We start from the raw sequence: 57671 nt of genomic DNA, 5'->3' as shown, positions 1-57671 counted from the left end.
ATCTGTAAAACCAATAATCGCGTTTAAAGGCGTTCTGATTTCATGACTCATATTGGCCAAAAAACTATCTCTTGCCAAAACTGCACGTTCTGCAATTTTTCTCTGCGTGTATAATTGATGATTTTTTGTACCTAATTCCAACTGCGCCATTACGTGTTTTGCTACGATAGAAAGTGCGTTGCGCTGATTTTCATTTAATTCCTTAACAACATGATCAACTGCGCACAAAGTTCCAATATTATAGCCATCTGGCGTGGTAAGTGGCACACCAGCATAAAAACGAACATTAAATCCGCCTGTTACATTTGGGTCGTCTTTGAATGTTTCATTAACATGGGTGTCATTAATTTCTAGAATTTTTGTGTCTAAAATAGTGTAATTGCAAAAAGTGATTTCACGAGGGACTTCTGAAACTCCTATTCCAATTTCAGATTTAAACCATTGCCTATTTTCATCAATAAAAGAAATATGGGCAATTGGCACACCGCAAATGTAAGCAACAAGCTTTGTAGCATCGTCAAAAGCATCATCTGGGAGCGTGTCGAGTATATTATAACGTTTTAGGGCAGCTAAACGTTGTAGTTCGTTATCTGGAATTGGATAATCTTTATTCATTTTTTCATAGAGGTAAAGGCATAAAGATAAAATAATTTAGACTAAAACCCCTGCCTTATCTCGACTTTCTTGTGAAAAATTGTTCGAGATGCCTAAATTTTTATCCGTCAAATCTTCCTTTTTTCATTTCATTACAAATTTTTTCTAGGTCATTACAAAATTGAATTGCGACTATTGGGCAGATGCTAATTTTGTTATAAAATTGCCCTGATTTTATCAACTAATCTCTTCAAAAAAGCCATTTTTCTATCTTTTTTACAAGAAAATCAAGTCATTGCGAAGAGCAAAAAATTAAAGTAAATGAAAAACTTAAGAAACAGTATTTTTTACGTTGGAGTTATCGGAGGATTTTCTCTTTTAATGTATTGGATTATTTTATTGGGAGTAAAACTAGAAACGGGCCGAAATCTTAAAATTCCAACCTCAGATAAAACCCAATGGAGCGAATTTCTTGATTCTCTTATAAAAAATTTACACCATCCGTTAGCACTTTTACTAGCACAAATCGTTACGATTATCTTTGTTGCCCGTATTTTTGGATGGATTTGCATTAAAATAAAACAGCCAGCCGTTATTGGAGAAATGATTGCCGGAATTGTAATGGGACCTTCTTTAATCGGAATGTATTTTCCTGAATTTTCTGCGGCTTTATTTCCAGCAGAATCACTTGGAAATCTTCAATTCTTAAGTCAAATTGGCTTAATCCTTTTCATGTATATTGTAGGAATGGAGATCGATATGAAGATTCTTAGAAACAAAGCCCATGATGCTGTAGTTATAAGCCACGCAAGTATTATTATTCCTTTTGTTTTAGGAATGGGTCTAGCGTATTTTATATATGACGAGTTTGCCCCTGCAGATGTACAATTTACATCTTTTGGTTTGTTTGCCGGAATCGCGATGAGTATCACTGCTTTTCCGGTGCTTGCCAGAATTGTGCAAGAACGTGGCATACATAAAACAAAATTAGGGACAATTGTAATTACTTGTGCAGCAGCCGATGATATTACAGCATGGTGTATTCTAGCAGTTGTAATTGCGATTGTAAAAGCAGGTTCTTTTGGAAGCGCTTTATATACAGTTGTTTTAGCTTTAGGTTATGTTTTTTTAATGATAAAAGTAGTTCGTCCGTTCCTTAAACGAATTGGAGATCTATACGCTACAAACGAAAAATTAAGCAAACCAATTGTAGCCATTTTCTTTTTGACGCTGGTGGTTTCTTCTTATTTAACAGAAGTTATAGGAATCCACGCTTTGTTTGGAGCTTTCATTGCAGGTGCTATTATGCCTGAAAACATTAGATTTAGAAATCTCTTTATTGAGAAAGTTGAAGACGTTGCGCTTGTACTTTTATTGCCTCTATTCTTTGTTTTTACAGGTTTAAGAACCCAAATTGGTTTGTTGAATGAGCCTTATTTATGGAAAATTGCGGGATTAATTTTTGCAGTAGCCGTTGTGGGTAAATTTGTTAGCAGTATGCTTGCTGCCAAATTTGTGGGTCAAAGCTGGAAAGATAGTTTATCTATTGGAGCTCTAATGAATACAAGAGGTCTAACAGAATTGGTTGCCTTAAATATTGGTTACGATCTAGGAGTTTTAAGCCCAGAATTGTTTTCTATGTTTGTAATTATGGCGCTTGCCACAACATTTATGACAGGGCCGACATTAGATTTAATCAATTGGCTTTTTAAATCTAGTAAAGAAGAAAAAGAAGAAGATATTGCGCTAAAAAATAAGTACCGAATTTTATTGTCTTTTGACAGACCAGAATCTGGAAGAGCGTTACTTAAAGTGGCTGATGGATTAACTAACAAAAGAGCTGAAAGTTCTGAAATTACGGCAATGCACTTTCTTCCTACCGAAGAATTACATCATTACAACACTGATATTTATGAAGATGAAAAATTTAAAGACATTGTAGAAGAGTCTGTTGCTTTAAACAGAAATATTACAACTATGTTTAAAGCCTCTTCTGATATAGACAATGAAATTGTAAATGTTGCTAATAAAAGCAAACATGATTTATTATTGGTTGGAATTGGACAATCTATTTACCAAGGAAGTTTACTAGGACGAGTGCTTGGATTTACAACCCGAATTATTAATCCTGAAAAGATATTAAATACCGTAACTGGAAAGGAAAACATTTTAGAATCTGCACCTTTTGACGATGGAACAAGACAAATTATCGCAAAATCGCATATTCCTGTTGGCGTTTTAATTGACAAGGATTTAACTGATATCAATACGATTTTCATTCCGCTATTTAACTTAAAAGATTGGGATTCTATTCAGAACTATGTTCAGAAATTCATTCAGAATATCAATGCGAGAATTGAAATTCTGGATATTGAAGGCAAAATTATGGCTGATCTGGACACAAAAGAAAAAATTAGGATGATAGAACAAGCGGCTCCAAACCAAATAACTTTGAGAAAAGAACAATCTATTGAAAAAGATTTTCTAGAACACCAAGATCTTATGCTAATTTCTATTGATGGATGGAAACATTTGGTAGAGAATAAAAGCCCTTGGCTGGCTAACATACCTTCTACTTTAATTCTTTCTGAAGATAAAAAATAGTTTTTTTTTAAATTATGAGTTATGAGTTATGAATTATAAGTTGGAAAGCATCTGTAATCTCATAACTCATAACTCATAATTCATAACTCAAGAATCCTATCCAATTCAAGAGTTGTATTTCCTGACGGAAGCGTTTTTGGTGCTTTTATTAATTTTTGAGCTAGAAATGCTGTAGTGATTGGTTTTAGGTTTTTGAAAAATCCGATGGCGTTGAAGAATTTTATCACTTTTATTGAAATTTTTTCTCCCAAACGATCTGTATTTTCGCGAATAAGAGGTCCTGGTCTAAAAATAATATATTGTGAAAAATTTAGCTCTTGAAGATGATCTTCTAACTTTCCTTTCATCATCGAATAAAATACACTGCTTTTAGCTGAAGCTCCATACGAAGAAACCAAAACCAAAGATTGTACTTCATTTTTTCGTGCAGCAGAAGCGAAATCGGCTGGAATATCATAATCGATTTTCCATTGTTTTTCTTTTGATCCTGCGTCTTTTAAAGTTGTTCCCAAACATGAAAAAAGAACATCTCCCGTAATTAATTCCTGAAACGAATTTACATCTGAAAAATCAACTACATGTTCTGTCAACTTTGAATGTGATTTTCTTGTTGAACGTCTCACAAAAATTGAAACTTCTGAATAATCAGCACTTTCCAAAAGCAGTTTGACCAATTCTTTTCCCGTTGCGCCTGTTGCGCCAATTACCAATGCTTTCATAATAAAAGATTTTAAAAGTAAATATACTCATCTTTTTAATTGAAAAAACCTCTTTACAACTACGCAAAGAGGTTTTCTTTAAATATTTTAAAACTTATTTTTTAATGAATTTATGAGTATAATTGGCTTTATCAGTTACAATATTAACGATGTAAAAACCTTTGGCAAAATTACTTACATCGATTTGATTATTGTTTAATCTGGCATTGATAGTTCTTCCTGTTACATCATAAACAACAGTATCTACGATTTCATCTTCTGTACTGATATTTAGATAATCTGCAACTGGATTTGGATAAATAGACAATTGCACTTTCGTAAATTCGTCTCTTCCTAAAGTCGATGTATCAACCAAAATCGATTTTTCAATTACTTTTCCGTTAGAATTAAAACTAATCACAATCGTCGAAGTTCCTTTTTCCTTTGGAGTTAATATCAATTCTTCATTAGCACTAATTTCTGCCGAAACAATATTTTCATCACTATTAGATTTTATCGCTTTTACAATCGCTACCGATAAGTTGTCTTCGTCTGAAACCACCGTTTTTAAATCGATAAGAGTTGTACTAACCGTTGAAAGTTTTGAAGGTAAAATCGAATTTACAACTGGCTCTGCATTATCAGGAAATACAGCCATAGATGGAAACCAATAATAGTCGTTCAAAACTTTTGTGTCGATTAATTTTCCAGTATTATCAAAAGTGTGAATCCAGTTTTTCTGATAATGTGCTCCAAATCCGCTCTCTGTTGTATTTACAATTAAGTTGCCCGAAACTGGATCAATGCGTAATCCAGCACCATACACAATTTGCTTGTAAGTTCCTGTTTGCCCAGGAAGTGTCGCAAAATTTTCATTGAATGTTTTGGTGTCAATATCAAATCTTACAATTTGAGCTCCTGCAACAAAACTGCTTACATTATTATTCCAATACAACGCATTTTCTTTATTGCTATAAGTAAAACTTCCTGCATTCCAAGCTCCCCAAGAACCTAAATATTTAGTCGTAGGAATGGCATATTCAGTCGTATCAAAAGTCAGCGGATCAATACTTATCAATTTCTGATTTTGAATTCCCCAAACACTTCCGTCTTTAGCTTGTGTAACTGAATGGAATACTCCAGAAATGGTCTTTATTATAGTATTGGTTTTAGGATCGATTACAAAAATTCCGGCATTTTGTTTTACAGCAAAAACATATTGAGAAGTACGAATCATGTTTCCTATTTGTCCAGCATACTGACTTCCTCCGCCAGTTCCATTGACCAAATCCCCTACCTTCATATTCACAATATCAAAAAGAAAAATACCATTAGAAGCACCGATGTAACCTGTTTTCTCATCAACACCAATAAAAGAGCGTCCATCTCCTCCTCCAATATCGTCAAATGCTGCAATTTTTTTCATCGTTAAAGCATCCGCAACAACCAACCTTCCGCCAGGCTTATATTGTGTATCTCCTGAATCTTGGGCCTGTTTAGAAACAAAATAAAACTTATCTCCGTAAATAGTTCCATATTGTGTAGTCGCTCCAAAAGTATTGTTATCATTCGCTTCGCTGTAAACGCGATAATTAATATTTCCGTTATTATCAATAAAATTTACAGATCCGTTTGTGTGTCCATACCAATCTTCATTTACCATAAAATAGCCTTTGGTAAAATCTATTGTTTTAGAATAAGGAGTAACTGGAGTAAAAGTTGCAGCAATATCAAACATTTCCATATTGGGATTAAAATTCCAAACATCCCAAGAACCGTTTTGCAATTCACGAGTAGAAGCTCCTACACCAGAATAGCCATAATCACTTTCTGTGGAATCTTTAACCCAATACGACCAATATCCTGTATACCATCCTGACTGCCAATGATCATCGGGATCGATGCCTGTATAAGAATCAAAATCATATTCTGAAGTATTTACTATACCGTCAAAAGGATACAAAGGATAAGTTTTATTTCCATCCTTATAAAGTCCATTTGTTCCCGTTCCATTCAAATCGAAGCCAAATCCTGCAATTGCAGATCCGAATTGTGTTCCTTGATAAAGCAATGTAAAGAAACGGGGATCTACCTTTGCAATAGCTTTAATCATGTCTTCTCCAGTTGCAGTTCCATCCCATTTAAAACCCCAAACCAAAGCGTCAGAAGTCTTGCCATCGTTCCATTGCACAACAAATGCCGCTTGATTAGCACCTGTTCCTACCCAAAATTGGATATCGTCAAAAGTGGTGGCATTGGCGCTTTTTGCTGTTATTTTTTTTTGCGCAACTGTTTTTAATTTCGCATCATTTCTAGGAACGCCTTGTACTGTTATTTGCGCATTGGTTAGAAATGCAAAAAATAACAAGATTATTATAAAGTAGTTTTTCTTCATAATTTATTGGTTTTAAAATATTGTGTTAGTTAAGATGTAAGTCGTAAGCTCCCGAAACTTCTGTAGAAACTTCTCCAAGCCAGCCAGCTTCCTGATTAATTGCTGTGTAGACTTTTACAAAATCAATTCCTGGAAGTTTGACATATTTTCCGTTTTTATCTACCGCCCAAGAAATATCAATATTAGATGCTTCGTCATTATTTGGTGCATTATCTGCATATCCAAATTCAAACGATTTGCCAACCCAATACGAGCCTTCGCCACTCTGATCATAGAAATTGTCTGCTATTTTAGTTCCTTTTAAAGTATAAGAAGCATCTGCAATCCAAAGCGGATAATAACTTTGATCGTGAAATACATTTTGAACTTTATATCCAGATTTTCCTTCATTGTCCTGCCATTTAATGTATTCTGTATCAAATTGCCAAAACTCAGTTCCAGTAACTGGCGATTTAGCAGCATCTGGCTTAAAATAAGTGATCTCGTAATTTTTTATTGTCGTATTTTTAAAGTACTCGCTTCCTGCAATTTCGTACCATTCATCATCATCTGGTTTTCCATTTTTATTTTTGTCATAAGCGACCATAATAATTCCAGGTTCGCAAGATCCCGAACGTGCTTCGTTGGCTTCATTTCCCCAAAAAGCATTTCCTAAAATCTTGAAATCACGACCATCCATATTCGGAATTGTATGATCGAAACCAAAAACTACATAACCACCAAAACCTCCCAGTGAAACCAATGAAGTATTCGAACCTACAATTGCTTTTTTCGCAGCTACAATCATATTGGCTTGAGTATTTCCTTCTGTGTATTCTGGAATTCCGTTTGTGAACTGACCAACTGCGGGACGAAAATCAAGGACATTAAAAATATATTTGCTATACGTTCCCGTTTCTTTTACCACATTAATAGAAGAACTATAGACTTTTACTTCTCCACTAATTTCTACTTTTAAAGTCAGCGGATAATTTTTCTGGAACGGACTAATAAAATCCAAATCTGTGTTTTCTGAAATAATCGAATCTTTAATACTCCAAGTCAGTTTTGCTCCGCTTGGTAGCGCTGTTGCAATATTTAACACTTTAAAACGATCAATTGTATAGGATTCTTTGAGGACTTCGGCGGGAAGCAAATCTTCCTCTCGGTCGTCTTTATCGCAGGCCACAAATCCCAAAAAGAGAATTGAAAATAGAGCGATTTTAAAAAGGTTTCTGTTCATTTTTTTATATTTATTTTTTAGTTATAAAAGCAATGTGAGCGGGAATATTTCCTGCAGTAGTTTTCCATTTTAATTTTCCATCGGGTGTAAAACAGTAGATATAACCGGTTACTACATAATTTTGAGCATCGGTAATGTAGATTTCTTTGGTTTCTGGATTTACTTGAAGCCCATACGGAATCATGATCTTTTTATCCGTTCCGTCGGTAATAATCTGGTCTGTAATTACTTTTTTAGTTTTAGTATCTAAAATTCCGTAACTCACTTTGTTTGTTCCTGTTAAATAGCTCCAAGAAACGCTGTAGTAATACAACAAATCATCAACCAGACAAGTTCCAGAAACAGGAATATCTAGCTGCATTTTCTTTTCGTCTGTCTGTGTATCAATTACAAAAAGATTAGATGGCGTGTTGTAGTAATCGCCTCGTGAGCTCACATAAATATCACCGCGGCTGTCAATTTGCATGCTGTATAAATTTATTCCAACATCTATTTTTTTAATTTCTGTAAACGTTTCCAAATCAATTACAGAAACCGTTCTATCATAATTTGGAACTCTGTAACCGCCAGAATTGGCAACATACAACTTTCCATTATGAACCACCATTTGCTCTGGCTGATAGCCAACGGTTACTTTTCTTTTTATTTCTAGCGAAGTCGTATCAATCTCGGCAACAAAACCAATTTCTGCATTCGGATTTATGGCTACAGGTCCAGAATACGAACTCACATAAGCTTTGTCTTTGTAAAAAGCTACATAACGGCAATTTGGAATATCTATTTTTTTTATTCGTTTTGCCGTCCATTTTTCTAAAACTTCAACTTTGTTAGAACAATTGATGACCGCATAAACCTTATTTCCATAGATTTTAATATCGTTTCCAACATCTCCCAATTCTTTTACAACTGACGGATTTCGTTCTGAATAAACATCTGTAGTATAGTTTCCTGTTCTGTAATTAAAGACATCCAAACTCGCTCGGTTCATTCCCATATTACCTTCGTTTAGAAGATAAAAGCCTTCAATGTTTCCATCACTTCTTGGTGCAGCAACACTAACATCTGAAGAAAGAAATATCGTTTCGTCTTCTCGACAGGAAATCAAAGAAACGGCGATGCTTAAACCAAATACTATTTTTAAAATGCTCTTTTTCATAACTCAAAACTGATTATAAATTTGAATGTTCTTCCTGGCATTGGGTAATTGTAAATCACTTCATATTGCTGATTGAATGCATTATTCATTTCAATTGCTCCATTCAATTTGTAATTTCTGAATGCGAAAGATTTCTGAACGGCCAAATCGTGCGTGTACCAAGGTTGAACTTCATTTACTTTAATATTATTGACATTTCCGTTATAGCGTTTTCCGACATAAATAAAGCTATAGTTGAAGTTCCAAGATTTATAGCCCGCATTCAAAATTCCAGATCCGCTGTGCCAAGGCGTGTACGGAATCTGGTCGCCATAAGAAGACATTTCTAAGCCAACAAACTTTGTAAAATCCTGACTTTGAGAATACGTATAAGTCAGGTTTGCGGTGAGATTTACTTTATCAATATGAGTCGACATATTTAAGACCGTTTCGATTCCTTTTCCTTTAACTTGCCCAATATTGGTCATCATCCAACGAAATAAATTTCCTGTTGGAGCCGCAATAATTTTATCTTTTGTATTGGTGTAATAAGCATCTGCCTGAAAAGAAAATGTATCGAAAAAGCCTTCCCTTACGGGGAAATTATACGTAAAGCCAACATCATACTGATTCATATATTCTGGCCTCAAAGTGCTTGAACCAACCATTGTATAATACAAATCATTGAATGTTGGCATTCTGAATATTCGTTTTGCAAAAGCTCTTAAATTGAAATCATATTTCTTAAATGGTGTGTAGCCTAAAAATATAGCAGGAGTAAATTCGGTTTTGTTTGGTGCTTTGGCATTGTATTTTACTTCTTCGATGACGCGGGTTGCGAGTACATTTCCTAAAACTTTAAAACCTTCATATCGATACGAAGTGGCAAGAGAAACTAAAGCGGTATAACGCTGCGGAAAAGAAAACTGTGTCTGAATACCTCTTCTAGTTGCATTTAATTTATTGTATTGAAAATCGGTCGACAGCGAAACATCCCAAGTTGGTAAAATGCTGTACATATTAACAGCCGAAAAATAAGCTTCTTGCTGATAATAACTATCATCAGATTGTGCGCCTTCGGTTACGGTTTCTCCTAAAACATTGGTTGTGTCTCTAGCAATATAATGCGTGTAATCGTAAGCAAATTTTCCTTTTAGCTGAAACTTATATTTTTCAGAAACGTCTTTAACCAAGGAAGCCTGAGAGAAAAAATTCTTGTCAAATTGACGAAAACCATCTCGAAACTTATTTTCTACAATAGCTCCTGGAGCGCCTCTTTCAGAATCGTAATAATACACTTTCGCGTCCCAAGCTCCTTTATTTAGTTTCCCAAAAAGCCCAGATTCAAACCTAAAAGCTTCAATATCGCTATTCCATCGCGTTGCTGTAGTATCGTAGGCAGTGCTTCCGTCTTGATTTTTTCTTTTGTATCTAAATTTATATTGTCCATTCGACTTAATGTATTCAGAGCTTACACTCATACTGACTTTATCGCTCAGCTTTTGTTCCCATCTAAAAGAAGGATCGTGATAATTTATAGACATTGTTTTGTAACGAACCAATAGATTTGTTTTCTTATTGCCCGAAAAAGATGGGCGTTTGGTTCGTAAATAAATGGCAGAAGCAGAAGCAAAATCTTTAGCCGATTGAAAAATTTCACTTTTCTGGCCATTATACATCGTCAACGATTCCATGTCGTCAAGCGAATACTTTCCTAAATCGGTTACACCATTTTGAGCATTTCCAAGCTGAATTCCGTCATAAAAAACACCAACATGATGCGTGCCCATGTTTCGAACATCAACGGTTTTAAGTCCGCCGACTCCTCCATAATCTTTAATTTGAGTTCCGGCAAAATAACGAAGAGCATCTGCAACATTATGAGTCGCGAGATTTTCGAGCAGAACACCCGAAAGGCTTTGTACAGGAATTACTTCCTGATATGGTTTTCCTTTTAAAACAACTTCTTTTAAAACCCGCGAACTATCAGTCACCGCTTGAGAATGAAGCAAAAAAGGAACAAGTACTACAAAAACAGAAAATAAAGTTTTCTTCAAATTATACATCACGATTTTATTAAATAAACTTTGCGTGATGCAGTAATTACAAAAACATAGAAATAGGCCAACTATCCTAAATAGCAGGTCATTATCTTGTCATCAACTTCATACCACGAAAGTTTTAAACTATGTGATCGTGGCAGGTCTCCTGACTTATTCTATCTTTAAACGGCCTTCTCACCCCGCAAAGCGGGACAATGGCATTAGTAATGTTTAAAGACTTATATAGAACTTACAGTAGCGGGTCTGTTCAGGATTTACACCTGATTCCCTTTTAACTGCTTTTTCTGAATTGAAAAAACAGACCAAAATCAGTCGCAAAGATATAACTCAACTATGGCGTCTGCAAGTTAGAAGTCGGTTTTTTAGTTTTTAATCATGATTTACCATTTGTCTAAAAAGCATTAACGTTCCTTTTTCGTTTCTTTTCCAGACGTTTATACTTTTTCCTTTAACGTTTCCATGATTGGTTCCGTCACGCCAATCTACATTATAAAATCCGAATTCTACAATGGCCTTTTTTGTGACAATAACTCCCGAAGTCTGAATGGAGATTTGTTCAATTTTTAAAGTTCCAGGTTTTTCATGCTCTGTAAAATAAGCTGTAATATCTTTTTCTCCAGAAAGAATTGGCGTATAGTACGTTAAATACATCGCATCTGGTGTGAACATTTTAGCATGCTCTGCTCCCAGTCTATTCTGAACCAAATTTTTAATAGAACCGTTTCTTTCTATTACTTCATTAATCAATTTGTCTGACGAAGTGTACTCTTTTGTTAAAGGAACCGCTGAGTTATCAATTTCAGGAATAAATCTATCATCAAAATAGCTATTAGCACCCCAAATTTCTGCTGCGATAGTCATTTTATTTTTAGACGTTTTTTTCCATAAAACCATATATTTTCCTAAATAAGCGTACGGTTTTAAGTCTTTTAAGTGCAGGTTTTCAGTAAAATTTCCTATTTCTAGAATATAATTTCCAAAATCCTGCAATTCTAAAATAGTCTTTTGAAAAGAATTGACTTTTGCCTGATCTAACCATTGTTCATAAAACGCCGCAATCATCTTCTTTCCAACTCTTTGCCTACTATGTTCTGGCATTAATACAGATTGATCTGTATAGAATTTTAGCATCATGTCCTTATTGTTTTCAAATAAGGCAGCCGCAAAAACAACATTATAATCTTCAATTTGTTTTCTAACATCTGAGTCTGTTTTATTTTCTTGAGAAAAAACACTAACTACAAAAAAAAGAAAGGATAAACTTAACTTAATCATATCTTATTACATTTGATTAAAACATAAAGATACAACATTGATAATCAAAATTTTAAAAACCTAAAATTGCATTTAAAAACTGCTTCAGCCGAAACCTGTTTTTATAAAATATAAAGTTAATTTTTAGAAAAATTACATCTTATTGGGCAATAATTAGTTCTATAAAATGTTTATATAAAAGATTATGATGCATCTAATCTTTACATCAACCCTTCAAGATTAATATATACAAAAGATGAAAAAAATATTTTTTATAATTGCCTTTATTTCTTTTTCACTGCACAGTTTTGCACAGGAAATCGATAATAAATTCAAGCCTATTCCAGCAAAAGACGCCACAAAAAAAGAAGTTGTTCCTCCTAAAGAAGCAGCGCCAAAAGAAAACCCGCCTGCTCCTATTGAGAAACCTGCGCCGTTACAAGTTAATCCAGACGAATTGTTTAAAGATCAAAATCTATACAAACCAGAGGCTAATGTTGAAGGCATTTTTTATAGAAGAAATCAATTTTTAGGCAATTTCAATACTACAGCGGTTACATCAACCATTATGTATCGTGATGCAGCTTTTGTAGACGGCGATAAAGTAAAAGTATATTTAAACGACAAAGTAATCGAACCCGAAGTATTTTTAACTGGCGACTTTAAAAGCGTAAAAATAAACTTGGTAAAAGGAATCAACAAAATTGATATTGAAGCATTAAACGAAGGTTTTGCCTCTCCAAATACAGCTGAATTTAAAGTTTATGACGATAAAGGTCAGGTTATTTCGTCAAGCGAATGGAATGTTGGAACGGGATACAAAGCTGTTATTGTCTTGGTTAAAGAGTAAAATCTTTCTAACAGAAATCGTTTGAAATCATAAAAAACATTTAAAACTGCTGATCTCAGCAGTTTTTTTGTTGTATATATGTAGTTAACTACGTAGTTTTGTACCTATATTTAATTTACAAGACAAATGCAAATCCAGCCTATACAAAATAAGTACGAAAATGAAATCGTAGATTTGATTTTAAACATTCAGCAAAAAGAATTTAATGTTCCTGTTACTCTAGAAGATCAGCCAGATTTATTGGATATTGAGAACTTCTATTATAAACCAGGCGGAATTTTTCTTGGCGCTTTTATAGAAGAAAAATTAGTAGGCACAATCGCTTTGGTAAAATTCAATTCTGAAGCTGGAGCCATCAGAAAAATGTTCGTAAAAAAAGAATACCGAGGAAAAGAATTTCAAATCGCCCAGCAATTATTAGAACAACTAATTGCCTATAGCAAAGAAAAAGGAATTAAAGACTTATATTTAGGAACGGTTACACTGTTACAAGCTGCTTTACGTTTTTATGAAAAAAATAATTTTGTAACGATACCAAAAGAAACGCTCCCAACAGATTTTCCGTTAATGAGGCCCGACAATGTATTTTGTCATTTAAAACTAAATCAATAGAAATGAATATAATTGACGAAATTGGAATATTAGCCATATCAACGCGGTTGCAACGTCTGAGCGAACAACTTCGCAAAGACGGTGCATTAGTCTATAAATCTTTCGACATTGATTTTGAACCGATATGGTTTCCTGTAATTTACACGCTCCATATCAAAGAAATGCTGAGTGTTGTCGAAATTGCGAGTGAAATTGGTTATAGCCATCCGTCAACTATAAGTTTATTGAAGGAATTAGAAAAGCAAAAAATTATTAGTTCTAAAAAAGACAAATTGGACGAACGCAAAAGATTGATTGTTCTTACTGCCAAAGGAAAAGAGCTGGTATTAAAAATGCAGCCGGTTTGGACAATAATGAAAAATGCTTTAAACGAAATTGCAGATAATCAGAACAATCTTTTGAAAGCTATTGAAGAAGCAGAGCAAAAGTTAGCAACGCAAGGTTTTTTTCAGAGAATTTCAGAACTTAAAAGCTAGATTATTCTTTGCCTGTAATCTTTTTTCTGTGATTGTGTCCCCATTTTGCAAGAGAATCGATTACTTCTTTTAATGTATGCCCATATTCTGTCAACTCATATTCAACAGTTATAGGTTGCGTATTTAAAACAGTTCTTGTAACTAACTGGTTTTCTTCTAGATTTTTCAATTCTCGGCTTAACATTTTTCCAGAAATTCCTTCAACCTCCTTTAATAAATCGGTAAATCTTAGCCTATTAAAGCAAAGTGATGCAATGATAGAGATTTTCCATCTTCCGTTTAAAATATACATTGCATCATGCACTGCCATAATATGCTGTGCGCATTTTTTCTGATCGTGTTCTGGTTCTTTCAGCATGTTGTATTGTTAAGTTACCTCGATGTTACAGTTACTTTTGGTAATTGGATGACAAAAATACACTTAAAGTGTTTACATTTGAATACAATTTTTAATTTATAAAGAAAAATGGCCTTAATAGATGCACTAAAGTGGCGTTATGCTACAAAAAAAATGAACGGACAAGCAGTTCCGCAAGAAAAAGTAGATTATATTCTTGAAGCAGCAAAACTTGCACCTTCTTCTTCTGGATTGCAACCTTACAAGATTTTTGTTATCACAAACAAAGATTTAAAAGACAAAATTAGAGCGGTAAGTTTTGACCAAAGCCAAGTTACAGATGCTTCTCACGTTTTGGTTTGGGCTGCTTGGGATGGTTACAGCTTAGACAGAATCTCTGCTGTATTTGATAGAACAATTGCAGAAAGAGGAATTCCTGCTAATGCAATGGATGAGTACAAACAAAGACTTTGGGGAATGTACGAGCCTCTTGGTCAAGAATGGCATGCTAACCACGCTGCAAAACAAGCATACATTTCGTTTGGTGTAGCGATTGCTGCAGCTGCTGAACAAGAAGTAGATGCAACTCCAATGGAAGGTTTTATTCCTGCTGAAGTAGATAAACTTTTAGGATTAAATGAACTTGGTCTAAAAAGCGTTTTGGTTTTACCTCTAGGATATAGAGATCATGAAAATGACTGGTTGGTAAACATGAAAAAAGTTAGAACTCCGCAAGAAGATTTTATCACAGAAATTAAATAAAAAATTAATTTTTGCTTAAAAAATGCTTTTGAAATGGCACCATAATAGTGCTTTTTCAGAAGCATTTTTGTTTTAAATATTTCATTTTCAAATTCAAACAAGATTCGAATAAACAAAATGAAAACTTGAATTTATCAAAGCTGTGTTATTTTTTTATTATTTGCAAAAAATAGGTACGCATTACGGATAATTAAATAATATTGTATAGCTAATTTTGCTTATATCCAAAACAATTCATTCTAATTAAATTCTAAGAACTATGTCTGATTTCTTAACGCAATTTGGGGAAGACCTAAAAAAAAACGTCCCAGGTTTCATCGCAGTATCTGTTGCTGAAATCGCTAGCGGTATGTCATACTATTCACAGTCTGCAGTTGCAGATTTTGATCCAGAATTGGCATCGGCTTACAACCTTGAAGTAGTTAAAGCAAAAATGAGCGCTATTAAAGCATTGAATTTAAATGGTCAGGTTATTGACAATATCATGATTACATTAAGTTCTCAAATTCACATTATTGATGTTTCTGATAATCAGGAATATTTTATTTACCTAGCGGTAGATTCTACAAAAGCTAATTTAGGTATGACAAAATCTATCCTTAATAAATACAAAAAAGAAATTGTAGCTAAATTATAACACCATTTGCCCCCCACGATAAAAAGGAATATTTCATGCTTGAAGTATTCCTTTTTATTTTTTATTGCAGTTTGTCCTTCGTTTCTTCAAAATATTCTATATTTCGAAAAACAAATGAGGAATTGTATAAATGGAATTACGCGCTTATTTTGAAAAATATTCTGATGAGGCAACCTGTATTGAAGAGCTCAAAAACAAACGTTTGGAGAATGGGCTTTTATGCAGAAAATGTGGGCATGATGAACACTCTTTCAGACAGAATGATTTAAAATTTCAATGTCGTAAATGCGGAAGCCGTACAAGTCTTCGATCTGGAACTGTAATGGAAAATTCTAATCTTCCAATTCGGTATTGGATGATCTGCATTGAATTAATGACTCTTTCGCATAGAAGAATGTCAATACTTAAAATTCAATATTTACTAGGACACAAAAGATATGAACCTATTTGGTTGATGGTGCAGAAAATTCGTTTGGTAATGAAAATTAGAGACGAAAAATACCGATTAAGAGCTTACTCCGAATTTGACCCCGAATTTCTTCAGAAAATAGATAAACTTGCCATGCAGAAAAAAAAGCAAAAACTGAATGATGGTGAGATGTGAAATGTGAGATGAAAAAACTTTTGAATAAAAAAGCCACAGATTACAAGATTAAAATGATTTTAAATCAGTGCTAATCCTGTAATCTGTGGCTTTATAATTTTATTGCTGTAATTGCTTTGGAAAAATTTACAATTAACCATTCACAATTCACAATTATTATTTCTTCTTATTCTTTTTAGCTTTAGATCTTTTCGCTTTGTTTTTAGCGATTTTTTTTGCTTTTGCTTTATCCTTAGCTTTTTTCGCTTTTGCTTTCTTTTTAGCTTTAGCTTTTAGTTTTGCTTTTTTAGCTTTCTCTTTCTTTTTGTCTTTTGCTTTTTCTTTTTTCTTAGCAACAGCTTTTTTCTTTTTCTCTTTTTTCTCTTTTTCCTTTTCTTTTTCTTTCATTTTTTTACTCTTTTTAGATTTTGGCTGATTTTCGTTTTCTTCAGATGTTTCTTCTTCAGCCTCAGATGAAATTTCTTCTATTTGTGTTGATTCTTGCACTGCTTCCTCTACCGTATTATCCTCTTTTTCTGCTACTTTTTTTGGAGCTCTTTTAGGTTTTGGTTTTACTTCTGGAGTTTCAGCAGATTCTAGAACTGGAGTCTCTTTTTGCTCGATTTCGTCATTTGAAATAACCGAAACAGCTTCTGCCTCCTGATTGATTTCATCAACAAGTATTTCTTTTGCCATTATTCTGTTAATTTTAAGAAATTGATTAAATTTATTTTGAATTAAACTAATTTTTAATGTTATTAAATCATTAAATTAACATCAAAAAATAATAAACAAAGATAGACTGAAAAAGACATTCGCCAATGTTAAGTTTTTCATTGCAAGAAAAAACGACATCTAATATACTAAAAAACAACAACTTACCCAATGTTAAGTTTTTTATCACACTTTTTATCGAATTACAAAGTCTCTTATAAGCTTTCTATGAGCGATACTTTTAATAGAAATAAAGTACATTTTGTTTAATTTCACTTTAAAATTTGATAAAATGCATCACGATTTATCCTATCAATACATCAAACCCAACAAAAACCTTTCAGATTTTGTGGATAGTTTTTGGTGTATGGAAAATAAATCGGATGAAAAACTGGAAACAATTGGTCTTCCAGACGGACGAATTGATTTATCGTTTATAAAAACAGCTGAAAATCCTTTTCAAATCAGGCTTCTGGGTTTAGGAACGCAACAGTATGAAAAAGGAATAATTCCAGCTAAAAGCTTAACGTTTGTTATTAGCTTTAAACTTCTTGCTGCTGAATATGTTTTTCACGAAAGTATTGCATCTCTTTTAAATTCAGGAAAAATACTCGAATCTGGCTTTTGGGATTTTGAAGAGCATGATTTGGAAAATTTTGAATTGTTCTGCGAAAAAGCTGCTTCAAAAATCGACTCCTTATTAATAAAGGAAGTCGATACTCGAAAGCAAAAACTATTCGGTCTTATTTATGAAACTCATGGTGCAATGACTGTAAAAGAATTATCGGAACAATCTAATTGGAGCAGCCGTCAGATTAATAGGTATTTCAATCAGTATTTTGGAATTTCATTAAAAGGATATTGTTCCATACTTCGTTTTCGGGCTTCATTGGAACATATTGCAAAAGGTAAACTTTTTCCAGAAGAGAATTTTTCCGATCAGACGCATTTTATTAAAGAGATCAAGAAAATTTCGGGTTCGCTTCCAAAAGAATTGTTTCAAAACAAAAACGACCGATTTATACTATTATCTGCTCTTTCATCACAATAATTTTGCAACATAGATTTTTAAATACAAAACTATGTTACTAGAAAATAAACACGTTGCCATTGTTGGCGGCGGTATGAGCGGATTACTCTTGGCCCGTCTTTTACAACTACAGAATATAAATGTAAAAGTATACGAAAGAGACCTCAACTCAAAAGTTCGCGTACAAGGTTCTCCATTAGATCTGCATGACGATTCAGGTTTAATAGCTATGGAAAAAGGAGGTTTATTAGATGAATTTTATAAAAATATTCGTCCAAATGCCAGTAAAGCCCGCATTGTGAATCAAAATTTAGAATTGAAGTTTGACGAGCATTCTATTACTAAAACTTCTACTGAAGAAATTATAAACCCCAGCAAGGATTCGCTTCAGGATATTTCAAAACCTCGTCCAGAAATAGACCGCTCAGAGCTTCGAGCCATTTTATTGCATTCGCTTAGAACTGAAACTATGGTTTGGGATAGTCAATTTCTTTCTATGGAAAAAGAAAATAATGGCTGGAGACTGTTCTTTAAAAATGGTATAAGTACTTATGCCGATTTGGTAATTGGTGCAGATGGAGCAAATTCTAAAATTCGTCCCTATGTAAGCGCACTTAAACCTATTTATTCTGGAATTACAATGATTGAAGGAACAATTTATAATGCCAAGAAAAATGCTCCTAATCTTTTTGAGTTTTCAAAAGGTGGAAAGGTTCTGGCTTTAGGAAACGAACAAACCATTATGTACGGAACAAAAGGAGACGGTTCTTTAATGTTTCTGCTCAGCAGTAAAATTCTTGAAAATTGGATTTCAGAAAATGATCTAGATTTTAAAGACAATCAGAAGATTTTTGAATGGTTTAAAGAAATTTATCAAGATTGGAGTTCTGATTGGCATGAACTTTTTATGAGTGAAGAATTGTATTTTATACCTCGTCCGCAGTATTATTTTTCCCAGAATCAGTCTTGGGAAACGCAAGAAAATGTAACTATTATAGGCGATGCAGCGCATAGAATGCCTCCTTTTGCAGGAAAAGGCGCTAATTTAGCCATGCTCGATGCTGTTGAATTGGCTGATTTCTTAACTAATAATCAGTTTTCTGATTTAAAAACGGCGATTTCTCATTTTGAAAAACGAATGCTCGAAAGAGCTGCAGAGGCTTTAGAAAATACTTTGAAAAACGGTGAAAAACTTCATGCCAAAGATGCTCTAGAAAAACTGGTTTCTATATTTAATCAAATAGCCAAATCTTAATTTATTTTATTTCAATTACTTACATTTTTTAATTAAATTTACAAGTACCTGAAAAAGCGTTATCTACTTATTTATACATCTAATATAAGTTTCACTAAACAAATTTAGACCATGAGGCATTTTCTACTCCTACTCTTTTTTACTTGTTTTATTTTTTCTTCTTTCGGACAAAAAATAACCGATTCTGTTCCAAAAAAAGCAAAAGAGAAGAAAATCGAACTTAGAGTAATGCCTTATTTGAGCTACAATAGAAATCTTGATTTTATGTTTGGGGTTATTCCAATGGCAATGTACAAAGTCAATCATAATGATACTATTTCTCCTAAATCATTATCTGGAATGTCGGCCATTTATACCACTAACAAATCTTATGTTTTGGCTTTCTTTAATAAATGGTACTTGAATGAGGACAAATGGCGTTTGAAATTTTTCTTTTTTACCGGAAATCAGAATTCCCAATTTTATGTTGATGATATAGAACAGCCAGATTTTTACGATTACGGAACCAAAACAAATATTTTTAGTTTGGGCGGCCAGCGCGAAATTGCCGGGAAGTTTTATGGTGGACTTTCTTATACTTATGCACATTACAATACAGTATATGAGGATAATGTTTCTCCTTCGTCGGTTTCACATAGTAATGCTTTAGTTGTAAACTTATTATTTGATACTAGAGATGCCGTTTATTATCCTACGATAGGATACAAAATTAAACTGGATTGGTCTACGTATCCAAAATTTTTAGATAACGAACTGGCATCAAATCGAATATCTTTTCAAGCCAATAGATATATTCCAACTAGAGATAATAAAGATGTTATTGCAGCTCGTGTTTTTGGGAAATTCGGACTTGGGAATGTTGCATTTGAACAGCAAAGCACTATTGGCGGTACAGATATTCGCGGTTATTCTGAAGGAAAATACAGAGGAGCCGGATTAATGGATATTCAAGGCGAATACCGATACAACTTTGGAAAGAAAATGGGATTGGTTGGCTTTTTTGGTATCGCCACTATTTATGGTTCTGATACTCCAAGCTTTGACTGGAAAATGTATCCTGGAGGCGGTGTTGGTTATCGATACAATCCGTTCAAAAAATCAAAATTTAATGTTGGTTTAGATGGTGCAGTCGGAAAAGGAGATTGGGGAATTTATTTCAGAATCGGCGAAGCTTTCTAGTTTTAAAAAATTATTTAAAAAGCCCTAAGTCTAAGATTTAGGGCTTTTTTATTGTTTCATCCTCTGTTTTCTTGTTTCATTTTATAATATGCAACATCGAAAAAAAAATTTCAAGGCTATCTTTCTTTAAATTTGAGTATCCCCAGATATATTCAAAAATCTTAACTAATTAATGCTCAAAATCAATTTATTAATTTAAGGCGGTTAAACATTAATTTGCCTCCTTTCTATTCCTGATTGCTTATGGCACAATTTTATTTTTCTTGGAGAATCTGCACTTTATCAAAAAAACTAGCTTTTGCTGCATTGTTAATTTTTCTCACTTTTCAAACAAATGCACAAAACTGTACTGTAAACGCCGGAGTATTGAATATAACCATTTGCGCAACCGATGCAATGGTTTTAACTGGAAACAATCCGAGTCCTATTATTGGCACAGTCAAATGGACTCAAATCTCTGGTCCAGCAGTAACCATCAATTCGCCAACAAGTCCAAGCACAACTGTTTCTGGCTATACTGGAGGGAATACTTATATTTTTAGATATAGCGCAACTTGTGGCGACGGAATTACAGCTTATCAGGATAAAGTGGTAAATGTTAAGCCTATTACTACTGCAATTGCAGGAAGCAATATAACAAGCTGTCCAAATAGTTCTGGAAATTTATCTATTACTGCAAATGCGCCTCAAAATACAGGAGAAACTGGTCATTGGGAAATCGTCGGAGCTAATAATGCTGGAGTAGTAATTAATTTTCCTAATCTGCCAACCTCAACTATAACTTTACCTTCTACAAGTTGCGGTGTTACCACACTTCAATGGGTTATCGAAGGTCCTGAATATGCTCCCGGCCAGCGCTGTAGAACTACTTCTCAGATAACGGTAACCAATTATGGTGGTGTTAAACCTGTTTCAGCAGGACCAGATCAAACACTCAGCAATTGTTATACAACAACACAAAGTACTAATCTTGATGCTACTTATGGCGGTTGCGGACTTAATGGACAAAATGGTCAATGGACTTTTGTAACTGGCCCAAATACGCCAACAATTGCCAATCCTAGCGCTAATAATACAGGAGTTTCAAATCTTGTACAGGGAACTTATACTTTTCGATGGACTGTAACTGGCCCTTGTGCTTCTGGCAATGATACAGTAGTAATTAATGTTCCTGCCGCGACACAAGATGTTACGACACTTCCTGGTGGCGATGAAAATATTTTCTTTTGTGACAACAATATTAATCAAGTAACATTAGTAGCACAAACTCCACTATATGCTGGTGAGACTGTTCAATGGACACAAATAGCTGGAGATTCTGGCGCCGTAATTGTTTCTCCAACAAATCCCACTACACTAGTCACAAATATATCTGATGCTGGTGATCCCTATACATTTAGATATACGCTTACCAATAACAATACGGGTTGTGTTTTTACTAAAGATTACCATGTACAATATAACGGAGCAACAAGAACCATTGTAGCCAATAATGGCGATGACATGGTTGGAAGCTGTAATGCAACTGTTTTTACTATTCCGCTTACCGTAACAGGAACTGGAGTAAATCAATATCGAATTGTGACAGGACCAGACACTTCTCCTCTCGCCCCTTTCCCTACTGCATTGCAAGATGCTGGAAATTCTTTGACTTTAACACTTACTACACCTGGAGAATATACTGTCGAATTTATTAGAAGCCAAAACGGATCAATTCTTGCTGGCTGCGATTATGGTTTTGATACTCTAAATATTCTAGTTTCTGGTGATCCTACTCCATCTAATGCAGGATCTGATGTAAGTTTGCCTTGCGGTGATACGAGCACAATGCTTTCTGGAGTTGTAACTGGCGAAGGTATGCATTTTTGGAGCCAGCTTAGTGGACCAAATCAGGCCACAATTGCTGATAACTTTGCTATAGACACTCAAGTAACGGGACTTATTCCTGGAACTTATGTTTTTCAATATATAACCAAAGGAGGCGGTGCAACCTGTGGTTTTTCAGTTTCTACAGTAACTATCTATGTATCCGACACTAACTTAGGAACTCCAAATGCCGGACCCGATCAGATTGTCTGTGCCAATTCTCAAGTACGCCTTGGAGCTGCAGCAGTACAGGCGGGTGAAATAGGCACATGGAGTCAGATTTCTGGACCAACTACGATTACGTTTTCTAATGTTAATGATCCAAATGCGATAGCAACAGGCTTTACCTCAACAGTATCAGCATATGAATTACAATGGACGGTTTCTTATCTTCACCCTGGTCCATCTTGTAGTTCATCTGCATCCGATAACGTAACAATCGGCACCAATAATTCGACTGCTGCCTCAACTTCTGACGCAGGTCCAGATGCCTGCTATCCTTCGGGAACAACATCTTTTAACCTCAGCGGTAATACTCCTACCTTTCTTGAAGTAGGTATTTGGTCTGTAACACCTTCAGCAGGTGTTGTTATTGCAGATACTAGCGATCCTAATACATTAGTTACCGTTCCAGGAAATGGAACGTATGTTTTCACTTGGTCTATAGAAACTATAACAAGACTTTGCGCGCCAAATCAAAGCAGTGTTTCGGTTACAATTGCCAATACTCCTCCTGCAGCAAATGCAGGTCCTGATCAAGAAATTTGTGGATCTACCATTACAATGGCCGCCACAACCAGCAGTGGTTCAATTGGAACTTGGACAAGAATTTCCGGTGTTGGAGACTATACTATAAGTGATATTCATGACCCAAACGCAGTTTTTACTTTTACCTATAGTGGTTATTATATTTTTAGATGGACAGTAGATGCTTCGGTCTGTGGTCAAGCATTCGATGACGTTAATTTAACAATAGGTATTCCACCTCACCAAGCTATTGCGGGGCCAGATCAAAATATTTGTGCCAACACAAGCGTTACAATGGCTGGAAGTACTTACGACAGTTTTTTTGAAACTGGACAATGGTCTGTGTTAACTGGCGCACCAAACCAACCTAATATTGTTGACCCTACTAATCCAAATACGGTAATTAATGGGCTTGTAGCGGGAACTTATACTTTTAGATGGACCATAACTGCAAAAAGCATTTTCTTATGTCAAGGAACTTTTGATGATATGGTTGTGGTGGTTACTCCAGCGGCAGATGCAGGACCTGATCAAACTTATTGCGATGTTACCAGCATTCAGCTTACAGGAAATAAAAATTCAACTGGAACCTGGACACTTACTAGCACTTCTGGAAATCCAGCAGATGTTCATATATCCCAATCTCCACCTAACAGTTATATTGCAAATGCTACTGTTGTTCCTGGGACTAGCTACGTTTTTACCTACACCACATCTAGTGCCAATTTTCCTAATGGATCAACTTGTCCAGGATCCTCTGATTCTGTAAATGTTGAAATATTTAGCGGAGCGAGTATACCACCGAATGCAGGTCCAGATCAAACATTATGTATTTCTGATGTTAACGGAACCGCAACTTTACAAGGAAATGTACCTCCGCCAGATGTTGCTACTTTCGAATGGCGTTTTGCATCTCAACCTGCTGGAAGTGTAGCTGTAATCACAACTCCTACTGCTCCATTGACGACAGTCACAGGCTTAACAGTACCAGGTTTATATATTTTGGAATGGGTTTTTGAAAGTCCTTCTTGCAGAACATTGTCTGATATTGTGAGAATTGTTATGAATGCACCTCCAAGTGGTGCAAATGCTGGCCCTGATGACACAGTAGCTTGCCAGACTACTTACAAAACTGCAGCTATACCACCTACGGTAGGAATTGGTACATGGACATTTGCTTCTCAGCCTCCAGGAGGAGCCGCTGTAATTGACAACCCAAACAGTCCAGTTACTACATTATCCAATATTAATGTTTTAGGTACTTATGTCTTAACTTGGACGGTAAGCAATGGCCCTTTTACCAATCCATCATTATGTCAGCCAACATCAGACCAAGTTTCCATAACATTCAATGATGTACCGCCATCTATTGCCGAAGCAGGGCCTGATCAAGAATTGTGTGCTGTTACCACTGCTACCATGGCTGCCACACCTGTCACTTCTGGTGTTGGTGAATGGACGCAGGATTTAGGGCCGAATAATGCCAATATTGCAGCGCCAAACCTTCCTAATTCCTTAATGCTCGGACTTGTTCCTGGTACTTACCAATTCCGTTGGAAGACCACAACAGTAAATGTAAACGGCTGTACTTCTGAAGATACTGTTTTGGTTACCATCTACGAAAATCCATCAACTGCCAATGCAGGACCAAATCAAATAATTCCTCAATTTTCACCTGTAAACTTAAATGCTACCACTCCTACAGTTGGTACTGGTGAATGGACTCAGGTTTCAGGACCAAGTACGGTAGGTTTTATGGATTCAACCTCACCTACCACAGCTGTCACTGGAACTGTTCCTGGAATATATACTTTGCAATGGACTGTAAGCAATGGTAATTGTGCCGTTTCATCAGATACTATGAACCTGACTATTCTATCAATTGCCGATCTTGAATTAACCAAAACAGTATCTCCAACAACTGGAAGTGTTGGCGATGTTGTTACTTTCAATATAAATGTCTTTAATAATAATGCACTTGGAGGATCTGCTACAGCCACTAATGTTGCGGTACGTGATTTCATTCCGTTCGGTTTTGCACTTGTTGCTGGAACGGTTACTTCGGGAGGAGTATACAATGTTGGAGACAATACAATTACTTGGAGCGGCATGACGATTCCGAGTGGCAGCATTTTAAACTTATCATTCAAAGCTACTATTCTGCCCGGTGGATCTTATGTAAATACAGCCGAAGTTGTTGCTTCAGATCAATTTGATCCGGATAGTACGCCTAACAACCAAAATCCGTCAGAAGATGATCAAGATAGTGCAACAGTAGTTCTAGATGTAGCCGATTTATCATTACAGAAAACCGTTTCGCCAGCAACCGTGAGCATAAACGATAATGTTGTATTTACAATTAGAGTTACCAACAGCGGCCCTAATAATGCAACTGGAATTACGGTTTCGGACCATTTGCCTCCAGGTTTTACGTATGTGAGCGACAATGGAGGTGGAAAATATAACAATGGTACAGGAATTTGGAATGTTGGCAATCTGAATAATGGAAACTCTCTTGCCTTACAAATTACAGCAAAGGTAAATGTTGTGACATCAATGAGCGATTACTTTAATACGGCAGAAATTCAAACCGCACATCAATTCGATCCCGATAGTACCCCAGGAAATGGATTGCCCGAAGATGATATATCAACAGCTTCCGTTTCCCTAAAACAAGCTGATTTGGAACTAACTAAATCTGTCACGCCTACTTCAGCTTCAGCCGGTGACCAAGTTAGCTTTACAATTAACGTCGTTAACAAAGGTCCTGGAAATGCTACTGGCGTTGGTGTGAAAGATGTTATTCCAGTAGGATATACGCTTATCCCAGGATCAGTATCTGCTGGTGGTACTTATCAAGTAGCCACTGCTACACTTGAATGGAGAGATCTAGTATTGCCCGCAAACTCAAATATCAATCTTACTTTTAATGCTTTTGTTAATCCTTTAGGAAACTATCTTAATGTTGCTCAAGTCATAACCAGCGATTTACCTGATCCAGATAGTGTACCAAATAACAACGTTCCTTCTGAAGATGATCAAGATGATGCTGAAATCACTTTTATTGGGCCTTCTGCCGACTTATCTTTAACTAAAAATGTAGTCGCTGGCAATACAAGTCCTGTAGTTGGAAGTCAGATTTCCTTTGAACTTATAATTAAAAACGACGGACCTAATAATGCGACAGGAGTGCAAGTAGCAGATTTACTGCCTTCTGGTTTCCAATATGTGAATTACAGCTCTTCTGCAGGTTTATATAATAGCGCTACTGGTATCTGGAGCGTTGGTACGGTCGATGCTGGAGTTTCGGAATCACTTATTCTAGATGTAAAAGTATTACCGACAGGAGATTACAAAAATATAACACAAGTTACTGCCAGTGATCTTCCTGATCCTGATAGTACGCCAAATAATGACGATGGAGATCAGAGTGAAGATGACGAAGATAATGTTGTAATAACCCCTATACCGCCATCTGCAGATTTATCATTAACAAAAACGGTAAATAATGCTACACCTTTGGTTGGTTCTCTCGTAACATTTACTATTATAACCACGAACAGTGGTCCACAAGATGCTGCTCAAGTTCAGGTAACCGATTTACTGCCTTCTGGCTATACTTTTGCTACTTTTAATGCAACAAGTGGAACTTATGACAGTACAACTGGTTTATGGACGCTAGATATACTAGAAAGCAGCGAATCTGAAACCTTACAGATAAATGCAATAGTTAACGCAACGGGAGATTATACCAATATTGCAGAAGTTACCAATAGCGACACTCCAGATCCTGACTCAACACCAAATAATGGAGTACCGACAGAAGACGATTACGGAACGGCAACTACTATTCCTATTCAGCAGTCTTCAGATTTATCTTTGGCTAAAATGGTTAATAATGCTACGCCATTAGTGGGTTCTCTAGTTACTTTTGAAGTGGTTGTGACCAATAATGGCCCGCAAGACAATCTTGGTATACAAGTAACAGATGTACTTCCGTCTGGATATACTTTTACTGGATTTACCGTTTCTACAGGAACTTATGATGCTGCTACAGGAATATGGACAGTTGGTAATTTGGTAAATGGTGATTCGGAAACACTACAAATTGTGGCAAAAGTGAACCCAAGTGGCGATTATACGAACAAAGCCGAAATAACTGCTGCTGATCTCCCTGATCCAGACTCCACACCAAATAATGGCGTTACAACAGAAGATGATTACGCAGAAGCTACAACAGTTCCTGTTCCAACATCAGCAGATTTATCTTTAACTAAAACCGTAAACAATACTGCTCCGCCAGTTGGTTCACAGGTAACCTTTAGCATTCAGGTAACTAATTCTGGTCCGCAGGAAGCCAATGGAGTTACTGTTACCGATTTGCTGCCTTCTGGATATACCTACGTATCGTATAGCGCAACAACAGGAAGTTATAATCCGACGACAGGTCTATGGACAGTTGGAAACATGCCTATTTCAGATTCTTATACTTTACAGATAACAGCTACAGTAAATGCTTCTGGAAATTATACTAATAGTGCAGAAATTACAGCAAGCAGTCAGCCTGATCCTGATTCAACTCCAAATAATGGTGTTACTACAGAAGACGACTATGCCGAAGCAACAACAGTTCCTGTGCCAGTATCAGCCGATTTATCATTAACCAAAACAGTAAATAACACTACCCCACTTGTAGGTTCTCAAGTAACTTTCAGTCTTCAAATAAGCAATGCTGGACCACAAGCCGCAGATGGAGTTGCCGTTACCGATTTACTGCCTTCTGGATATACTTACGCATCTTATAGTGCAACGGCCGGAAGCTACGATTCGGCAACAGGAGTATGGACTGTCGGAAATGTCACAATTGGCGTTACTCATACTTTACAAATAACAGCGGTAGTAAATGCTGCAGGAAACTACACAAATACTTCCGAAATTACAGCAAGTAATCAGCCTGATCCTGATTCAACTCCAAATAACGGAGTGACAACAGAAGATGATTATGCTGAAGCATCAACAACGCCTGTAACGCAATCATCTGATTTATCATTAACCAAAACGGTAAACAATACTACGCCTGTAGCTGGCTCACCAGTAACTTTTGCGGTTGTTGTTACCAATAATGGACCACAGGATAATACGGGAGTTCAAATAACCGACTTGTTGCCTTCAGGATATACATATAGTAGTTTCACCCTTTCTAGAGGAACCTATAATTCAGCAACAGGTCTTTGGACAGTTGGTAATTTAGCCAATGGAGAATCTGAAACACTGCAAATTACAGCCATAGTAAATGCTTCTGGCGATTATCTTAATATTGCCGAAGTAACTGCAGCAGCTCTTCCTGACCCTAATTCTACTCCAAACAATGGAGTTCCTACTGAAAATGATTATGCTACAGCAACTATTACTCCGACGGCACAATCTGCAGATTTATCATTGACCAAAACAGTAAGCAATAGTAATCCGCTAGTTGGTTCTTTAGTTACTTTTGAAGTGATTGTAACCAATAACGGGCCTCAAGATACTTCAGGTGTAACGGTTACCGATTTACTTCCAAGCGGCTACACTTATTCTAATTTCACGATTTCTACAGGAACTTATAATCCAACGACTGGATTATGGACTGTAGGCAATTTAATCAATGGAAAATCAGAGACTTTACAAATTTTAGCTATAGTAAATCCGGCAGGAAACTATATAAACGTTGCCGAAGTAACGGCAAGTACACTTCCTGACCCTGATTCGACTCCAAATAACGGGGTTGTAACAGAAGATGATTATGCAACGGCAACAGTCACTCCAAATGCTCAAGCCGCAGATTTATCTTTAACTAAAACGGTTAACAATACCACTCCATTAGTAGGGTCGCCAGTTATTTTTGAAATAATTGCAACAAACAATGGTCCACAAAATACTTCTGGTGTTGAAATAACCGATCTGCTGCCTACCGGATACACTTTTGTTACTTATAGTGCCACAAAAGGAGTCTATAACGCTGTAACGGGAAAATGGACAATTGGCACATTTCTAAATGGAGATTCGCAAGTTTTAAGAATAACAGCTATTGTTAACCCAACAGGAAACTATGTAAATATTGCCGAGGTAACTGCAAGCAATCTGCCAGACCCAAATTCAACACCTGGAAACGGAGATCCAACTGAAAATGATTATGGAACGGCTACAACCTCACCATTAGGACAATCTGCTGATTTATCTTTAACCAAAACAGTTAATAATCCTACTCCATTAATTGGATCATCGGTAACTTTTGAAATCATTGTTTCAAATAACGGCCCGCAGAATACTTCTGGAGTTGAAGTGACTGACTTATTGCCTACAGGATATACCTTTAGCGGTTTTACAGCAACAAAAGGAACATACAACAGTACCACAGGAAAATGGAGTATTGGTTCTTTAGTTAATGGAGATTCTCAGACATTACAGTTAACCGCTATTGTAAATGCAACTGGCAATTATTTAAATACGGCCGAAGTTACTGCAAGCAGCCTTCCAGATCCAAATTCAACTCCAAACAACGGAGTTACTACTGAAAATGATTATGCAGAAATTGCAACTGTTCCTGTTCCTCCAATGGCAGATTTATCTCTTGTAAAAGCTGTAATTGGCGGAAATTTAAGTCCAATATTTGGAGCAACAATTACATTCCAAGTAACCGTAACCAACAGCGGTCCACAAGATGCTACTGGGGTAAAAGTACTCGATATGCTGCCAAGCGGTTACGAATATGTGGTATACAGTTCTACATCTGGACAATATTATAATACAACTGGAATTTGGGATATTGGCACTATACCAAGTGGAGCTTCAGAGTCTTTACAAATAGGTGTCAAAGTCAATACAACCGGAGACTATCAAAACATTGCAGAGGTTTACGCTTCTAATGAATTGGATCCAGATTCAACTCCAAATAACGGAGTTACTTCAGAAGATGACATCAGTTCTGTGTTATTGAGTCCTGTTCCTGCAGTAGCCGATCTTTCAATAGAGAAAAAAGTAATCAATAATATACTTAATCCTGCCGTAGGATCGCAAATCTCATTCTCTATTACAGTAACCAACTCAGGCCCTAGCAATTCTACTGGTGTTACCATAAAAGATGTATTGCCTTCTGGATATGATTATATTTTCTATAATTCGACTTCGGGACCTTATAATCCTGTAACGGGCGAATGGACTCCGGGAATCATCCTTGCTGGAAATAGTCATACTTTAATTTTGAATGTTTTTGTAAAAAGTCCAACAGGTACTCCAGACGAATACTTGAATACAGCAGAAATTATGACTGCAGATCAGCATGATCCAGACAGTACTCCAGGTAACGGAGTTACGACTGAAGATGATTATGATAGCATTGCGGTTACACCAGTAATTGTAATGGCAGATTTGTCTATTAAGAAAACAGCCCTTAATCAAGATGCCGTTCACGATGTAGGTTCAACGGTTATTTTCACTGTCACCGTAACCAATGATGGTCCTGCAGATGCCTCTGGTGTAAGAGTAAAAGACTTGCTGCCTCCTGGATTTACTTATCAAACCAGTAGTCCTACGAGCGGTTTATACAACTATGTGACAGGTATTTGGAATGTCGGAAATATTCCAACCGGAACCGATCAGTCATTGGATATTTATACAACAGTAAATAAGCCGTCAGGCATAGCAGGCGAATATACAAATATAACCGAGGTTATAGCCAGCAACCTACCAGATCCAGATTCGACTCCAAATAATGGAGTCACGACCGAAGATGACTATGACAGTTTGCAAATCAAAGTTGCCGTTGCCGATTTAAGTCTAGAAAAAACAGCCAGCAACAAAAACGCAAATGTAAACGAAGTTGTCACATTCACCTTACAGCTTAACAATGAAGGCCCAAGCACCGCTACTGGTGTCGCTGTTGAAGACTTGATACCGCTTGGATTCAAGAATATATCGAATATCAATAATGGAGGTATCTTTAGCAAAGACATTATAAAATGGGTCGATTTAACCGTTCCTGTCGGAGGCATTACGCTAACGTACGAGGCAACTGTAGCCAACCCACTTGGACTGGAAAGTGTTGATTATGTTAACATTGCTCAAGTAACTGCCAGCAATCAATTTGACCCTGACTCGACTCCAAATAACGATAACGGAGACCAAAGCGAGGATGATGAAGATTCTGAATCTATTAACATTCCTTCTACCGACTTAGCGATTAATAAAGAAGTCGATAAAACAGATGTTCCAATGGATAGCCAAGTAGTCTTTACTATAACGGCAGAGAATTTAGGCAATTTAACCGCAACAAATGTAGAAGTTCAAGATGTGTTGCCTAAAGGATATTCATTAGTAAACTCGGCGGTGACTTCTGGAACTTATGATTCGAAAACAGGAATCTGGAGCATTCCAGCAATTAACAAAGGAACGATCCAAACATTAACATTAACCGTTAAGGTGGTCGATTTTAATGATTATTTGAACAATGCTCATTTGGTTAAACTGGATCAGATAGACACCAATTCGGCAAACAATCAGGATAGCGCAACCGTTTCGCCAAACTGTCTGAAAATCTATAATGAGTTTTCACCAAATGACGACGGCCAAAACGATTTCTTCTACATTGATTGTATTGAAAGATATCCAAATAATCAGCTCGAAATCTTTAACCGCTGGGGTAATTTGGTTTACTACCAAAAAGGTTATAAAAATACTTGGGACGGAAAAGCGGAAGGTTCTGCCAAAACGCTTCCTGAAGGCACCTATTTCTATATCCTTGATTTAGGAGACGGATCTAAAAAAACCTCTGGATGGGTTTACCTCAAATAAAACCATCCAGAAAAAAGAAAATTTAAGAATAGGATTAACCAAAATAAAATTGGCTATGATTAAAAATATAAAAAAGGTTTTCGCGATAATAACTCTATTCTCGGTATATGGAGCCTTTGCACAGCAAGACCCGCAATACACGCAGTATATGTACAACACACTCACCGTAAACTCGGCTTATGCCGGTTCGCTGGGACATTTAGCTATAACAGGAATTTACAGAACACAATGGGTTGGTATTGAAGGCGCTCCAGACACTCAAAGTTTTTCTCTCGATACACCAGTCGGAAAAAATGTAGGTCTTGGAATTTCAATCGTAAACGAAGAAATCGGGCCTACAGACGAACAATATCTAGATGCCAATTTCTCCTACACCATTAAATCTGGAGAAACACACAAGCTTTCCTTTGGAATAAAAGGCGGCGGACGTGTGATTAATATCGATTGGTCTAAAGGAAGTTACAAAGATCCCGATGTACAGTTTCGTGAAAACATTACCAACAAATTCCTTCCTGTTATTGGAGCTGGATTGTATTGGCATGGAGAAAGAGATTATATCGGACTTTCTATTCCGAATTTTATGACCCGCGAACGTTATACTTACGATGATATCAGCGAAGATTTGGTCAATCAGAGAATACACGTTTATCTTATTGGAGGTTATGTTTTTGACCTTTCGGCACATACCAAATTCAAACCTGCTCTTTTCCTAAAATATGTGGCTGGCGCTCCAATGATTGCCGATATATCTGCCAATTTTATGTTCAATAACGCTCTTACACTTGGAGTTTCCTATCGTACATCAGATTCTGTGAGCGGTTTGGTCGGAATACAGATCACGCCAATGATTATGGCAGGTTACGCTTACGATTATACTACAACCGCTTTGCAGAATTACAATAGCGGTACGCACGAAATTATGCTTCGTTTTGAACTGGTTTCACGCAAAAAAGGACTAAAATCACCAAGATTCTTTTAATACGAATAGTCTATGAAAAGAACAATTACTATACTCGCATTATTGGTTTTACAGCTGATTCATTCGCAAACCAAAAACAAAACTGCCGATGCTCTTTTTGATAAGATGTATTATGTTGAAGCCGCAAAATCGTATGAACTTTCCATCAACAATGGAGATGCTTCCAAAGAAACACTTCAGCGACTTGGAGACGCTTATTATTTCAATACAAAAATGTCCAGTGCTTCAAAATGGTACGGAAAGCTAATTGCTGACTATCCGAATGAAGTTTCTGCGGAATATTTATTTCGTTACGCACAGTCGCTGCAAGGAATTCAGAATTATGAACTGGCAAAAAAATGGATGAAAAATTTCTCCGAAAAGCAAAAATCGACAGATCCAAGAGCTAAGAATTTTTCTCTTAAAAATGTCACTTTAGAAGATATTGAAAATATAAAACCTTCTTTTCTGTTAGAAAATTTAGACATAAATACTGCTAATTCCGATTTTGGGCCAATGTATTACAAAGGCGACTTGGTTTATTCTACTACTGCTGATTCTTCCTATTGGAAAACAGATCGATACGGATGGAACGATCAGCCTTATCTGAATATGCAACTGGGAAAAATAAGCGAAACGCAATCTAATGTCACTTTTAAAGAACGCTTCGGAAAGGACATTACAACAAAGTATCACGAGGCTTGCATTGCCTTTTCTCCAGATGAAAAAACAATTTACTTTACACGAAATAATTATAACGGGAAATTAAAACGTGACAGTAAAGGCATTAACAATCTGAAAATCTACTCGGCAACGGCTGTAGAAAATCAAAATGGAACCACGCAATGGACCGATATTAAAGAATTGCCTTTTAACAGCGACAATTACTCAGTTGGGCATCCTTCCGTAAGCAAAGATGGTAAAAAGCTGTATTTCGTGTCAGATATGCCAGGAACAATTGGTTCTACCGATATTTTTGTAGTGGATATTTTAGGCAATAATCAATTCTCGGAACCTAAAAATTTAGGCGAAAAAATAAATACAACAGGACGCGAAATGTTCCCATACATTACCGATCAGGCGCTGTATTTTTCTTCTGACGGATTTTTAGGATTAGGAGGTTTAGACGTATTTGAAAGCAGATTAAACGATGGCGCTTTTGACACACCAGCCAATCTAGGAGCGCCTTTAAACAGCAATAGAGATGATTTTGGTTATATCGTTAACGAAGCCACTAACAAAGGTTTTGTGTGCTCAAACAGAAAAACAGGAAAAGGCGATGATGATATTTACTCTTTTGAAAGATCGTGCAACCAAGCCATAAGCGGTTATGTTTTCGATGCTATTTCAAACAACAGAATTGCCGGTGCAATGGTAACGCTTAAAAATGCAAACGGAATAAAAGTGGCTGAAACCGTTTCTCAGCTTGACGGAAGATATGATTTTAACAACAACGTAAATTGCAATACTCCATATACAATCGAGGTTACAAAGGACAATTATAACGCCAATACTAAAGCCATTGTTACCGCAAATAGCTCTGGGAAAACTGAAGCTCTTGTAGGTTTGGATCCTGCTTTAATTGCTCGGGAAAATGGAGTTTTGAAAATAAAAATCGGAATCATTTTCTTTGATTTGAACAAATCAGATATACGCTATGATGCTGCAATAGAATTAAATAAAATAGTTCTCTTAATGCATCAGTATAACTCAATTGTTATAAAAATTGAATCGCACACCGACTCTCGTGCCAATGATCAATACAACTTGGAATTATCTGATAGAAGAGCAAAAGCCACAAGAGATTATCTTATTTCTCAAGGAGTTGCTCCCGAAAGAATCGAAAGCGCAATTGGTTACGGAGAAACCCAATTAATCAATAATTGCTCCAATGGCGTTCCGTGTACAGAAGCGCAACATCAAGTCAATCGCCGAAGCGAATTCATCATAACAAAAATGTAAAAAAAAAAAAAACGCCTTAAGAATCCAATCTCAAGGCGTTTTTCTATAATCTTTCTTCTTGCTCCTATTGTCTATTGTCTCACTGAAGCTTCACACACATCCATTCTCCTTTCATAATCAACTTATCTTCATCAAAGGCTTCACCAGATTGTTTTATGATTTTTTCGCTTGTACGAATGTTTTTTACGACAAATTTAACGAGTTTATTGAATTCAACACCTCCAAAAAACTCCACTTTATCTAAGCTAACTAAGCCAAAAACGCCATCTGCGATTCCTAAAAGCTTTATTCCTGCACCACCACATTGCGCCATAGCTTCGATCAAAATAGTTCCCGGAACAAAATTAAAATCGGGAAAACTGCCCTGAAGCCAGGCATCTTTATCTGTAAACGTCTTTAAACCAACGATTGTGTCTGTTGTATAAGAAATAATTTCATCTACAAAGAGAAATGGAGCACGATGCGGAATTAAGTCTTCTATTTTTTTAGTCATGTCTGTAATTTTTAACAATGTACGAATCTGAACTGAAATAGACAATATTAAAATGGCATCTGTGTTAAAAGCAGGTTAAAATGTTAAAAAAAGGCTGACTTAAAAACAAGTCAGCCCACGTTATCAACTCTAAAATCACAAGTTTTATTCTGTTAACAAAACAAAACTTTTCGCATCTGCTTTGATTTTATTTCCATCAAAATCAATATCGATTATTGCTGCTTTTCTTGGAGAAACACCGCTATTGCTAAAATGCGTATGCAGGACATATTTCATTTTTCCGTTTTTATCGTAGAAAACATCACCGTGACCTACTCCGTTTATGCCAACATCTTTTCTGCTAATTATCGGACTTTCAGTCGCTTTTTCCCAAGGTCCCATTGGACTTGAAGCTGTCGCATAACCCACTGCATAATCGGGATTTCTAAAATCGTTTGCAGAATAAATCATATAATACAGATTATTGTGCTTTAAAACTGTCGGACCTTCTGTAACCGGCCATGAAACATTCTGGGTATTTTCCCACGGAAGAATACCAGAAATACATTCTTTCAGCGTTTCTTCTTTTATTCCAGAGAAATCATCATTCAATTCAGCTACAAAAATTCGGTTTCCATTAGTCAAACGCACGTGATAAAGGTATTTTTTGCCGTCCTGATCAACAAAAAAGAAAGGATCAATCTGTTTGCCGGAATTAAACATTGAAGCCTTAGAATCGTTTTTAAATGGCCCAAGCGGACTATCGCTGCTTGCAATGGCAATATTCTCATCGGCAGTATAAATCATATAAAACTTATTATTGCTTTTAAAAACTTGTGGCGCCCAAAAACCTTTCGTTCCATAAGCATCTCCTTTTTTTAATGCCAGTCCATTTTGTGCTCCAATGGGACCTTTCCATTTTTTTAAATCGGAAGAAGTGTACACTTGAAAACCTTCTCCGTTAGGAAAATCTCCTGTCGTTGTTCCGTACAAATAATAAACTCCATTTTCGTAAAAAATAGTTGGATCTGCCAACAAGATTGGTTGCTCTTTTGAAGTCGTTTTTTTAATCGTTTCTTTATCTTGAGAACAACAAATAAAGACACAAAACAGACTTAAAAGCGTAAAATACTTTTTTATTTTCATTGTTAAACTTTTTATTTAATTAAATCAATTTAAAAACTAAAAATCAATTAGTTAAAACAACACTATAGAAAACCTCTATGATAAAAATTTTGTTAAAAACCCGTCATTTCGCTTCAAAAAAGTCTTTTTTATTTTTTACAAAAAAGTCTTTCAAATAACGTTTTTCAACTCCTAATTTCCAGCTCAAAACTCATAACTATTTAGCCGAAAATTGATACAAAGAAACCGTATGATACTTCTCTCCTGCTTTTAAAGTTATTTGAGGGAATTTTGGCTGATTTGGCGCATCTGGAAAGTGCTGTGTTTCTAAAGCGAAAGCAGTCCTAAAATCATCTTTAACACCTGATTTAAAGGTGTTTTTGCTTTGCATGAAGTTTCCGCTATAAAATTGCAGTCCAGGCTCTTCTGTGTAAATATCTAAAGTAATACCTGAAACATCACCTATAATCGTTGCCGCATGTATAAATCCGTCTTTTTTAACCGCATTAAGCACATAATTATGATCATAACCTTTTCCGAATTTCAGCTGTTCGTCTTTGGTTTCTATTCTTTCGCCAATTTTATGTTTTGATGTAAAATCGAATGGTGTATTTTTTACCGATTTCAATTCTCCAGTCGGAATCAAACCTTCATCAACTGGTGTAAATTTATCTCCGTAAATCTGTAATTCATGATTTAAAATTGTTCCGCTTCCTTCTCCATTCAAATTGAAAAAGGCGTGATTGGTTAAATTGACAATCGTAGTTTTATCCGTTGTAGCTTCATATTCCATTTTTATCGCATGATCATCTGTAATAGAATAAGTTACTTTTACGTTTAAATTTCCACGAAAACCTTGTTCTCCATCTGGCGAAGCATAGGTAAAAACAAGCGTATTCTCATTTGTCTTTTCAGCATTCCAAACAACGTCTTGAAACCCTTTTATACCACCATGCAGCGCATTTTTTCCGTTATTAAGCGGAATCTGATAGTGTTTTCCTTCGAGCGTAAATTTGCCTAATGCAACTCTGTTGCCAACTCTTCCGATTGTAGCACCAAAGTAAGGTTCTGTTGAGTTTTTGAAGCCTTTTACGCTATTCATTCCGACTACAACATCGGTTGATTTTCCACTTTTATCCTTAACCCATAAACCTACTAATCGCCCGCCATAGTTGGTAAAAGCAGCTTTTATATCTTTATTTTCGATCCAATACAAACTGACTTTTTTACCATCGATTATCGTGTCGAAGTTTTTAGTCTCTAAAACCGTTTTTACTGAATCTGATTTGATTTCCGAGCTTTCTTTTGAAGCCGTATTTTCTTTTTTATTGTCTTTACAGTTAAATTGGAAAAGTACAAGCAACAAAACTGCAGCAATTTGAATATTTTTCATTTTTATCTTTTTTAAAATGACTTTAATTTGACGGAATAGCCAATGGCGTTCCTTCACTAACTGGCTCTCCCAAAACTGGAAAACCGTTGGCGTCCCACTCTATTTTCTGCATTCTTGGTGATCTTTTGTTACCGCATCCTTCTCCTGGGTTTGAATTGGCGTGATATAAAATCCAGTCTTCTTTTCCATCGGGAGATTTAAAGAATGAATTATGCCCTGGCGCATAAACCTTGTTGGTTGAAGATTGTTTAAAAATCGGTTCAGGAAATTTCTTCCAAGCATTTGCATCTAGCAAATTATCTGTGCCATTAAAAGTTAACAATCCTAAAGCATAGAAATCGGTCCAGCAGCCGCTTGCTGAAAACACAATGAAGATTTTTCCATTTCTTTCTAAAAACTGTGGCCCTTCGTTCACATTTACCTCTGGTGGATTCACCTCATCGTGCAAAGCGCCATGTGTTTCCCAATCGTTTGTTGGTGCAGAAATCATAACGCGATCGCCATCAATCTCAAGCGGATTTTTCATTTTGGCAATGTAAATGTTCTGCTGACCGTTTTTGTCTCCTTCCCAGCCTGCCCAAATCATGTATAGCTGTTTTTTATATTCAAAAACATTTCCGTCAATGGCCCACTTATCGGTTTTCGCAGCGATTTTGCCTTTAAATTCAAACTTCCCTTTAAACGGATCTGAAGATTTATTTTCTAAAACATACATCCTGTGATTGTTGTTATCGCCATTATCTGCCGCAAAATAGCAATACCATTTTCCGTTGATGATATGAAACTCAGGCGCCCAGATTTCTGCCGAATAATCGGTGTTTTTCGGCGGTGTCCAAATCACTTTACTTTCTGCATTTTTAATATCCGAAAGATCTTTTGTTTTCCACAAAACCAATTTGTTTCCAAGTGTGTTCGTGTAGTAATAATAACCTTTGTAATATGTGCTGTAAGGATCTGCTCCCGATGGAAGGATTGGGTTAGTAAATGTTTTTTGCTGTGCGAAACTTATCGTTGTGAACAGGAAAAGGATTAGATATTTTTTCATTTTTAGTTTTTTGTTAGTCTTTGAATTTTCTCACGCAGATTTCGCAGATTTTGCAGATTTTTTTATCAGCGTAATCTGCAAAATCTGCGAGAGAAATAAATTTAACTCTAATTCAAAGCATTGATAACCTCCGTATTAATTTTGTTCACTGCTTTAAAATCCATTTTATCTACTTTTCTATCGTAGGTCATAAAACCGTTTACTTCGCCTTCAACATCGGTTGTTTGAGTATAGACTGCAGCCGAGAATCCCGTTTTAACGTATTTTCGAAGCATTTCCGCGTACTTTTTGTATTCGGCGGTAACTTCTGCCTCATTTTTAAATTTGATATAACCCCAGTTGTCATTTGCTCTCCAAAGATGTCCTTCTAACGGAAGACCTATTCCGCCATACTCTCCCAAGACCGTAACTCTTCTAGCATCGTACAAATACATATCTGGACCAGGATAATTGTGTAAATCTAAAATATCTCCCGTTTGAAAGTGATTTCCTCCGCTTGCAGAATTAATCAGACGTGTTGAATCGTGATTCTTTGTCCATTCTGTAATTTCAACAGTTTTAAATTGCCCCCAAGCCTCGTTAAACGGAACCCAAACCACAATACTTGGATAAGAATACAAATGATCCATAATCTCTCTCCACTCTTTTCTGTAGATTTCTTCTGATTTTGCCGAACGCTGTAATTCTGTTCCTTCAAAATACTTTCTATTTTGCCAAACTGGCTGATCGTCTCCGCTTGGCATATCTTGCCAAACCAAAATTCCTAACTGATCGCAATGCGTATACCAGCGCTCCGGCTCGACTTTTACGTGTTTACGAATCATATTAAATCCTAGCTCTTTGGTTTTAATAATATCATATTTCAAAGCTTCATCAGTTGGCGCGGTGTACAAGCCATCTGGCCACCAACCTTGGTCAAGAGGTCCGAATTGGAAATAATCTTTGTTGTTTAACTGCATTCTCACGATTCCGTTTTCATCGCGTTTAGATGAAATTTTTCGCATTGCAAAATAACTTTTCACCTCATCAACCACTTTGTTTTTGCTGATTAAGCGAATTTTAGTCTGATATAAAAACGGACTTTCAGGCGACCACAGTTTCGGATTATTCAAAACAATATCGTTGCTTTCGCCTACAACCGCTTTTTCTTTAGCAATCTCTTTTCCGTTATCGAAAACAGAAATTTCAACTAAATCTCCTTTTTCTGCTCCATTTGCCTCCGCTTTTATACTAATCGTATTTTGATCAATATTTGGCGTTGTTTTTAATGCTGCAATGTTTTTAGCATTTACAGGCTCAATCCAAACCGTCTGCCAGATTCCGGTAACAGGCGTGTACCAAATTCCTTCTGGATTTTTGACTTGTTTTCCTCTTGGTTGAGGCCCATCGTTGGAAGGATCCCAAACTTTTACAACTAGCTTTTGATTTTTCCCTTTTTGGATGAATGGCGTAATGTCAAACGAAAATGGCGTATAACCTCCCGTATGCGAACCGACTTTTACATCATTCACAAAAACTTCTGTTTTCCAATCGACAGCGCCAAAATGCAAAAGGATATTTTTTCCGTTCCAGCCCGATTCAATCGAAAATTGAGTTTCGTACCAAAGTTCGTTTTTAGCTCCCACTTCTTTCATAACCCCAGACAAACTAGATTCAGCCGCAAACGGAACCAGAATATCCCCGTCATATTTTGAAGGCACTGCTTTTCCAAATTCTTGAATGCTATAATTCCACAAACCATTCAGATTTTTCCATTGGCCGCGCTCCATAATCGGACGGGGATATTCGGGTAAAGTTTTCTTCGGATCAACCTGCTCTGCCCATTTGGTCTTGATTTTATCACCTTGTGGTTTCCATTGCGCATTTACCGCAAACATGGATAACAAGGCTAAAAAAAGGATGCTTTTTCTTTTCATATTCTATATTTTTAGGCATTTAATGAATGCCATGATTTTCTTCTAAATCAAAATGAATTACCGGGCTCATCTCCACATAAGCCCGATAATTACTGAACTAAACTAACTTAACTAACCATTTTTTTGAGTTATGAGTTTTGAGTTAGAAGTTATGAGTTCTTGCTAATTGTTATTTTATTCCTCAATAAATAACCAGCTAGTCATCACAACAAAAACTCATAACTCATAACTCATAACTCATAATTCATAACTTATAACTTCTTCGTAAGACCAAATTTCTTCACCAAACTGTCGTATTCTTTTTTAGAGATTGTAATCATGCAGCCGTGGCGTACTTTTTCCGGAAGACTGTATTTGTCCCAATCTGAGAAAAAAGTGTAGCCTGAGGCTTGAAACCAAGGTCCGTTTAGGTTGTCTGCAATCGATAATCCGTAGGAAACACCTGGATATTGTTCGTAATACATGTACCATATTTTGTCATCTGGAGAAGGAATTAACATTGGCGCTTCTCTAAAGTTTGGACTGATAGATTGCTGGGGCAAAGAATAAGGTCCTAAAAGATTTTTTGATTTGGCAATTCGGATGGTCTTTCCGGTTGTCCAATACAAAGTTGGATACGTTTCGTCTTTAATCACGGCGTAATAAGAATCGCCAACTTTACGAATAAAAACATCAATCGTTCCCATATCCCAATCGAATAAACGTTTTGGTGTTCCTTCGAAAGTTTTTAAATCTTTAGACAAAACATACAAGGTACGCTGACTAGCCCAATAACGTTCTCCATCTTCTTTAGTTCCTTCCAAATGCGGCGTGTGCCAAGTCATGATGAATTTTTCTGAATCTTTGTCGTAATACAATTTTGGAGCACCAATTCGCTGTAAAGCGTTTGAATAATCTGGCGTGCTTTTTAAATCTGGCGTATAATCAGAATGTTTTTTCCAAGTGATTAAATCATCCGAAACCCAGATGTTAATGCTTTTAGCATCGTCTCCTGTATTTCCTGCAATGTAATATTTCCCGTCTGGGCCTTTGCAAATGTCTGGATGTCCTTTATAATCTTCAAAAACGCGTTTTCCATTGTTCAGATTTTCCCAATGAAGTCCGTCCAAACTAACCGAATAATACAATCTGCCGTAATCGTTATGCGTCATGTGCGCAAAAAGATAGGCTTCGTTTTTTGGTTTTTCGTTCCCCTTAACTTGCCCCGGCGGATCTGGTTGTTGCGCTTTCGCGGAAAATCCAACCAGAATCATCATTAGAAAAAATAAGTTCTTTGTTGTTTTCATAAGCTATTTTTTAATGTGATAATTAGTCAATTTGATAATTAGAAAATGAGATAATGTGTCAATTAGAAAATTAGTCAATTAACACATTTCAAGAATTATCTAATTACCAAATTGACACATTATCTAATTATCTAATTCTTCTTATTCGCCTCAGCAGTCATTTTCTTAATCAAATCGGTTTCGGCTTTAATGTATGGCGTTCCGTCTGTATGTAAAACATCATGAAACCAAAGTTTAGGCTCTGCTGTGTATGTTTTTGTCCAACTGTCCCAAGCGTATTTCGTTTGTGTTTTTCCGTCTACAAATCCCCAATTGATCATACCTACGTTGTATTTTCTAGCAATTGGAAGAAACCCTTCAAAAGTGCTTCCGTTTGGTCTTGCCATATATTCTGTACAGATTAATGGTTTTCCGTAACGCTGTAATTGTTTGATTACTTTTTCGAAGTCCTGAGGCGTATTGTAATTATGGAAAGAAACAATATCAGACTGCTCGATCTGCATTTTGTGCATTGGTTTCATTTTTGCTTCGTCGCTCCAGTCTCCAACCCAAACGCCAGAAGTTAATGGCTGAGAAGGATTGCTCTCTCTCGCCCAAACAAAAACATCTTTTAAAAGCGGTAAAATCAAATCAACTTTGTTTTTAATTTCTACTTTTTCGTAAGATGGTCCTGTCATATTATCTGGTTCGTTCCAAACATCCCAACCTAAAATACGTTTGTCATCTTTAAAATGAGAAACCGTTTCTTTTACATACTTTTCCAAACGTGGATATTGTGTTTTATCCTGAAGCGCCTTTTGTCCCGGAGCCTGCACCCAACCTGAATTATGCGTATGCGGTTTTGGAGCACGCTGTTTGCCTAAAGCTGGAAACGGATCCCAACAAGAATCAAACAAAACAAAAAGGGTTTTTATGTGGTGTTTATCAGCAATTTCTAAAAACTGATCCATGCGTTTGTAAAGTCCTTCTGCATCTTGCTGATGCAATAAATCATGCAGATACACGCGCATTACATTCATGCCTAAATTTTCTGCCCAACCCAATTCTTGATCGATTCTTTTGGGGTCAAAAGTATCTTCCTGCCACATCTCTAACTGATTTATAGCTGTGCTAGGAGAATAATTTGCGCCAACCAACCAAGGCTGTTCTGCGTACCATTTATTGGCCTGATCTTTTGTCCAGATTTCTCTTTTTTCTATTGAGGCGACTTCGCTTTCCTTTTCTTCAGGATTATTTTTTTTATTGTTGCAGCTAAGCAATACGAGTCCTGCTAACATAAATGTCAGACACAATTTTACTTTCTTCATTTCAATTTTATTTTTTTGAACAATCGTTCTTTATGATAAGGGAACCAGACTTTTACATCTGATCCCCTCAAAAAATCAGTTTTAATATCCAGAGTTCTGCTCTAGATTTGGATTATTATCTACATCGCTTTGCGGAATTGGCATTCTATGATTTTTTCCAACTGTGAAGTTTTTAAAATCTGGATCACGAAGCGCAATTTTATCAACAGAAGCTTGAGAATTTAAATCTCCCCAACGTTTTAAATCTTCCCAACGAACGCTTTCGCCACACAATTCCAGAACTCTTTCCATTTTCAAACGCTCTAGGAATTTGTCGTGATCGTTTCCAATTTCAGGATGTGCTGTTGCCAATGCATTCATATTTGCACGAGCTCTAACTAAATCAACATACTGATACGCTTGAGCAGTATTTCCTAATTCGTTTAAAACTTCCGCGTAGCGCAATAAAATATCAGCATAACGAACCAATCTGTAGTTTACCTGATTGTAGTAATCTTCGTTATTTCTGTAATAATCGCGGCTTCCTTTTCTAAACCAAGCTTCATTATTGTTCCATTCCCAATTTCTTCCGTATGTCTTGTCTCCAAAATCGGCTAATAACTGAGGGTAGAATAAAGTCCATCTTAACCTTTCGTCCAATTTTCCGTCTTTATTGTTTTCTTGCTTAAAAGCATCCACTAACCAAATACGTGCTTGTCCGTCAGACCATCCAATTCCTCTTGGCGCGAAAAACTGAGAACGGTTGCTAGAAACTGCAGCATTTTGCGCTTCATCAGTTCCTCCTTTTCTTTGATCTCCAAACTGAATTTCAAAAACAGATTCGGCATTATTCTCATTTGTATCCGTAAAATTATCTCTGTAGTTAGATACCAAACTGTACTTCGCTCCTCCTCCAGAAATTAAAAACTCAAGAGCTCCTTTTGCTTCATTCCATTTGTGCTGTTGCATATATACTTTGGCAAGAAAGGCTTTTGCGGCACCTTTATCTGGTCTTCCTAATTGATCAGCTGACCAATCTCTTGGCAAATCTTCAAAAGCTTCATTCAAATCTTTTTCTACTTGAGCCCATATTTCATCTACCTTTACTTGTTTTGGCAAATCTGCTGGCGTAGACGGATCTAAAACCAACGGCACATCTTCCCAAATTACACCTGCATAGTAATAGTGCAATGCTCTAAAGAATTTAGCCTGCGCGATAATTTTCTTTTTATCATCTTCGTTCTGAAAAGTGATATTCGGAACATTAGCCAAAACCTGATTACATCTAAAAATAGCTTTGTAAGTATCTCTCCACGTTACAGCATTTCCTTCCCAAAAATTATAATTGATATAATTGAATCTCGTCCAATCTGCCAATTCTGTCCACGGACTCACGCTATAACCTTCATCAGAAGTTAAATCCAGACGGAAATAAATCCATCTTGCCCACAAACCGTCTTTATAAAACATGGCATAAATAGAGTTTACACCGGCTTGTGCATCACTTTCAGTTTTCCAATATTGGTCTACTGTAATATCATTTGGGCTATTCAAGTCCAATTCGTTTTCACAAGCGGTAAAAACAAGACCTAGAAAAGCTGCTGTTATAATTATTATTTTTTTCATTACGCTGTTTTTTTAATTAAAAGCTAAACTCTACACCCAAAGAATATGTTCTAAGATTTGGGAATGCCCCATTATCTACACCTCTTTCAAAAATATTACTGTTGGTAAACTCAGGATCCAATCCTTTATACTTAGTAATTGTAATAATGTTCTGTGCCGATAATGTTAACCTTGCTCTCGAAATACCTGAATCTTTTAAGACACTTTGTGGAAAATTATATCCGAATCCGATGTATTTCAATCTGATAAAATCGCCATTTTCTAAGAAACGATCTGTATCTCCTCTTGAATTTAAAGTTGATCCTTTTGTAATTCTAGGAAAATCGGTATTTGGATTTTCAGGTGTCCAAGGCTGAATGCCTCTTCGGTAGTTACTATTGTCATCAAAACGATCTACGACACTTCTAAATCCGTCATAAACAGTAGCTCCATGAGAAGCAATCCAGTTCATAGAAAAATCAAAGCCTTTATATTCAGCTCCAGCGTTTAAACCCATTTCAAATTCTGGCCACGGACTTCCAACGATTGTTTTATCTTCATTTGTAATTTGTCCGTCTCCATTGTTATCCTTAAAACGAATATCTCCAGGAACAGCATTTGGCATGATTACTTTTCCGTCAGCATTTTTGTAATTATTAATTTCTTGCTGATTTTGGAATAATCCATCTGTTTGCAATACATACCACATTCCTACTGGCAAACCAGCTCTTGTTACTGTATTTCCTGAGTAGTTTTCATTTTGTCCGTTACCCAACGAAACCAGTTTGTTGTTTATTTTGGTAAAGTTGACAGAAGCATTAAATGAGAAATCATTGATTTTTTTGCTATAAGCCAATTCCAATTCAAAACCTTTATTTTCTACAGTTGCAGCGTTAGAAATTGGGTTTCCTCCGTCGTTTCCTGTAGTCAATAAAATTGGGAAACCAAATAATACATCTTCAGTACGAGCAATAAAATAATCTGCCGTAAAACGTAAATCATTATTTAAAACTCCTAAATCCAATCCGAAGTTGGTTTGTTTTAGTTTTTCCCAACGCAATTCAGAATTTGATAATTTTACTTGAGTTGCAGAAGGATATAAAGTCTGGTCTTTTCCTAATACAATTTGTCCAAAATTATTTACGAAGCTTTTGTACTCGTAATTTCCAATATTTCCAGATCCTAATTCTCCATAACTTGCTCTTAATTTTAAATCTTTAATGAATTCTGATTTAAAGAAAGATTCGTTGCTTATTCTCCATCCTGCAGAAATAGATGGAAAATTCCCCCATTTATTGCCATCGCTGAATCTTGAAGATCCGTCACGTCTGATTACGGCATTGAATAAATAACGATTATCATAATTGTATTCTAATCTTCCTAAATACGACGTTAAAGCCGCTTCATTAATAAAACCTCCAACAACTGGCGAATCTCCTTGGTTTAAAACTTCATAATATTCTCCAGTTCCAGAATTCATCGGAAGATTTCTTTTTGTTCCGTAAATCTGATCGTAATTGTCTTTTTGATAGGTCTGACCAACTAAAACCGTGATATCATGCTTTCCAAATTCTTTCTTGAAAGTCAATGTATTTTCGAACAATAAAGTTTCTGATCTTCCTTTGTTTTGGTCTGTCTGAGAAGGATCCTCAGGCTGGTTTAAAGTCCAGCTTCCTTTTTTTCTCATGTATTTATAAGAATCAAAACTTGTTTCATAACCAAAATTGAAACGGTATTTCAACCAAGGCACAAATTTTAATTCAGACCAAATGTTACCTCTAATTCTAAAGTTTTCGTTTGTTGTGTTAGAAAAATCAGCTAACGCCAAAGGGTTTGTTCCAAAAGTATCGGCAACTCCTTGTTTTCCGTAACCATATCCGCCTGGGTTAGAAGCGTCATAAAGCGGAATTGTAGGTGTCATTCTGTACACATCAATAATTGGATTTCCAGACATTTCATCTGTTTTAGAATTACTAATGGCTAAATTTTCTCCAATGCTAAAAATTCCTTTTGTACCGCTTGAATTCACACGGAATGAAATTCTGTCAAAATCAGTTCCGATAACAGTACCTTGATTTCCAAAATAATTTCCAGACATAAAGAATGAAGAATTCTCACTTCCTCCAGAAAAACTAGCATTATAATCTTGCATCATTCCCGTTTTAAAAACAGCATCTTGCCAATCTGTATTTACAGCCATATTTAAGTTTTGTCTCGGAAGTCCAGCATTGTCATACGCCATATTGTTGTATTTAGCAAACTCTTCGGTTCCCATTAAATCATAGCGAGGCATAGAGGTAAAACTGCTTTTTGCTGATACTTCAACCTGAAGCGGCCCTTTTTTACCTTTTTTAGTCGTAATGATAATAACACCATTTGCTGCTCTAGAACCATAGATTGCTGCTGCAGAAGCATCTTTTAAAACCTGAATCGATTCGATATCATTCGGGTTAAAATCTCTGTTTGCAGAAGTTACCAGACCATCAATTACATATAAAGGGTTTGTATTTTGAAGGTTTTTAAGTCCGCGAATTTCAACATTGGCTTCTTGGCCTGGGCGTCCGCCACCGCGAACTTTAACTCCCGTAACCAAGCCTTGAAGTCCGTCTGCAACTGTTGTAACTTGTCTTTTCTGAATTTCTTCTGGTTTAACTAATGCAACAGCTCCTGTAAGGTCTTTTTTCTGTTGCGATCCATAACCTACAACAACTATCTCGTCCAATTTCATGGCATTTTCTTCCATAGTAACATTTACAGAAGTTTTGTTGTTGATTGCAATTTCGATTGTTTTGTAGCCTTGCGAACTAAAAACTAGTGTCTGATTTCCACTGGCGGTAATTTTATAGCTTCCGTCAAAGTCTGTAACGGCACCATTTTGGGATCCTTTTATTAAAACATTCGCAAAAGGAACCGATTCGCCAGTTGCGGTAGTAACTTTTCCCGTAACAGTAATCTGCTGGGCAAAAGCGGACTGCAGTAATAAACTAAAGAAAACCAAGAGGTGATATCTCTTCGTTAAAAAGTGAGTGAACTTTGTTTTCATTGATTTTTGCATTTTAGATAGTTTTATTTCTTTTTGTGGTTTGGTTTAATGAAATATTGCTCTTTTTTATCCGTCTGGAATACGGGCAAAAAAAGAATTAATATTCTTTGGTTCTAATAAATTGTTCATTTTGTTTCAAAATTATTAATGGTTAGATTTTTCAAACTTTATTTTATTGATAGTATATTTTTAACCTTAAAATTTTATCAATATCATTTATTTGAAAATTCAAATTAGGGGCTTTTTATTCAAAATAAAATGCTTCATTTGTGTCAATATCTCTCTCAAATGATTCAAATTGTATTAAAAACAGTCCGTTTTCATTCAGATGCAACATTTTGTTGAATATTGAGACGATATGCAGAAATATTGATTTAAGCCTTATAAATACACCTATGCGTAAATTCTTTCTTTTTTTATGTTTCAGCTTTTTTTCGATAAATTTTTCGAATGCGCAAGATTATTATTTTAAACATTTTCAGGTTGAAGAAGGACTTTCCAACAATACCGTTTTAACCTCCATTCAAGACAATGATGGTTTTATGTGGTTTGGAACCAAAGATGGTCTAAATCGTTTTGACGGCTATCGTTTTAAAACCTACAGAAGCAACGGAGACCCAATACATAGTTTAGGAAGCAATTATATTCAATCGCTGCATGAACACAACGGCACGATTTGGGTTGGAACGGACAAAGGTTTGTATCATTACGATAAAAAGCTGGACAACTTTACGATTTTGAACGAAGCCATAAATGATCGTATCAATGACATCAATCACGATCAAAAAGACAACATTTGGTTTGTTTCGGGCAACATTTTGTATAAATATTCTCCAAAAAAGAAAGAAACGACCACTTTTAATCCAAACAAATATTTTATCACTACTTCGATAACAAAGGATTATAAAGGCGAAATCTGGGCTTCTTCTTTAAATAAAATCTATCATTATTCTGAAGAAAACCTTTCTTTTGAAAACATTGCTCTAAATCCGCCTGCTGATAAAGCCAATTTTAGAATCACTGTTATTTATGCTGTTGATCGCGAAAACATAGTAATTGGCACGCTCGATCACGGCGTACTCCTATATAATAGAAAAGATAAAACGACAAGCGAACTTAAATTTGGAATTAAAGAACCGGTTTTCGTGCGTCAATTCAGAAAAAAAGGAAACGACGAACTTTGGATTGCGAGCGAATCGGGTGTTTACGTGTATAATCTGAAAACCAAAACGGCTGTAAATCTGAAGAAAAATTACAACGATCCGTATGCTATTTCAGACAATGCCGCCTACTCGATTACCATTGACAAGGAAAACGGAATCTGGATTGGAACGTATTTTGGCGGTGTCAATTACCATCAGAAACAATACACGCAGTTTAAAAAGTACTTTCCGCAGAACAATCAAAATTCCATTAGCGGAAGCGCAGTTCGAGAAATTCATAAGGACGATCATGGCGATTTATGGATCGGAACCGAAGATGCTGGCGTGAATCGTTTTAATCCGAAAACACAAAAGTTTACGTCTTATCCTGTTTCCTACTATAATATTCATGCTCTAATGCCTCGAAAAGACAAAATCTGGGTCGGAACTTTTGAACATGGTTTAGATGTTTTGGATAGAAATTCTGGTGCAGTTTTAAGACATTACAGCGCAAATGACGGGCGAAGCGGACTTCATAGCAATTTTATCTTTTCTTTCTACGAAATGAAAAACAAGGAACTGATTGTCGTAACGACATCGGGGCTTTACCGTTACAACGAACAAGCCGATAATTTTGAAATCCTAAAGTTCTTTCCAGAAACGTATCATTATACGAATATGAAGGAAGACAGCGATGGCAATCTTTGGGCAGGAAGTTATCGTGACGGATTATTATTTTATAATCCGAAAACGAAGAAAAAAGAGGTTTTTACGTATGACTATAAAAATCCGAATGGAATAAGCAACAATACCATCAACGCCATTTTTGAAGACAGTTTTAAAAATCTGTGGATCGCCACTGAAAACGGATTGAATCTCGTAAACAGACAGAATCATACTTTTACCAAATTCACAACCAAAAACGGAATGCCGAGCAATGTTTTCTATTCTATTTTGGAAGACGATTCTAAAAATCTCTGGCTGACAACTTCTAAAGGTTTAGTGAAATTTGGTCCAGATCATAAAACCATCAAGATTTTTACCACTGCAAACGGATTACTGAGCGATCAATTCAATTATAATTCGGCTTTTAAAGATGCAAACGGCGATATGTATTTTGGAAACCTAAACGGAATGATCAGTTTTAATCCGAAGCACTTTAGCAAAAACAAATACACGCCTTTTATTTACATTACCAATCTACAAATCAACAATAAAGATATTGAGGTTAACAGTCCCGACTCTCCTATTTCGCAATCTATCTCGTTTGTGGACGAATTGGAGCTCAACAACAATCAGTCAACTTTTAATCTGGAATTTGCCTCTTTAAATTATACGGCGCCAGAATTGACAGAATATTGGTTTCAGCTTGAAAACGTTAATAATGACTGGGTTTATTTAGGAAGAAACAACAAAGTTTTCTTCACCGAACTGGCTCCTGGAGATTATGTTTTTAAAGTAAAATCATTGAATAGTTTTGGGGTTTGGAGTAAAGAAATAAAACTTAAAATTACCATTCTGCCTCCGTTTTACGCCAGCACTTATGCCTATGTCTTGTATTTTATATTGTGCTGTGCTGGATTTTATTACATTATCCGCTATTCTCAAAATCTGACTCAGATTAAGAATAACCGCAAAATAAAGCATCTAAACGACGAAAAAGAAAAAGAAATCTATCAGGCAAAAATTGACTTTTTTACCAATGTAGCGCACGAAATCAGAACGCCTCTAACTTTAATAAAAGGTCCGCTAGAAAAGCTTTTGGGAATGAAATACGAATCGGAAGAAGTGCCTCAGCATCTTTCGATTATGAAGAAAAATACTTCGCGCTTATTGAAGCTCGTAAATGAATTGCTTGATTTTAGAAAATCGGAAATTGGAGGTTTGAAATTGACTTTCGTCGAAGCGAATATTTCTTCGATGGTTCGAAATTTTCATTTGAGATTCAGCCAATTAATTGAAGAGCGCGGATTGGAATTTGACTTGGAATTGGGCGAAAAAGACATTCATGCTTTTGTCGATAAAGAAGCTTTTAAAAAGATTCTCAGCAATTTGATCAACAACGCTATTAAATATTCAAACAAAAAGGTTTCCATTTCTTTATTTAGAGATGAAAAGAAACTGCATTTGATTGTAAAAAATGATGGAAACATTATTCCTATTCATTTAAAAAATAAGATTTTCGAACCGTTTTTCAGGGTTGATGACAGCAGTACGGCTTCAGGAACTGGAATCGGACTTTCGTTAGCACATTCTTTGGCGCAATTGCATAACGGAAGTTTAGAATTGATTGAAGATGCTAGTTACAATATTTTCGAATTGCTTGTTCCGTTACATCAGGAAGAAGAATTTATGCTTTATGCCGATGCTGAAAAAGAACAGACAGAAAATGAAACGCCAAAAGAAGCTGTTGAAATTAAAAACGAAAAAGCGCAGGTTTTGGTTGTAGAGGATAATGAAGATCTTTTGAGTTTTATTACTACCGAATTGGCTGGAACATACACGATTTTAAAAGCAGAAAATGGCGAAGAAGCACTCAAAATCATTCATAACGAAAACATCCAACTTGTTATTTCAGATGTAACGATGCCTGTTATGGACGGAATTACGATGTGCAAAAAGATTAAAACTAATCTGGAAACGAGTCATATTCCGGTTATTTTATTAACTGCCAAAAATTCGCTAAAATCTCAAATCGACGGACTTGAAGTTGGTGCCGACGCTTATGTGGCAAAACCTTTTTCTATGGATTATCTGAAAGTACAAGCAAACAACTTGATTGAAAACCGCAGACAGATTATGAATTATTATGCGAGTTCTCCCCTTTCGCACATTAAAAGCATTGCTCACAATAAAACCGACGAAAAGTTCTTGAAAAAACTCGACGACGAAATTCTTAAAAACATTACAGATCAGGATTTGAGTGTAGAATCGCTTGCCGAAATCATGAATATGAGCCGTTCAACTTTATACCGAAAAATTAAAGACATCACAAACTTAAGTCCGAACGAATTAATCAATATCGTGCGATTAAAAAGAGCCGCAGAGTTATTATTAAACGAAAACTACAAAATGTACGAAATCGCAGAAATGGTAGGCTACAAATCGCAAACGAGCTTTGGACGTAATTTCCAGAAGCATTTTAATATGTCGCCAACAGATTATATCAATGCGAATAGATAATTAGAAAATGTGTCAATTAGATAATTAGTCAATTACTCTCATTATCTAATTATCTAATTGACTCATTGGCTAATTTCTACCACATATATTTCAAGATCAATCTTGCATTAAACGGTGTTCCAGCAGTAAAATGAATTTCTTCTACAGGATCCGTTTCATTTGCCAATCTTGATTCGGTTAAGAATTGTGTTTCTTTCCATTTGGTGTTGAAAATATTGTCGATGTTTACGCCTATCGAAACTTTCTTAATCTGATAATTTACAGAGAAATCGGTAATGCAATAGCCTTTTGCTACAACCGAATTGTCTTCGTTTGCTGGTCTATCTCCTAAGAAACGAGTTCTTATACTTCCTGAGAATCCTTTTAGATCTTTAACCGAAATTCCGTTCATTAAAGTATTTTTTGGAGCCAATGGCAGATAATCATTTCCTTTAGGCTCATCTATTGCTCTTGCGTGCGTGTACGTATAATCGGTATTCCAGAACAACCAATTGGTCAATTGATACCTGAAACCAAAATCGAAACCTTTTCTTTCTGTTTTCCCGCTTGGTTCAACAACCGCTTCGTCTCCCACATAAACAAACTCCTGCGCTAAATACAAATACCAAATTGCCGAATTAATAATCATGCGTGGAAATGGTTTCCAGTTGATTCCTAAATCTGCTCCGTAGGATTCTGGAAGAATTTTTTCCCCTTTTTGCGCCACTACTACACGCGTATCATTGCTATGAAATCCTTTTCCTAATTTCAAGAAATAGTTTAATTTATCATTTTGAGTATACAAAAAGTTCAGTTTCGGACTCACAATTGCTTTTGTCTGTGTCTGATTGGTATAGGTTGCCGCCAATTGATCTTCGTAACCAAATTTGAAATAATCTAAGCGCAAACCTCCGTTTACCAGCCATTTTCCAGATGTAAAATCAAGACTTGAATACGTAAATAAATTGGTCTGATTTACAGTCCCTAAACTCAAATACTCTAAAACTGTTTTTCTGTTTAAAGTATGCGATAATTCTACATCTTTATTATTATCGTTTCGAAGTCCAGCGCCCAATTTAAAACGCCATTGATTGTTTAATTTCTGATCGTATTCTGACTGAAAGCCTACAATAGTTCTGTTTTCTCTCTGTTTAATCTGATCGCCATTTATAGGATCATTTAAGAAAAAAGTAAAATTAGAATACAATTCAAAATCATATTTGCTTAAATATGCACTGCTTTTAATGTGTGTATTTTCATCAATTTTTGCATCATATTGCAGATTGAAATTGGTTCTGTCTGTATTTCCGCCTTCATTTGGATCGATTGCTCCATAATGCGAAATAGTTCCGTCGTTTACAGCACGATCTGGAATCTGTCCGCTAGCATCCCATTGACTTTTAAAATGTGAAACCGAGATAGCCAAACGATCTCCATTTTCCATTTTAGCATTGTATTTTCCAAACAAATTAATTCGGTTAAAGTTTTGCGGAGCATCAAAATAACCATCAGTCATCATGTATTCTCCTGCAAAATAAGCTGACTGATTTTCTTTATTCAATAAATTAAACATGGCTACAGTACGAAAAGTATCAAACTGTCCGCCCTCAAAAGAAATAGAACTATTTTGCAAAGCATTTTTAGTATTAAAACCAACATATCCAGCAGTGGTAAAATCGCCTTTATCTGCAAAATAAGCCCCTTTATCAAAATCAATATTATCAACCGTTTCCGGAATTACAAAGTGCAAATCCGAATAACCTTGTCCGTGTGCGTGCGAAACCATATTTACTGGCATTCCGTCTACGGTAATATTGATATCGGTTCCGTGATCACAGTCAAAACCTCTTAAAAAAATCTGTTCTGCTTTTCCTCCGCCAGCATGCTGACCTATGAAAAGTCCTGGAACCTTACGCAATAAATCCTGAGAATTAGAAATAGGCTGAATTTCAAAATCAATCTTAGAAATAGTATTCAGATATTTAAGATTATTGCCAATCTTAACTTCTTCTAGCAAAAATGGCTTTTCCTCTAATGAAATCGTCAGAAAATCTAAAGAAGCTAGTTTTATTTTTTGAGTAGAGAATCCTTTTTTGGTAATAACCAAACTATCATTTACCCGAACGCCTTCTAAAGTAAACTTTCCGTTTGCATCGCTATGAGCGTGTGTTTTTGAATTTAGGTTTCGAATCAAAACTTCTGATGATGCTTTTCCGTCAGCGTCGTTTACAATACCATTTAGAGATTGAGCATTAATTGCAAAAGAAAAAATAAAAAGGATAAAGGAGAATAAGAATTTCATTGCTATTTTGATAATTATTGGGGTAGTATGGACACAAAAATAGCATAATTAAAAGAATAACCATAAAAAAAGCCCTAAATCAAAAATTTAGAGCTTTTCTATATATAGTAAACCTTTTACTTTGAGAAAATTAATCCCATTTATTGGTTTTAGAAACGGCATATTTACCAGCTCCTGTAAAGAACAATGCTACAGCACCAAACAGATAAAGCCCCAATAATTCTAAAGCGTAACCTCCATGATCACTGATAGAGAAAATCTCCTGAGCATGTGCTGTTGCAACTGCTACGATACAAGTTATTGCCAAAAGAACTGCGGCAATTCTAGTTCTAAATCCTAATAAAATGGCAATTGGAGCTAAAACTTCGCCAATATAAACGGCATATCCAAATGCGCCCATGTTTTCTACGAGGAACGAAATTCCGTGAATCAGTTTAGAAACACCGTGAAAAAGCATTAATCCACCAGTACTTAAACGCAATAGCAATAATCCAAGGTCTGTGTTTTTTGAAATCATAAATAATTTTGTTTAGGTTAAAAATTTATATCAATTGGGTTTGTAAGCCGACTAAAATACAAAAATTTCCTATTTAAAAACAATATTATTTAAAACAATTCCAAATAACCGTTTTTAGGCGATCACAAAGCTCATTTTTAGCTTTAAAATTTGATAGCAATCTTTCCAATTGTTCGTCCAGACTCCAAAAGTTCGTGCGCTTTCTTAAGATTTTCAGCTGAAAGTCCGTTTAAGGTTGTATTTAAAGTTGTTTTCAAAATGCCATCATCCAACAAATCTGCTACGATATTTAAAATATTATGCTGTTCTACCATATCTTCTGTTTGGTACATTGAACGAGTGTACATTAATTCCCAAGAAAAAGACACGCTTTTGCTCTTTAATTTGGTTAATGCAACTGGATCGCTACTTCCGGTAATAGAGGCAATATGTCCTTGAGGTTTAATTAATTCGACCATTGTATCCCAATAAGCATTGGTGTCTACGAAATCTAAAATAAAATCAACATACTCAAAACCTGCTTCTCGAACAGATGAAACAAGGTCTTTATGATCTACCACAAAATCTGCTCCTTGCTGTTTGCACCAAGCAATTGTTTCTGGACGCGATGCTGTTGCAACAACAGTTAAACCCGCAATTTTCTTAGCCAATTGAATGGCAATCGAACCTACTCCTCCTGCTCCGCCAATAATTAGAATCGATTTTCCTTTGTCTTTATCTGCCGTAATTCTGATTCTGTCAAATAAAATTTCCCAAGCGGTTAAAGCGGTCAACGGAATTACAGCTGCTTCTTCGATGCTTAACGATTTAGGTTTTCTGCCCACAATTCTTTCGTCTATAATCTGATACTCGGCATTGCTCCCTTGTTTGGTAATATCTCCTGCATAATATACAGGATCTCCAACTTCAAACAAAGTAACATCTTGTCCGACAGCCTGAACAATTCCGACAGCATCCCAGCCAATAATTTTTGGAGTTTCAAGAACCGTATCTTTTGCGCTATTCTGGCGAATTTTAAAATCGACTGGATTTACAGAAATCGCATCAATTTTAACTAATAAATCGTGTGGCCCTGGAATTGGTTTTACGGCTTCAAACTCGATAAAACTTTCTGGGTTTTCTATGGGTAATGATGTTTTAAATCCTATTGCTTTCATTTCTTTTTAATATTTAAATTAAAACTATACCACAAAGATAAGACGAGTTGAAATCTCTTAATTGGTATATATTGAGTGTATATTTGTATATTTTTTTCAAAGATGCTAAGGTTCTAAGTTGCTAAGAGGCTAAGTTTTTTAAGCAGGTTTTATTGAATGCTTGTTAAGAAATTAAACATATAGTCCCAATAGCTTCGTGGCTATGCATTTAAATAAAGCCTTAAATTTGCTAAAAATACTACACTATGAATATCAGAAAAGCCGAAAAATCAGACTCAAAATATATTGCTCCTATATTATTATTAGCAATGGAAGACATTATCTATAAATTTATTGCAAAGGAAGATTACGCTGTAGCGAAAGATTTTCTGCAACATTTTGTCGAAAGTGAAAACAATCAGTATTCTTATCAAAACTGTTTTGTGGCAGAAGAGAATAACGAAATTATTGGTGCAGTAAATATTTATAATGGTGCAGATATTGAAGAATTGCGCGCGCCAATAATCGAATACGTTCGCAAACACTACAATCCTGACTTTGATCCAGAATTGGAAACCCGTGCTGGAGAATATTATATTGATTCTTTAGGCGTGAATCCGAAATATCAGGGAAAAGGAATTGGTTCTCAATTATTGCAATTTTTGATTGATAAATACGTTCATAAAAATAAAGAGGTTTTAGGTCTCCTGGTTGAAGAGGACAATCCGAGTGCTAAAAAACTGTATTTAAAGCTTGGTTTTAAAGTAGTTGGAAACAAAACTTTGGTTAAGAAGAACCTAGAACATCTTCAAATCAAAAATTAATTATAGAATGAAAAACATCACAATATTAGAAGCAGGTTTAATTTTAAGAATAGTTTTAGGAATCACAATGCTTTCGGCCGTAGCAGACCGATTTGGAGTTTGGGGCGCACCGGGATCTAACGCAGTCGCCTGGGGAAATTGGGAAAACTTTGTTATCTACACACAAACCCTAAATTCTTTTGCCAACAAAGCCACAGCAGAAATTCTTGCAGGAGTTGCCACTTTCTTTGAAGTTTTACTGAGTCTTCTACTATTATTTGGTTTCAAAACCAGACTTGCCGCTTTAGGAACTACCATTTTAATGTTCTTTTTTGCTTTTGCCATGTCAGTTTCCGTTTCTGTAAAAGCGCCTCTTGATTATTCGGTTTGGACAAGTTGTGCGGCAGCTTTACTATTGGCTAATATTGGAAAAACATCTTATGCTGTTGACAATAGAATATAGTTTTTTAGGTTGATGGTTTTTGGTTGATAGTTGATGGGTTAAAAACTTTTCCTAACAACCAAAAACTATCAACTATCAACCAAAAAAAATCAATTCAAATCTTTTTTCGGAAATAAATTCGTTTTGGAAATTGATCTTCCCTACTTTCTTCCAAATCAAATTCTTCGTAATTCAATAATCGTAATATATCGATTAAAGCATTGTCTATGGCAA

Annotated in this window: 37 protein-coding genes, 1 pseudogene and 1 riboswitch (2 of these 39 cut by a window edge); of the genes and pseudogenes, 16 read left to right on the top strand and 22 right to left on the bottom strand. The window is 35.8% G+C overall.

Features of this window, described 5'->3' with window-relative positions; genetic code table 11:
• On the bottom strand, positions 1-615 hold the beginning of the coding sequence (locus AC1Q5Z_RS04460; protein WP_492443904.1) for a GAF domain-containing hybrid sensor histidine kinase/response regulator. The gene continues 1371 nt to the left of window position 1, outside the view; the window shows 615 of its 1986 coding nt (coding positions 1-615); the start codon lies at positions 613-615; its stop codon lies off the left edge, out of view.
• 300 nt (positions 616-915) lie between these two features.
• On the opposite strand from AC1Q5Z_RS04460, the gene AC1Q5Z_RS04455 reads away from it, so the two are divergent.
• Positions 916-3198 (top strand): cation:proton antiporter domain-containing protein, encoded by a 2283-nt coding sequence (locus AC1Q5Z_RS04455; RefSeq protein ID WP_492443903.1) that lies wholly within the window; start codon positions 916-918, stop codon positions 3196-3198.
• Between the two features lie 80 nt (positions 3199-3278).
• Here the strand turns inward: AC1Q5Z_RS04455 and AC1Q5Z_RS04450 are convergent, their stop codons facing one another.
• From AC1Q5Z_RS04450 to AC1Q5Z_RS04425, 6 genes are all read right to left on the bottom strand, one after another.
• The gene (locus tag AC1Q5Z_RS04450; protein WP_492443902.1) at positions 3279-3917 is read right to left on the bottom strand and encodes an NAD(P)H-binding protein; all 639 of its coding nucleotides are present in this window, start codon (positions 3915-3917) and stop codon (positions 3279-3281) included.
• A gap of 94 nt (positions 3918-4011) precedes the next feature.
• On the bottom strand, positions 4012-6291 hold the full coding sequence (locus tag AC1Q5Z_RS04445) for a T9SS type A sorting domain-containing protein (protein ID WP_492443901.1): 2280 nt from the start codon (positions 6289-6291) through the stop codon (positions 4012-4014).
• 25 nt (positions 6292-6316) lie between these two features.
• Positions 6317-7513, bottom strand: a complete 1197-nt coding sequence (locus tag AC1Q5Z_RS04440) for a cell surface protein (RefSeq protein WP_492443900.1) — start codon at positions 7511-7513, stop codon at positions 6317-6319.
• Positions 7514-7523: 10 nt separating this feature from the next.
• A complete protein-coding gene (locus AC1Q5Z_RS04435) occupies positions 7524-8669 on the bottom strand; it encodes a beta-propeller fold lactonase family protein (protein WP_198855940.1) in 1146 nt (381 codons plus the stop codon).
• Positions 8666-10714 (bottom strand): TonB-dependent receptor, encoded by a 2049-nt coding sequence (locus tag AC1Q5Z_RS04430; RefSeq protein ID WP_492443899.1) that lies wholly within the window; start codon positions 10712-10714, stop codon positions 8666-8668. The genes AC1Q5Z_RS04435 and AC1Q5Z_RS04430 overlap by 4 nt, the downstream gene beginning before the upstream one ends.
• Positions 10715-10829: 115 nt before the next feature.
• Positions 10830-11033: riboswitch (cobalamin riboswitch) on the bottom strand.
• A gap of 47 nt (positions 11034-11080) precedes the next feature.
• Entirely contained in the window at positions 11081-11986 is a 906-nt protein-coding gene (locus AC1Q5Z_RS04425; protein WP_492443898.1) for a YybH family protein, read from the bottom strand.
• Between the two features lie 235 nt (positions 11987-12221).
• Here AC1Q5Z_RS04425 and AC1Q5Z_RS04420 point away from each other — a divergent pair, with 235 nt between their 5' ends.
• The 3 genes from AC1Q5Z_RS04420 to AC1Q5Z_RS04410 all read left to right on the top strand — a co-directional run bounded on the left by AC1Q5Z_RS04420 (position 12222) and on the right by AC1Q5Z_RS04410 (position 13903).
• Positions 12222-12815 (top strand): hypothetical protein, encoded by a 594-nt coding sequence (locus AC1Q5Z_RS04420; protein ID WP_198855943.1) that lies wholly within the window; start codon positions 12222-12224, stop codon positions 12813-12815.
• Between the two features lie 126 nt (positions 12816-12941).
• Positions 12942-13427 (top strand): GNAT family N-acetyltransferase, encoded by a 486-nt coding sequence (locus AC1Q5Z_RS04415; RefSeq protein ID WP_198855944.1) that lies wholly within the window; start codon positions 12942-12944, stop codon positions 13425-13427.
• A 2-nt stretch (positions 13428-13429) separates the two neighbouring features.
• A complete protein-coding gene (locus AC1Q5Z_RS04410; protein ID WP_492443897.1) occupies positions 13430-13903 on the top strand; it encodes a MarR family winged helix-turn-helix transcriptional regulator in 474 nt (157 codons plus the stop codon).
• A gap of 1 nt (position 13904) precedes the next feature.
• Here the strand turns inward: AC1Q5Z_RS04410 and AC1Q5Z_RS04405 are convergent, their stop codons facing one another.
• Positions 13905-14261: a winged helix-turn-helix transcriptional regulator gene (locus tag AC1Q5Z_RS04405; RefSeq protein ID WP_198855946.1), complete on the bottom strand. Its 357-nt coding sequence runs from the start codon at positions 14259-14261 to the stop codon at positions 13905-13907.
• Positions 14262-14369: 108 nt separating this feature from the next.
• On the opposite strand from AC1Q5Z_RS04405, the gene AC1Q5Z_RS04400 reads away from it, so the two are divergent.
• The 3 genes and pseudogenes from AC1Q5Z_RS04400 to AC1Q5Z_RS04390 form a co-directional block, all read left to right on the top strand.
• Positions 14370-15002 (top strand): nitroreductase family protein, encoded by a 633-nt coding sequence (locus AC1Q5Z_RS04400; protein WP_198855947.1) that lies wholly within the window; start codon positions 14370-14372, stop codon positions 15000-15002.
• A gap of 259 nt (positions 15003-15261) precedes the next feature.
• Positions 15262-15639 (top strand): hypothetical protein, encoded by a 378-nt coding sequence (locus AC1Q5Z_RS04395; protein WP_198855948.1) that lies wholly within the window; start codon positions 15262-15264, stop codon positions 15637-15639.
• Positions 15640-15769: 130 nt separating this feature from the next.
• Positions 15770-16228, top strand: a pseudogene (locus AC1Q5Z_RS04390) (transposase); the annotation flags it as partial.
• Between the two features lie 171 nt (positions 16229-16399).
• Here AC1Q5Z_RS04390 and AC1Q5Z_RS04385 read toward each other — a convergent pair.
• The gene (locus AC1Q5Z_RS04385) at positions 16400-16918 is read right to left on the bottom strand and encodes a hypothetical protein (protein ID WP_198855950.1); all 519 of its coding nucleotides are present in this window, start codon (positions 16916-16918) and stop codon (positions 16400-16402) included.
• A 310-nt stretch (positions 16919-17228) separates the two neighbouring features.
• On the opposite strand from AC1Q5Z_RS04385, the gene AC1Q5Z_RS04380 reads away from it, so the two are divergent.
• The 6 genes from AC1Q5Z_RS04380 (at position 17229) to AC1Q5Z_RS04355 (ending at position 34762) form a co-directional block, all read left to right on the top strand.
• Positions 17229-17987, top strand: a complete 759-nt coding sequence (locus AC1Q5Z_RS04380; RefSeq protein WP_492443896.1) for a DUF6597 domain-containing transcriptional factor — start codon at positions 17229-17231, stop codon at positions 17985-17987.
• Positions 17988-18018: 31 nt separating this feature from the next.
• A complete protein-coding gene (locus AC1Q5Z_RS04375; RefSeq protein ID WP_492443895.1) occupies positions 18019-19221 on the top strand; it encodes an FAD-dependent oxidoreductase in 1203 nt (400 codons plus the stop codon).
• A gap of 111 nt (positions 19222-19332) precedes the next feature.
• Complete coding sequence (locus AC1Q5Z_RS04370) at positions 19333-20400, top strand: BamA/TamA family outer membrane protein (protein WP_492443894.1); 1068 nt, start codon at positions 19333-19335, stop codon at positions 20398-20400.
• 243 nt (positions 20401-20643) lie between these two features.
• Positions 20644-31842: a PKD domain-containing protein gene (locus AC1Q5Z_RS04365; RefSeq protein ID WP_492443893.1), complete on the top strand. Its 11199-nt coding sequence runs from the start codon at positions 20644-20646 to the stop codon at positions 31840-31842.
• Between the two features lie 55 nt (positions 31843-31897).
• Positions 31898-32821, top strand: a complete 924-nt coding sequence (locus AC1Q5Z_RS04360) for a PorP/SprF family type IX secretion system membrane protein (protein ID WP_492443892.1) — start codon at positions 31898-31900, stop codon at positions 32819-32821.
• A gap of 12 nt (positions 32822-32833) precedes the next feature.
• The gene (locus AC1Q5Z_RS04355; protein ID WP_492443891.1) at positions 32834-34762 is read left to right on the top strand and encodes an OmpA family protein; all 1929 of its coding nucleotides are present in this window, start codon (positions 32834-32836) and stop codon (positions 34760-34762) included.
• Positions 34763-34841: 79 nt separating this feature from the next.
• Here AC1Q5Z_RS04355 and AC1Q5Z_RS04350 read toward each other — a convergent pair whose 3' ends face one another.
• The 9 genes from AC1Q5Z_RS04350 to AC1Q5Z_RS04310 form a co-directional block, all read right to left on the bottom strand.
• The gene (locus AC1Q5Z_RS04350; RefSeq protein ID WP_198855957.1) at positions 34842-35255 is read right to left on the bottom strand and encodes a 3-hydroxyacyl-ACP dehydratase FabZ family protein; all 414 of its coding nucleotides are present in this window, start codon (positions 35253-35255) and stop codon (positions 34842-34844) included.
• Positions 35256-35399: 144 nt separating this feature from the next.
• A complete protein-coding gene (locus tag AC1Q5Z_RS04345) occupies positions 35400-36380 on the bottom strand; it encodes a glycoside hydrolase family 43 protein (RefSeq protein ID WP_492443890.1) in 981 nt (326 codons plus the stop codon).
• Between the two features lie 196 nt (positions 36381-36576).
• Entirely contained in the window at positions 36577-37752 is a 1176-nt protein-coding gene (locus tag AC1Q5Z_RS04340) for an aldose epimerase family protein (protein ID WP_492443889.1), read from the bottom strand.
• A 22-nt stretch (positions 37753-37774) separates the two neighbouring features.
• The gene (locus tag AC1Q5Z_RS04335; RefSeq protein WP_492443888.1) at positions 37775-38797 is read right to left on the bottom strand and encodes a glycoside hydrolase family 43 protein; all 1023 of its coding nucleotides are present in this window, start codon (positions 38795-38797) and stop codon (positions 37775-37777) included.
• 107 nt (positions 38798-38904) lie between these two features.
• Positions 38905-40713: a glycoside hydrolase family 2 protein gene (locus AC1Q5Z_RS04330; RefSeq protein ID WP_492443887.1), complete on the bottom strand. Its 1809-nt coding sequence runs from the start codon at positions 40711-40713 to the stop codon at positions 38905-38907.
• Between the two features lie 251 nt (positions 40714-40964).
• Positions 40965-41999 carry a glycoside hydrolase family 43 protein gene (locus AC1Q5Z_RS04325; protein ID WP_492443886.1) on the bottom strand — a complete coding sequence of 345 codons (1035 nt, stop codon included), beginning with the start codon at positions 41997-41999 and terminating at the stop codon, positions 40965-40967.
• A gap of 131 nt (positions 42000-42130) precedes the next feature.
• The gene (locus AC1Q5Z_RS04320) at positions 42131-43306 is read right to left on the bottom strand and encodes a cellulase family glycosylhydrolase (protein WP_492443885.1); all 1176 of its coding nucleotides are present in this window, start codon (positions 43304-43306) and stop codon (positions 42131-42133) included.
• A gap of 81 nt (positions 43307-43387) precedes the next feature.
• Positions 43388-44911 carry a RagB/SusD family nutrient uptake outer membrane protein gene (locus tag AC1Q5Z_RS04315; protein ID WP_492443884.1) on the bottom strand — a complete coding sequence of 508 codons (1524 nt, stop codon included), beginning with the start codon at positions 44909-44911 and terminating at the stop codon, positions 43388-43390.
• A gap of 16 nt (positions 44912-44927) precedes the next feature.
• Positions 44928-47933 (bottom strand): SusC/RagA family TonB-linked outer membrane protein, encoded by a 3006-nt coding sequence (locus tag AC1Q5Z_RS04310; RefSeq protein WP_492443883.1) that lies wholly within the window; start codon positions 47931-47933, stop codon positions 44928-44930.
• Between the two features lie 395 nt (positions 47934-48328).
• Between AC1Q5Z_RS04310 and AC1Q5Z_RS04305 the strand changes: the two genes are divergently transcribed.
• Positions 48329-52258: a hybrid sensor histidine kinase/response regulator transcription factor gene (locus AC1Q5Z_RS04305; protein WP_492443882.1), complete on the top strand. Its 3930-nt coding sequence runs from the start codon at positions 48329-48331 to the stop codon at positions 52256-52258.
• A 76-nt stretch (positions 52259-52334) separates the two neighbouring features.
• Here the strand turns inward: AC1Q5Z_RS04305 and AC1Q5Z_RS04300 are convergent, their stop codons facing one another.
• The 3 genes from AC1Q5Z_RS04300 to AC1Q5Z_RS04290 form a co-directional block, all read right to left on the bottom strand.
• Entirely contained in the window at positions 52335-54539 is a 2205-nt protein-coding gene (locus AC1Q5Z_RS04300; protein ID WP_492443881.1) for a TonB-dependent receptor, read from the bottom strand.
• Between the two features lie 130 nt (positions 54540-54669).
• Positions 54670-55056 carry a DoxX family protein gene (locus AC1Q5Z_RS04295; RefSeq protein WP_492443880.1) on the bottom strand — a complete coding sequence of 129 codons (387 nt, stop codon included), beginning with the start codon at positions 55054-55056 and terminating at the stop codon, positions 54670-54672.
• A gap of 143 nt (positions 55057-55199) precedes the next feature.
• Positions 55200-56213: a zinc-binding alcohol dehydrogenase family protein gene (locus AC1Q5Z_RS04290; RefSeq protein WP_492443879.1), complete on the bottom strand. Its 1014-nt coding sequence runs from the start codon at positions 56211-56213 to the stop codon at positions 55200-55202.
• A 245-nt stretch (positions 56214-56458) separates the two neighbouring features.
• Here AC1Q5Z_RS04290 and AC1Q5Z_RS04285 point away from each other — a divergent pair, with 245 nt between their 5' ends.
• Positions 56459-57016 carry a GNAT family N-acetyltransferase gene (locus AC1Q5Z_RS04285; RefSeq protein WP_343585842.1) on the top strand — a complete coding sequence of 186 codons (558 nt, stop codon included), beginning with the start codon at positions 56459-56461 and terminating at the stop codon, positions 57014-57016.
• A 7-nt stretch (positions 57017-57023) separates the two neighbouring features.
• Positions 57024-57458: a DoxX family membrane protein gene (locus tag AC1Q5Z_RS04280; protein ID WP_177209880.1), complete on the top strand. Its 435-nt coding sequence runs from the start codon at positions 57024-57026 to the stop codon at positions 57456-57458.
• A gap of 94 nt (positions 57459-57552) precedes the next feature.
• On the opposite strand, the gene AC1Q5Z_RS04275 is transcribed toward AC1Q5Z_RS04280, so the two are convergent.
• A protein-coding gene (locus AC1Q5Z_RS04275) for a hypothetical protein (protein ID WP_343585840.1) crosses the window boundary here: on the bottom strand, positions 57553-57671 show its final stretch. Its footprint extends 382 nt past the window's final position; the window shows 119 of its 501 coding nt (coding positions 383-501); its start codon lies beyond the right edge, outside the window; the stop codon is at positions 57553-57555.

This window comes from Flavobacterium sp. GW823-FHT06G12 (genome assembly GCF_058794775.1).
Note: the sequence above shows the minus strand (reverse complement) of the source record. Positions and strands in the feature narration are given on the sequence as shown.

Coding starts and splice junctions, on each gene's coding strand:
- AC1Q5Z_RS04455 (WP_492443903.1), top strand. CDS start 916: ATGAAAAACTTAAGAAACAGTATTTTTTACGTTGGAGTTATCGGAGGA.
- AC1Q5Z_RS04450 (WP_492443902.1), bottom strand. CDS start 3,917: ATGAAAGCATTGGTAATTGGCGCAACAGGCGCAACGGGAAAAGAATTG.
- AC1Q5Z_RS04445 (WP_492443901.1), bottom strand. CDS start 6,291: ATGAAGAAAAACTACTTTATAATAATCTTGTTATTTTTTGCATTTCTA.
- AC1Q5Z_RS04440 (WP_492443900.1), bottom strand. CDS start 7,513: ATGAACAGAAACCTTTTTAAAATCGCTCTATTTTCAATTCTCTTTTTG.
- AC1Q5Z_RS04435 (WP_198855940.1), bottom strand. CDS start 8,669: ATGAAAAAGAGCATTTTAAAAATAGTATTTGGTTTAAGCATCGCCGTT.
- AC1Q5Z_RS04430 (WP_492443899.1), bottom strand. CDS start 10,714: ATGTATAATTTGAAGAAAACTTTATTTTCTGTTTTTGTAGTACTTGTT.
- AC1Q5Z_RS04425 (WP_492443898.1), bottom strand. CDS start 11,986: ATGATTAAGTTAAGTTTATCCTTTCTTTTTTTTGTAGTTAGTGTTTTT.
- AC1Q5Z_RS04420 (WP_198855943.1), top strand. CDS start 12,222: ATGAAAAAAATATTTTTTATAATTGCCTTTATTTCTTTTTCACTGCAC.
- AC1Q5Z_RS04415 (WP_198855944.1), top strand. CDS start 12,942: ATGCAAATCCAGCCTATACAAAATAAGTACGAAAATGAAATCGTAGAT.
- AC1Q5Z_RS04410 (WP_492443897.1), top strand. CDS start 13,430: ATGAATATAATTGACGAAATTGGAATATTAGCCATATCAACGCGGTTG.
- AC1Q5Z_RS04405 (WP_198855946.1), bottom strand. CDS start 14,261: ATGCTGAAAGAACCAGAACACGATCAGAAAAAATGCGCACAGCATATT.
- AC1Q5Z_RS04400 (WP_198855947.1), top strand. CDS start 14,370: ATGGCCTTAATAGATGCACTAAAGTGGCGTTATGCTACAAAAAAAATG.
- AC1Q5Z_RS04395 (WP_198855948.1), top strand. CDS start 15,262: ATGTCTGATTTCTTAACGCAATTTGGGGAAGACCTAAAAAAAAACGTC.
- AC1Q5Z_RS04385 (WP_198855950.1), bottom strand. CDS start 16,918: ATGGCAAAAGAAATACTTGTTGATGAAATCAATCAGGAGGCAGAAGCT.
- AC1Q5Z_RS04380 (WP_492443896.1), top strand. CDS start 17,229: ATGCATCACGATTTATCCTATCAATACATCAAACCCAACAAAAACCTT.
- AC1Q5Z_RS04375 (WP_492443895.1), top strand. CDS start 18,019: ATGTTACTAGAAAATAAACACGTTGCCATTGTTGGCGGCGGTATGAGC.
- AC1Q5Z_RS04370 (WP_492443894.1), top strand. CDS start 19,333: ATGAGGCATTTTCTACTCCTACTCTTTTTTACTTGTTTTATTTTTTCT.
- AC1Q5Z_RS04365 (WP_492443893.1), top strand. CDS start 20,644: ATGGCACAATTTTATTTTTCTTGGAGAATCTGCACTTTATCAAAAAAA.
- AC1Q5Z_RS04360 (WP_492443892.1), top strand. CDS start 31,898: ATGATTAAAAATATAAAAAAGGTTTTCGCGATAATAACTCTATTCTCG.
- AC1Q5Z_RS04355 (WP_492443891.1), top strand. CDS start 32,834: ATGAAAAGAACAATTACTATACTCGCATTATTGGTTTTACAGCTGATT.
- AC1Q5Z_RS04350 (WP_198855957.1), bottom strand. CDS start 35,255: ATGACTAAAAAAATAGAAGACTTAATTCCGCATCGTGCTCCATTTCTC.
- AC1Q5Z_RS04345 (WP_492443890.1), bottom strand. CDS start 36,380: ATGAAAATAAAAAAGTATTTTACGCTTTTAAGTCTGTTTTGTGTCTTT.
- AC1Q5Z_RS04340 (WP_492443889.1), bottom strand. CDS start 37,752: ATGAAAAATATTCAAATTGCTGCAGTTTTGTTGCTTGTACTTTTCCAA.
- AC1Q5Z_RS04335 (WP_492443888.1), bottom strand. CDS start 38,797: ATGAAAAAATATCTAATCCTTTTCCTGTTCACAACGATAAGTTTCGCA.
- AC1Q5Z_RS04330 (WP_492443887.1), bottom strand. CDS start 40,713: ATGAAAAGAAAAAGCATCCTTTTTTTAGCCTTGTTATCCATGTTTGCG.
- AC1Q5Z_RS04325 (WP_492443886.1), bottom strand. CDS start 41,999: ATGAAAACAACAAAGAACTTATTTTTTCTAATGATGATTCTGGTTGGA.
- AC1Q5Z_RS04320 (WP_492443885.1), bottom strand. CDS start 43,306: ATGAAGAAAGTAAAATTGTGTCTGACATTTATGTTAGCAGGACTCGTA.
- AC1Q5Z_RS04315 (WP_492443884.1), bottom strand. CDS start 44,911: ATGAAAAAAATAATAATTATAACAGCAGCTTTTCTAGGTCTTGTTTTT.
- AC1Q5Z_RS04310 (WP_492443883.1), bottom strand. CDS start 47,933: ATGAAAACAAAGTTCACTCACTTTTTAACGAAGAGATATCACCTCTTG.
- AC1Q5Z_RS04305 (WP_492443882.1), top strand. CDS start 48,329: ATGCGTAAATTCTTTCTTTTTTTATGTTTCAGCTTTTTTTCGATAAAT.
- AC1Q5Z_RS04300 (WP_492443881.1), bottom strand. CDS start 54,539: ATGAAATTCTTATTCTCCTTTATCCTTTTTATTTTTTCTTTTGCAATT.
- AC1Q5Z_RS04295 (WP_492443880.1), bottom strand. CDS start 55,056: ATGATTTCAAAAAACACAGACCTTGGATTATTGCTATTGCGTTTAAGT.
- AC1Q5Z_RS04290 (WP_492443879.1), bottom strand. CDS start 56,213: ATGAAAGCAATAGGATTTAAAACATCATTACCCATAGAAAACCCAGAA.
- AC1Q5Z_RS04285 (WP_343585842.1), top strand. CDS start 56,459: ATGAATATCAGAAAAGCCGAAAAATCAGACTCAAAATATATTGCTCCT.
- AC1Q5Z_RS04280 (WP_177209880.1), top strand. CDS start 57,024: ATGAAAAACATCACAATATTAGAAGCAGGTTTAATTTTAAGAATAGTT.